Origin of the sequence: uncultured Porphyromonas sp. (assembly GCF_938039215.1) — a bacterium.
In the GTDB taxonomy this organism is placed as follows: domain Bacteria; phylum Bacteroidota; class Bacteroidia; order Bacteroidales; family Porphyromonadaceae; genus Porphyromonas.
On record NZ_CALHVI010000040.1, the window covers coordinates 1 to 47,621 of the forward strand.

The window sequence follows — 47,621 nt, forward strand, 5'->3', positions numbered from 1 at the left end:
GTAGGTCGCCTTGACGACCCACGGTAGGTCGTCGATGCGACCCACAGTAGGTTTTTGGAGCGACCTACCGTAGGTCTCTTTTTTGCCCCTCCAGCGAGCCTCCTCCGAAGGGTTGTAGAGCGTGGCATCTTTCCATTGCCTCATAGGCGGGTTGATGGGGGTGGCTGAGTCACTAGTTTGGGTTATCTTTGCCTCATAATGCTCCCACCGAACGAGGAGCCTTCTTCACCTTAAGTGACAATAGACTATGCCGATCATCCAGAGTGTCCTAGACACTGACCTCTATAAGTTCACTACGAGCTACGCTTATTCTAAGCTCTACCCACGTGCCTACGGGCAGTTTCGCTTCATTGATCGGGGAAAGACCCGCTATCCCAAGGGCTTTGCAGATGCTCTGAAGAAGGAGCTTCAGGCGATGTCCGAACTCGCCTTGACGAAGGATGAGGCGAACTTCCTCTCCCGTGAGCTCCCTTACCTTCCCCCGACCTATATCGACTTTGTCCGAGGCTTCCGCTTCGATCCCGAGGAGCTACAGGTCACTCAAGACGAAGAAGGGTACCTCTCCATCGTCGCAGAGGGGTTGCTCTATCGTGTGACGCTGTGGGAGACTCCCATCCTCGCACTCGTGAGCGAACTTTACTACCAGATCATGGGCCAGCAGCCCGATCTAGCTTATACGGAGGAGACGATCATCCGCAAGGCAAAGCAACTGTCCGAGGCGAATATCACCTTCTCGATGTTCGGCATGCGTCGACGCTTCAGTGCGGCGATTGAGGATCTAGTGACGAAGCTGCTGAAGGAGCATTCGGGAGACAACTTCTTCGGCACGAGTAATGTCTACTTTGCCTATAAGCATGGTCTTCGAGTCTCGGGGACGCATCCTCATGAATGGATCCAGTTCCATGGGGCGATGTTTGGCTACAAGATGGCTAACTATATGGCGATGGAGGACTGGATCAATGTCTACGACGGTGACCTAGGGACGGTGCTGACCGATACCTATACGACAGATGTCTTCATGCGCAACTTCAGTAAGAAGCACGCTATGCTCTTCACCAGCCTGCGCCATGATAGTGGTGACCCTCTGTCCTTCACCGAGAAGGTCATCACCCGCTACCGAGAGCTCCGAGTAGATCCTACCATCAAGTACATCATCTTCTCTGATAGCCTTGACCCCGAGCGTGCCATCGAGATCGCTAACTACTGTAAGGGGCGTATCGGTGCTAGCTTCGGTATCGGTACCAACCTCTCCAACGATGTGGGCAATGGTGTCCGTCCGATGAATATCGTCATGAAGCTCTGGAAGTGTAAGATGACGGAGAAGGAACGCTGGCATCCCTGTGTTAAGCTAAGCGACGTGGATGGCAAGCATACGGGTGAGCCCGAAGAGATCGAGCTCGCACAGCGTACCCTTGGCCTCCCCGTCAATATCTAGCTTGTCTACACAATTAGTGACGAAGATCTTGCCTCGGGAAGTCTGCCTATACTTCGGCTCATTCAACCCGCTGCACAGAGCGCATCAGCGACTCATCCGCTATGCCCTCGAGAGTCTGCCCTGCCAAGAGGTGTGGCTGGTGCTTAGCCCAGTAAATCCGCTGAAGTCACTAGCCTCTCAGCTCCCTTTTACGTGGCGTGCCGACTACATCCGCAGGGCCATCGCCGATGAGCCCCGACTGAGACTGGTGACCCTTGAGGACATCCTTCCCTCACCGCACTATACCGTCCATACGCTGCGAGCCCTGCGCTTGTTGCATCCTGACTGTCGCTTCTCGCTCTTCATCGGAAGTGACAATCTCCAGCTCCTAAAGCGCTGGTATGACTACGAGCGTCTGCTCGCTACGACTCCACTGCATGTCTATCCCCGTCCAGGCTATGACATCCATCCCGAGGATCTTGCTCGTCTAGGTGGCGATATCCATCTACATCCCGAAGCTCCGCAGATGCTCCTCGCTGCTACGGGGCTTCGTGAGGCTGCACTTGCAGGCCTCGACCGAAGTGCTGAGACTGCTGTCCCTAGCCTCTGGGAAGAGCTAAGAGCACAACTCATCCAATTAGACCTCCGAAATAAGAACAAATGAATATAGCCCCTGAAGTTACCCTGATCCCCGAGTGGGCCGAGCAAGATCTCGTCCTCCTCTCTTGGCCCAATGCTGATATGGACTGGGTCTCCCGTCTGCCCGAGATCGAAGCCTGCTACCGTGGCATCGCTGAAGCTATCCTAGAGTGGGAGGATCTCTTGATCCTCGCTAAGGATACAGAGCATGTCCGCCAGTTCCTCGGCGACAAACCTCGTAAGCATCAGCTCTTCCTCCTCGAGATGGAGTGCAATGATACTTGGTGCCGTGACTATGCGCCCCTCTCGCTCCACTACCACGAAGCAGACGGTATGCTACGCCCACTGATCGTAGACTTTACCTTCAATGGCTGGGGGATGAAGTTCGCCGCAGACCGAGATAACCTCGTCTCGCGTGCCCTCTACCTCTCTCGAGCCTTCTCCTCAGATGTCTCCTATGTCAATGCCCTAAGCATCGTCTTCGAAGGTGGGGGTATCGAGTCTGATGGACAGGGGACGCTCCTCACGACGGAGAGTGTCGTCGTCGAGCCTAACCGCAATGCGGGAGTCGACGAAGAAGTCCTGCGCACCCACCTCTCTGAGATCTTGGGCGGAAAGCGTCTCCTTGCACTAGAGAATGGTGAGCTGGAAGGGGATGATACCGATGGGCACATTGATACGCTTGCTCGCTTCCTCTCGCCCGAGATGATCGCTTATGTCGGGTGCGATGATGAGCGTGATAGCCATTACCATGCTCTTCGCAGAATGCGTGAGGAGCTGGAGAACTTCCGTACCTTCGAGGATAAACCCTACCAGCTCGTGGAGCTCCCTCTGCCCCCTGCGATCTACGACGAAGAAGGCGAGCGTCTCCCTGCGACCTATGCCAACTTCCTCTTCGTCAATGGGGCACTGCTCGTCCCAACCTATGGTGTACCTTCGGATGAAGTGGCTCTAGAGCGCCTGCGCAAGGCCTTGCCCGAGCACACTATCGTAGGTGTAGATAGTCGTGCCCTGATCTACCAGCATGGGAGCTTGCATTGTGCTACGATGCAGTTCCCCAAGGGATTTATCAATAAGAATAAGTGGAACTAATGAACGAGAAGCGTATCCTAAAGGTTGGCCTCATTCAGCAGGCTAACACTGCCGACCATACCGACAATAAGACTCGCCTAAAGGCAGCCATCCGCAAGGCTGCTGAGCAGGGAGCAGAGCTGGTAGTCCTACAGGAGCTACACAACGGACTCTACTTCTGCCAGACGGAGGATGTCCATGTCTTCGATGAGGCGGAGCCTATCCCAGGCCCCAGCACGGAAGAGTTTGGAGCTTTAGCTAAAGAGCTTGGTATCGTCCTCGTTCTTTCCCTCTTCGAGCGTCGTGCTCCTGGCCTCTACCACAATACCGCCGTGGTGCTGGAGAAGGACGGCACGATCGCTGGGAAGTACCGCAAGATGCACATCCCCGATGATCCAGCCTATTATGAGAAGTTCTACTTCACCCCAGGTGATCTAGGCTTTGAGCCCATAGAGACCTCTGTCGGTACGCTGGGGATACTCGTCTGCTGGGATCAGTGGTATCCAGAGGCCGCACGACTCATGGCTCTGGCAGGTGCTGAGCTCCTCATCTATCCCACAGCTATTGGTTATGAGAGTAGTGACGAAGAGCAGGAGCAGACCCGACAGAGCGATGCTTGGCAGCTCGTACAGCGTGGACATGCCGTGGCTAATGGTCTGCCCGTCATCACGGTCAATCGTGTCGGTCATGAGGAGGATCCTTCGGGTCAGACTCGAGGTATTCGCTTCTGGGGAAGGAGCTTTGTCGCAGGGCCCCAAGGAGAGCTACTCTGCGAGCTAGGACAGGAGGAAACGATCCAGGTCGTCCCAGTCAACCTCACCCGTAGTGAGTCGGTACGTCGCTGGTGGCCCTTCCTCCGAGATCGCCGTATAGATGCCTTCTCTGACCTGACGAAGCGCTACCGTAAATAAGCCGAAGTATCAAGCTTCTTGTCAAGGAAAAATACCTTTGTCGATGAGGCTCGACCTATTCCCTTATTCCACAGAGAATAAAATAGAATAGGTCTGATATATTCGTCGTATCTTTGTGCAGAAAGTATAATCAGATAGATTTGCTAATTCAAACTAGTTTATGGAAATTATCAAGATCGTCGGGCGTGAGATCCTCGACTCTCGTGGCAACCCCACAGTAGAAGTAGACGTACACCTTGCTTGTGGTATCATCGGCCGTGCGGCTGTACCCAGCGGTGCCTCAACTGGTGAAAACGAAGCCCTCGAGCTCCGTGACGGAGACAAGGGACGCTACCTCGGTAAGGGTGTCCTCAAGGCTGTAGAGAACATCAACAACGTGATCGCTCCTGAGCTCTATGGTATGAGCGTGCTCAACCAGCGTGAGATCGACCTGAAGATGATCGCACTTGATGGTACCAAGACCAAGAGCAACCTCGGTGCTAACGCTATCCTTGGTGTATCTCTCGCTGTAGCTAAGGCTGCTGCTCAGTACCTCGACATCCCTCTCTACCGCTACATCGGTGGCACGAACACCTTCGTACTGCCTGTCCCCATGATGAACATCATCAATGGTGGCTCTCACTCCGATGCTCCTATCGCATTCCAGGAATTCATGATTCGCCCTGTAGGTGCGGCTTCCTTCCGTGAAGGTCTCCGCATGGGTGCTGAAGTCTTCCACAGCCTCAAGAAGGTCCTCCACGAACGTGGCCTCAGCACGGCTGTAGGTGACGAAGGTGGTTTCGCTCCTGCCCTCCACGGCACGGAAGATGCTATCGAGTCTATCCTCAAGGCTGTCGAGAAGGCTGGCTACGTCCCTGGTAAGGACATCACCATCGCTATGGACTGCGCTTCCTCTGAGTTCTTCAAGGATGGCATCTACGACTACACGAAGTTCGAAGGCGAAAACGGTGTTAAGCGCACGATCGACGAGCAGGTTGAGTTCCTCAGCCAGCTTGTAGAGAAGTACCCAATCGATTCGATCGAAGACGGTATGGCTGAAAACGACTGGGAAGGTTGGAAGAAGCTCACCGACAAGCTCGGTAAGAAGATCCAGCTCGTAGGTGACGACCTCTTCGTAACGAATGTCGAATACCTCCGTCGTGGTATCGCTGAAGGCTGCGGTAACTCCATCCTCATCAAGGTTAACCAGATCGGTACGCTCACCGAAACTCTTGATGCGATCGACATGGCTCACCGTCATGGCTTCACGTCTGTCACCTCTCACCGCTCTGGTGAAACGGAAGACGCTACGATCGCTGACATCGCTGTTGCTACCAACTCAGGTCAGATCAAGACTGGCTCACTCAGCCGCACGGACCGTATGGCTAAGTACAACCAGCTTCTCCGTATCGAAGAAGAGCTTGGTGACCTCGCTGTCTACGGCTACAAGCGTATCAAGTAGTCCCTTCTTCTTAGGGTGATAGAGAAGAGCCTCACTTAGAGCTCTTACTACACACCTAATTACTTCGAGCCCTGCGGGATCCTCTTCCCGTAGGGCTCTCTTTATTGGGCCTTCTGGAGTCCTTCCCTCGGGGGATGGGGGCTCTTATCGTGTATGTCGGTGTGTATCTGAGCCCTCAAACCACGTCTAAGCGCTGGAGAATAGCTATCTTTGCGAGAACGGGGAGTATCAGAGTCGTGTGATTCATAGTAGCTCCTCTCTAAGACGATATACTCAACGCTACATCAATTAACAAGCAAGCATCATGCAGCAGTCTTCGTCAGCCTGGACTCGCTGGGCTCCTCCAGTGACTCGCAATCTGATCGTCATCAACCTCCTTATCTATATTACTTCTGTCCTGCTTCTCCGTCGTGGAATAGACCTAGCGGAGTACGGAGGTTTGCACTACTTCGGAGCCTCTAACTTCGAGGTCTGGCAACTGCTCACCTATCAGTTCTTGCACAGCACAGCCTCGATCGATCATGTGCTGTCGAATATGTTTGCTCTCTTCATGTTTGGCTCTAGTATCGAGTACTTCTGGGGAAGCAAGCGCTATCTGATCTACTATATCTTATGTGGAATCAGTGCGGGTCTGGTACAAGAACTCAGCTGGTACTACGAACTGCAGGAGGTGATGCGCTATGACTTTGTCCAGCTCTCGAGCGGACTTCTCTCAAGGGATGCCTTCTTGGGGATGCTCAATACCGTTGGGGCTTCTGGGGCTGTCTTCGGTATTCTCCTAGCCTCGGGCGTACTCTTCCCCAATTCGTATGTCCTTATAGGCTTTGCCATTCCACTAAAGATGAAGTACTTCGTCTTCCTCTATGGAGCCATTGAACTCTATATGGGTATTCACAATACGTGGGGACAGGTAGCTCACTTCGCTCACCTTGGTGGTATGATCGGTGGGGCTATACTCATCTATCTCTGGCGCAAGAAGGGGATCATTCGATAGACGACTGATGAACTGGCATAAGCTATACAAGGATTATTGGTTGGAGGGTAGTGTGGTCTTGCGCCTACTCATCCTGCATACCCTTGCCTATATCCTTTTGGGACTACTTTCCTGGGGTGCTACTCTCATCGCACCCTTGCGCTGGTGGGATCTTGGACTTCACCTCTCGTTCTATCCCGAGTGGGATAAGGTGCTTTCACAGCCTTGGAGCTTTGTGACCTACGCTCTGCCTCACTTCAACATCCTGCACTTCGTAAGTAACATGTGCTTGGTCTATGCCCTGCTCCCTACGATGGAAGGGTTTATTGGGGCTCGGCATTTCCTTTGGGCTTACTTTGGAGGGATCGTAGCTGGTGCCTTGGCCTATCTTTTAGGCTATCAGCTCCTCGGGGCAGAGTTCATCCTTCCTTTATCTCTTCAGGGTGCTTCTGCTGCTATCCTGAGCGTATGCGCTACGGGAATTACAGTCGATCACAAGGTTCTGTCCCTATTCACCCTACGCTTCAGTGGGAAGCGCATTCCTCCCATTGCCCTTTGGATCCTCCTCTTCTTTATCTTCTTCAGTGCAGGGCGGAGCAACTTAGGCGGGCATCTGGCGCATCTTGGTGGGCTTCTCTTCGGTGTAGGCTGCGGACTCTACTATCGTCACAAGGCAAAACATCTACAGAGCTCTGTCACTACCGATCTGGATAGCCTGCTCAAGAAGATCCGACACTCGGGCATCCATAGCCTTAGCCCTACTGAGCGTCGCATCCTCATGCAGCATACGAGCTCCACCCAAGACAAGAACTAAATCTCCGCCCTCGGCTAGTAAATAATGAAGCTTCGTGCACTCTTCACCATCAGCTCACGTATAGCACGGATCCTCCTCCTTGTGGGGACGCTCTTTGTCTCTGGAGCCTATCTCCTAGGGGCTTACTCTGGGTATGTCCCTCCGGTGACATGGATCATCCCTGCCTTCCTCGGACTGTTCTTCCCGATCTTGCTGATCGCACAGATTGTAGTCAGTATCTTCTGGCTTCTGGCTTGGGATAAGCGTAGGCTACTACTCATCGCTACGGTATGGCTCATCTCCTTACCCCAGCTCCTCGTTTACTTCCCGATCAGCAGGGCTGAGAAGAGCTTGGGCACAGAAGAAGAGTCGCTGCGCATCCTCTCCTACAATGTCTGCGCCTTCGGCTTCAAGCCCCACACGAAGACGAGTCCTAATGCCACGCTGCAGTACATCAAGAGCAGTGGGGCTGATATCGTCTGCATCCAGGAAGCGATGCTCAATCAGAATCCTTGGGCTGGTGTCGTGACCAAGACGCTAAGGAGCTATCTGGATGAGGACTATCCGTACATCAATGTGATCCGTGTCAATCGTGGCGGAAGTACACTAGCGCTACTGTCAAAGTATCCGATCAAGGAAGCCAAGGAGATCCCTTTGCCCTCTTGGGTCAATGGAGCGGTAGCCTACAAGGTGGATATCCGAGGCAAGGAGACGCTGATCATCAATGTGCATCTCGAGTCCTTCCGCCTGCGTCGTGTCGATGGGGAGGACTATCTTCGTCTAGCTAAGGAAGGTGAAGCCATCCGCCTGAAGGACGCTCTAGGGGCTAAGCTCAGCCCGACCTTCCGCTCGCACAATATCCAAGCTAATATCATCCATGAGCTCATACAGAACTATGGCTCAGGGCGAGTCATCGTCTGTGGTGACTTCAATGATACTCCGCTCTCCTATGCACGATACAAGATCGGAGAAGGGCTAGAAGATGCCTTCGTCAGCAAAGGCAATGGGCTTGGGATCACCTTCCACACGTCCCCCTTCTTTGTGCGTATCGACCACATCCTCTTTGGCCCAGCCTTCAGGGCACTGCGCTGCGAAGTCGACAAGACGGCATCGGAGTCCGATCACTATCCTATAGAGGCTGTCTTGACGACCTCTGGGATCGATGATCCGAACTAACTATCCCCTTTCCCGCCATGCTTAGCAAGAAGATACGGCAGTACCTCATCGACTTCCTCGTCGGTCCTCTCTGGCTTCAGAGTGAGGGCGAAGACCGCTATCAGCGGCGCTTCGATGCCATCGGATATACGGATGACCCAGAGGAGATGAAGCTCTTCCCGATCGTCATCATCCCCTCGGGCTTCTTCAAGCGGGAGTACTACGGTACCCCCCGCACGCTCCCAGAGCTTCCTCTCTCCGAATGGCGAGGGATCCCAATTCTTTTCGGTGAGCCCCGAGAGGAGTGGAATGAAGAGCGTACTCAGCTCATCATCCACGCAGATATCATTGCCTCGGCCTACTTCCTCGTCTCACGCTATGAGGAGATGTGTCGTCGGAGTGAGCGTGACGATCACGGGCGTTTCTTGGGCAAGAATTCCCTTCCTTATCGGGCGGGCTTCCTACATCGCCCCATTGTCGATGAGTATGGCGAGGCACTCCGCTCTATACTGCTCGATTCGGGGATCGCTGAGCGCTACCGTCTGCGCATGGAGGAGCGTCCCAAGACCTTCTCTAAAGTGAATCTCACGCATGACCTAGCACGTCCCTACAATTATAGGGGCTTGCGTAGCTTCCTCCGTGCTTGGATCAAGGAGAAGAAGTCTCTGATAGAAGCGTTTCGCTTGAGCTTCTCGGCAGACGTTGAGGATGACTACTATACCTACCCTAAGTTCCTCAAATGGGATCGAGAGCTGTGTGACAAGTTGGGAGAGGATCGAGGGCAGATCATGCTCTTCATCCGAATGCCCTCGCGTCACCCCTTGGATAAGCCCCTCTACAATCCTCGTTCGCCCTATATACGACGTGTCCTCGCCGTCGGGACTAAGTACAAGGCTCGCATAGCGCTCCAGTGTAGCTATGCTGCGGGGCATCGAGCTGAGCGGATCAAGCAGGAGCGCATGCTCTTTGAGAAGATCTTCCATCAGAAGCCCCGTGGGCTCAGACACAACAAGCTCACCTCTTGTGAACCCGAAGATCTCCTGCAAGCCTATTTCTCGGGCTTCCGCAATGACTACACGATGGGCTATGCTGATGTCGTAGGCTTTCGCCTTGGGACTTGTCGCCCTGTGAAGTTCATCAACCCCAACACCCGCCTTTTGACTGAGCTCATCCTTCACCCGCTCATCCTAAGAGATCTCACGCTCAGCGATCCAAGATATATGGCGCTGGAGCATGCTGAGGCTGAAGCCATAGCGAGTGACCTGATCCGTACTACTGCCCGCTACAATGGCGAGCTCAATCTTCTCTGGCACAACGATCTCCTCTCCCCTCAAGCCCATCCGTGGCACTCGGTCCTCTACCGCTCCATCCTTCGCCTCATCGAGGAATTAGGGAGTGAGCCTCACTCTCTCGCCTCTCATCCTTAGGAGTACACTCCGTCCTAAGTTCTCCCTCTATCCCCTTCATGCAAGCCTCTCCATTCCGTCCTCTTACACTTCGCTATCCTTCTTCCTTCCCTTACTTGGTCTTCGCTGGTCCCTGCAGTGCCGAGACGGAGGAGCAGACCTATGCCACGGCCAAGGCGCTGCGGGCAGGAGGAGTCCGCTTCTTCCGTGCAAGTCTCTGGAAGCCACGCACACGTCCTGGTTCCTTCGAGGGGGTAGGGCAAGCGGGCTTGCCTTGGCTTCGACGCATCGAGGAAGAGTTGGGGATGCAGGTGGCTACTGAGGTAGCTTCGGCCACGCATGTAGAGGAAGCCTTGAAGGCTGGACTTGATACCTTCTGGATCGGAGCACGTACGACGACGAGCCCCTTCGCTGTCGCAGAGCTTGCAGAGGCTGTCTCTGGTCGGGATGTGACACTACTGGTGAAGAATCCTCTTAACCCCGATGTCGAGCTTTGGGAAGGAGCTCTACTCCGTCTCAAGAGCGCAGGGGTCGATCGGATCGCTGCTATTCATCGAGGCTTCAGTACCTACGGGAAGGGTTTCTACCGCAATGCTCCTCTCTGGCAGATCCCCATCGAGCTACGTCGCAGACATCCAGCCCTGACGATCCTCGTTGATCCTAGTCATATCTCCGGTAGGAGAGACCTCGTCCCCCTAGTGAGCCGTATGGGGCTCGAGATGAACTTCTCAGGACTGATGATCGAGACCCATCTCCAGCCAGACGAGGCTTGGAGTGACGCATCGCAGCAGTTGACTCCCGAGGCGCTCTTCCTGCTACTTTCAGAGCAGGATATTCGCCCTGCCTCCCTTGCTGATAGTACTCGTCTCTTAGGGCTTCGCAAGGAGATCGACGAGCTGGATAAGAAGCTTCTCCTTCTACTGCAAGAGCGGATGAAGGTATCTGAACGCATCGGAGCGATCAAGGCCGAGGGGCATCTCCCGATCGTGCAGCCTGAGCGCTATCGCTCTCTCATCGAAGATCGACTAGAGCAGGGACGACTGCTTGGCTTAGACGAAGGCTTCCTAAGAGAGCTCTTCAGCTCCATCCATGAAGCCTCCGTTCACACCCAACATACCGATACTAAGCGACCATGAAGCTCCACCGCTTTGTCTTGACACTCGGCTCCAATAGTCAGCCTCGACAGCGACTAGCCTTCGTTCAGAGGGAATTAGGGCTGCTTGCTCTGGAGCGTCTCACTTTCTCTCCAGCTCGTGAGTCTGCGCCCGTCTGCTTCGGACTCTCGGATGCTCTCTTCACCGACATAGTCTCGGTGGGGGAGACCCACCTCTCGCAGCAGGAATTCACTTCACTCCTCAAGGATCTTGAATACCGAGCAGGGCGCACACCCGAGCAGCGACGCTTATCCCCCGCCGAGATCCCAGTGGACATTGATCTCATCGCGTGGGATCATCAAGTGCTCAAGCCGCAGGACCTCACTCGTCCCTACCTTATCCAAGGGCTACAAGACCTCGGAGAGTCACTCCTTCCCGAGTAAGACCAATCTTTCTCCCTCCATAGGAATTACTTTCACCAGCGATACCCATTCTTTATAAGAAAGGATGGGTGTTTTCGGTATTTAAGCGCCCTCGCTCCTTAGGAACGAGGGCCCTATTTCCTGAGATGCAATTGCCCTTGGTAGGCGGTATTGGCTAGCTTTCTTTCCACATCCGTTTTCGCTTGGAATTCATTTGGACCCTTTGTCTGGGCCTTGGTGGTGCATCCTCTTATGCTTAATCATATTGAGTGATATTGCATAAAACGAGGGAGCAGTAGTGCCTCTCTGGAGGTACTACTTGTGCTTCATCAGAGGGGATACTAGTGCCTCCAGAGTAGTGATAGGGGCAGGGAGATGCGCCCCGCTGAAGTGCATATATCTCCCAGCTATTTTCCCCGAACTCATCAAACCTTTGTTCCCTCTGTCTCTGGTGGGGAAGAGATGGGCTTTCACGCAGGATAGTCCATCTGTGCGAGCAGCTTAGGGGGCTGGTAATTGCTCATATAGGGATTTTGAGCTACTTTTGCAGGCAAGTCGAGTGCACTCTACTTAGGTAAGTGCCTCGTGAGGTCGCCCAGATGGTGGAATGGTAGACACGAGGGACTTAAAATCCCTTGACCTATAGGTTGTGTGGGTTCGAGCCCCACTCTGGGTACAACCGACTAGTACAGCCTCTCTGTAAATCAAAAGATTACAGAGAGGTTGTTTTCGTTAGCGGACGATTTTTGGGATGATAATGAATGGATCTCCCTTGCGTATGAGCCCCAAGCCTAATCGCTTGGGGCTCGTGCGTGAGGGGGAGTTCGCTCCTCAAAGAAAGGAGTGCCTTCTTCTTCGGAAATAGTTAGCAGAGAAAGAACAGAAATCGATGCTTGTAGAGACAAATGTGGGACTTGGGGAGATATTTCAGAGGTAGCCTGAAAAATTTTTCTGAGGCAACCCTTCTTTTTTCTTACTTGTGAAAAGTTGTTTTCTCTAGAGCGATAATCCCTCCCAAACCCTTATGATAAGCGGAATTTGAGAGCAGAGATCGAAGCTGCTCTCTCTTCAGGAGAAGGAGAAATTGGGAGTGAGCACCCGAAAAATCACTACCGAATTAGTAGAAATGTATAGAAGTGTTTGGTAGTATGAAAATATGTCGTATCTTTGTAGTGTGTTTTTCATGGTATTAGATTTAAGGTTAACAGAGAATAGGGGCTGTCGGGAGACAGTCCCTATTTGCTTGATATCCCCTAGGGTAGTGTAGGGGCTTATGACCCACAAAAGAAGGCTCCCAGAGAGCTAGCTATTAGCTAGTTCCCTGGGAGCCTTTCTTGTGGATGGGCGGGACGGTATGGCTCGCCCTGAGCTGTTAAAGGGGAATTAGAGCCCCGTGTAGTTGTGTGGGGAGATGCGGTGCATTTCTTCCTTGATCACATCGCTGACACCGAGGCTTTCGATGAAGTCGTAGATGGACTTCTCTGTGATCGCCGTGTTGGTGCGGGTCAGTTCCTTGAGCGCTTCATAAGGCTTGGGGTAGCCTTCACGGCGAAGGATCGTCTGAAGTGCTTCTGCCACGACAGCCCAGTTGTGCTCGAGGTCACGGTAGAGTGCCTCCTTATTGAGAAGCACCTTCCCAAGCCCCTTGCGAAGGCTCTTCAGAGCGATCATGCTGTGCGCTAGGGGCACACCTACATTGCGAAGGACAGTGGAGTCCGTGAGGTCACGCTGCAGACGTGAGATGGGAAGCTTACGAGCGAGGAAACCATAGATCGAGTTAGCGAGCCCTAGATTTCCCTCAGCATTCTCGAAGTCAATGGGGTTGACCTTGTGGGGCATCGCCGAGGAGCCTACTTCGCCTGCACGGATCTGTTGCTTGAAGTAATCCATCGAGATATACATCCAGAAGTCTCGAGCCAGGTCGATGAGGATGACATTGATGCGGGTGAGCACGTCGAAGAGAGCTGCCAGCTGGTCGTAGTTGGAGATCTGCGTGGTGAAGGCCTCACGTTCCAGACCAAGGCTCCGAACGAACTCTGCTGCGAAGCGCTTCCAGTCATGCTGGGGATAGGCTACCACGTGTGCGTTGAAGTTCCCCGTAGCGCCACCGAACTTCGCCGTATGAGGGATATTCTCTAGCGTCTTGAGCTGCTCTTGTAGGCGGTAGACATAGACTTCGATCTCCTTGCCCAGGCGAGTAGGAGAGGCGGGCTGACCATGCGTACGAGCGAGCATAGAGACATCCTTCCATTCGTTGGCATAGAACTGCAGTTGGTCGATCAGACCACCGAACTCGGGGAGGAAGACACGCTCTACTGCCTCACGGATCATCAGCGGGAAGGCTGTGTTATTGATATCCTGCGAGGTGAGCCCGAAGTGGACGAACTCCTTCTCATCACTCAGCCCTAGAGCATCGAACTGCTCCTTGATATAGTACTCTACCGCCTTGACATCGTGGTTGGTGATTCGCTCGATCTCCTTGATCCGCTGAGCACCTTCGGTCGTGAGGCTGAGGTAGATATCATGAAGCCGATCTCTACGACCACCGCTTAGGATACCTCTGAGATGAGGGAGCTCTTCGCAGAGGGCAATGAAGTAGAGGATCTCTACCCGCACGCGATAGCGGATGAGAGCTTCCTCAGAGAAGTACTGGGCTAAAGCCTCTGCTTGCCCGCGGTAGCGACCATCAATAGGAGAGATGGCCTGAAGCGAATCGAACTGCATGATTGCTGAATGATGGAAGTTGAGATGAATGGGGGAGAAAAGTGAAGCGAAGCACCCTGTCTCAAGAGCTTTGAGTGGAGAGTGCTTCGCTTATGCGGTTATCCTTAGCGTAGACGCTGAGAGGCTCTCACAAGCGTCTCATCGTAGATCATACGGCGAGAAGCTAAGTAGAGCAGTGGGAGACAGATGATCGGGAGAGCAAGGGGGAAGCGGACGGCAAAGCTTGCATCATTCTCTGAGCAGAACTGCCAGCTAGCCCAAGCGATGTAGATGAGTTCCCCGAAGATCACGAGCATCGTCAAGATGGTCAGGCGCATCTGGAGGATGCGTCGCTTGTAGAGGAGAATCAGTGCAAGCGACCCAAGTGCCGTGAGCACGCTGAGTACCCCGATGCCCCAGACGCTGTGTAGCGATGAGCCATCTACTGCACTATAGATACGCCAATTGTCTAGGACACAAGCCTGGCCTGAGGCTAGGGTGAAGACAGCGATGTCTTGGAAGGCGAAGAATGCCATCAGAAGCCCTACAAGCAGGAGCCAGACGGTCTGTATACGTTGCCACATAGAGGCAGCTAATGTAGGGGTTAGGAGTTACTTCTTGCTACGACCTGCGATGTTGTGGTACAGCTCGCCATCTTCGTATTCCTTAGCAGCGATGAGGGTAGCCTTAGGCATACGCTCGTACTGGCGAGAGATCTCGATCTGCTCTTCGTTCTCTACCATCTCCTGCTGGTCATCGGTGTAGACGGCGAACTCCTGCAGCTTAGCTTCGAGTTCTTGCTTCGTTTCTTGAGCGATCTGATTAGCACGCTTAGCGATGATCATGACCGTCTCATAGATGTTCTCAGTGTCCTTGCTGAGGCTGACCATATCACGGCTGATCGTGTTGGTCGGTACATTCTTTTTGTACTTAGGCATATTCTATTGTTCTCTGTGATTACTTAGGGGTTAGTCATTGACCTTCTTACTATTCATCCGATCAAAGATCTTCTGAGCCTGCTTGGTGTACATCCCATTAGGGAAGTCATTGAGGTAGGCATAGTAGGTGTCGATGACATCGCGTAGTCGCTCTTGGAGCTTCTCGGGGACACTGAGGTCTGCTTGCTCTGCCTTGGCTCGTAGGACAAGGAAGGTCAGCTCCTCTTTGTGCTTTGTGTAAGGGTAATCCTTCAACGCATTCTGGGCGGTGATGATGCATGACTCGTAGTTGTTCCCGAGATAGAGCCCTAGGTTGTAATAGAGTCGGGCAGCGAGGAACTCCTTGTAGGCAAGCTTATCTTGAAGCTCGAAGAGCATCTGCTCCACCTCGTCTTTGTGTTTGCCTTCGGGGTGGAACTCTAGGTAGGACTGCAGCTCCTTAATAGCACCGATGGTAGCACTCTGGTCGAGTCTTGGGTCGGGAGAAGCCATGAAGAGGCAATAGCCTGCTTTGTAGCGAGCTTCTTCGGCCATAGAGCCTTTAGGGTAGCTGGTATAGTAGTTCTGGAAGTAACGTGAGGCTTCGCTCTCATCGCCCTGCTGGAGATAGGAGTCAGCGAGCAGGTAGGTGCTCTGAGGACCTTCGCTCGTGCCTACGAACTGGGGGACAATATCCTCGAGAAGGCTTACTACACGGCCATACTTCTTCTCGTTGTAGCTCTTCTTGGCGAAGGAATAGCGCTCGTTGAGGTCTGAGGACTTCTGCACACGGTAGTATTCACCGCACGAAGTGAGAAGCGCCAGTCCTACGCAAGCTATACAAAGTCTCTTGATCATATTGTAATATCTCAATCTAGGTCCAGTCTTGATACACTGAGCCTCGGCAAAGATACTATTTTCGCTTGAAAGCGTGTGCTTTTCCTTCCCTTCTGATGAGGGAGTATGACTATGGTCGTGGTGTGCTTGCCTTGATCGTATCTACCACAGCTTGCTCTCTCTCTTCTTAGAGGGGAGGCTCTCTGCATGACCTTCACCTTCGTGCATGGAAGGTTTAGGCTAGGCTAAGGATATTGGGAGCACGGTGGCTAAAGCATACATCTACCGCTGTAGACGAGCTTTAGACCGAACCATGCACCTACTGAGTCGCGTATTGATAGGCTCTGCAGCACGAAGGCATCCCTGTCGGGCCCTATGGGGCGCAGGGGCGGTTTTGGATAGGTTGGAGGAACATGAAGAAAACCCCTGCTTGTACCAGACCCATAGAGATCCGAGACAGAGTAGCGTCCCTGTCCTACTTGTCACAAGCGGGTGCATGCACTGGGAGCCTAAGGGCTCTAAGCACACACAGCTGTATGAGGATCAAAAGATTATCGTGGGATATTCTAGTGAGGTGAGCTTCTCTCTTACTTGACCACCCAAGAGGGGCAGCGAAGTAGTACGCGCGACACATTTCAATATCTGGAAGCCACTGCGAGCCTCGGAGAAGCTAGGGCAGAAAGACTTCCTTCTCTACGTCCGCACGTCCAAGCTGGACAAGTAGGGTAGACGAAGGTGCACACATCGGAGAGATGTCACTAGAAGAGGAGCATCTCATGGCAATGCCTTTCCAATCTTATTCCCGAGATTGATACATTGGATCTCATGAGCAGGTCTCCTGGCTTATCACCCTGGGTTCTCTTCGTTGCAGTCCTTCCCAAGTCCTTGTCCTCACTCTAACTTAGTATCTCTCGCTCGTGGAGCGGGGAGGCTAGAGGGAGTCGCCAGACTCAGTGGCGAAGTACTCAGCATGATCCTTGGGGATCGGCCTGTACTTCTTTGCAAGAAGAGCCTTCAGATACTCCAGAGACTAAGCTTCGGAGTGCTGGAGGGAGTGACTTACAGTAGCGGGTACTGCGTCGGACTTACACCGACTTCCCTTGCTACCCCTTCTCCAGAACTAGTGCGCTTCACCAGCCATTATTATCGGGGTATACTCGTAAGACATCACAAAGGTAAACAAAAATATTGACTGCCCTAATTGCTCCTTCTACATTCCATCATCGAACCCTATAATTGTCTGGAGAAAGCCCCGATCTTTCCGCTAAAAGAGCCCCAAGAGTACTCCTCTCGAAGATCCAAGCTTTGGGGTAAGATCGTACGGAGAAGATCTCCTAGCTCTCACTTGCCATTTGAGTGTCGTCTTCCCTTTCCAATTCATCCCTCTCCCGAGCACGGTCGAAGGAGGCTCCAGAGCCCGCTCCCAGAGGGCGTTTCGGAAGGGGTGAAAAACGACCCACGGTAGGTCGCCGATAAAACCTACTGTGGGTCGCTTCGACGACCTACCGTGCATCGGTCAGGCGACCTACCGTAGGTTGTTTTTTCGTTCCTCAGAGAAGGTTGGCTCAAGGGCATAAAAACAAGCCTTCCCCGTCTTGCCAAGTGCAAGGCGGGGAAGGCTTGAAATTATCTAGGGGAATCCCCTTATTCGATAAGGGTATTGTCGACGAAGAAGGAGAAGTTCGCCCGTATATTAAAGGTAAGCCCTTCGAAGGAGCGTGTCGTCGTAAGTGTGCGGTAGGCATCACCTCCCGTGTTCGCTCCGTCACTGAGTGGTTTCCACTGGCGATTTGCTTCGTCATAGCGGAAGGTGCGCTTGAGCGTCACTCGCTGGGGGCTCTGGCCTACTCGCCCACCATTTCGATTGTAGGCTTCGGGGCGAATCTCGAGATCAATAGAGAGGGTAACTAGGTCGATGCCTTCAGGTCGGCAATTATAGTGAGTGTGTCCGTACACAGGAAGGTAGGCTGTGCTACGCAGGTGCATCCGTGACGTAAGGTCTACCCCCGTGTTGCTCTGTATGTACTGCTTGTAGTGAACTCCCTTATCTCCCGTCTTGTCAAAGCTGACGCTTGCATCCAGCATTTTAACATGCCCCCTATTGGACTGAACCCACTGCCCCTTGGTGCTACTTTCGATAGCTATATCTCTTAAGAGTATGGCGACATTATTACTCTTCGATCTGGGGACAAAGGTGACTTTGTCATGAGAGAAGCTAAGACTACCAGACATGCGCACAGGCTGGGCATCATAGAGGTGCTTAATCGTGAAGGAGATGGGTACCCCAAGATTCTTGGAGGAAGGCTGGGCACTCTCGTTGAGCATTGTAAAGATCTTCTCTGGCAAAATCGTTGTGCCTTGTTCGCCATGGGCACTACTCCCTTGCTCAAGCATCCTCACTCGGCTTCCGCTGAGTACTTCGTCCCTCTCTACCGAGAGCCCAGCTTGGAATTTCCCAAAACTAGTGCTGAGAGCACTTAGAAGAGTACTTGAGCTTTGCCCACTCTCGAATAGGAAGTAGTAGGCTCGCCCATAGGATATCGAGGATACATAACAGATAGGGTTTCCAGCCCCCGTGTAGGGTGCTAATTCCCCTTGCTCAATCGTGGGCTTGAAAGCTCCCTTACCTCCCCTTTCGGGATCTTCATACCCGAGGGTATAGAAGCGCTGGTACAGCTTGACGAGGACGTGAGCTTTCTTCTTATCGAAGCCCGAGCTAAGGAAGGCCTTGAGCTTTCCTCCGCTCTTGGCCAGATCGATCCCGCTAGCGATCATCGCTTCCTCGGGGCTGTGTACGACCTGCATTGAGTAGGAGGTGCTCGCTGATGCACCACTCTCCAGCCAGTGACGAATGAGCCTAGATTGTGCTTGGCTCACCTCGCTCTCACGCATCTCTTGGACCTCTTCGTACCAAAGCCCTTCACCTGCAGTCCCGACCGCCTTTGCTCCAGAGGAAGCCTGCAGGCTGATGCGTCCAGGCTGGCGCTTATCTATGTAGGGAATGGCTGTAAATCCACCCTTCCCACGAATCGTTTTCCCTTGGATGAAGCACCCTGGCCAAAGGATGTTTGTCGAAGGATCTAGAAGGACAAAGTCCCCAGAATGGTCGGTGACATCGTACTGCATCCGCTGAGTGACTTTGTCGCAGTCTACGATGAGCCCTGTAGATTCTAAGGTATGTCTGAGTGCCGGCACCGACGTAGGTGATCCCACCGCCTTGGCGATGAGTTTGTCTTCGGTGGCCTCAGAGACGTGGCCAGCAGAGCGCAGTAGTTGCTCCACTTCTTGGATGTTCTTAGGGTCTTTGTTGTCAGGTGAAGGGGTGGGGGTGGCTCCCCCATTAGAGGATTCTCCGCAGGATGCGAAGCAGAGCCCAGCTACTAGGGCGAAGGCAAAAGCAGTCTTCTTCATACGATGGGTGAGTTTCCCGCAAATGTAGTGCCGATGCACCTCATCTGCAAATGGGTTTCTATGGGACTAACGTAGTATTTCGGCCGGAACGTACGAAAGAGGATGCAGGGAGAAGGTCGCTTATTCAAGTGAGAAGATTTGGACAGACATTGGGGAAGGGGCTGCCTCTTTTGGGGTGTGAGCGACGAGGAGTATTTCCGCAAGTCCTCTTCCCTCCTTTGCGAGCGGAAAGAAGGGGGCACCAGAGCCCGCTCCCAGAGGGCGTTTCGGGAGGGGTGAAAAACGACCCACGGTAGGTCGCTGATAAAACCTACTGTGGGTCGCCTTGACGACCTACCGTGCATCGGTCAGGCGACCTACCGTAGGTTTCCTAGACGAGGTTTCGAGAGGAGGGAACGGAAACCAAAGCTCGACAGAATTTCCTCGCCCAAAGGCTATATATCTCGATATTCCTATGTACCTTTGTCCTAATAGCCAGTGGAGCTCCTCCCAGATCGTAGCTGTGAGCTCCAAGCAAACTCTGTAAACTAGTCCTATGTCGCATAGCAACGAGCGTGAACTCCAGCTCCTGAGGAAGCATCTCCTCGCATTAGTGAGCGAAGAGAGCCCCATCGCTGGGCGTTCTATCAATGACCTATTCCTTCAAGCTGATTGTGATACGGGTGTCCTGCGCCTCTTCGATGATGAGGATCAGGAGATCTGCCATGTCCCTGTCTTCGCTTGGGCTGAGACGGGTTCGGCCGAAGTACCCTCAGCTGAGGCGGTAGAGACCCTGCGTGAACTGGTCACTCGGCTGGAGCAAAAGGGCTTCTGGGATAAGGACTGCTTTGCCCGCCCCTTCTCTATTGAGCTTGTCCGTCCTGACTTCACAGTCATCGAGGAACTGCTTTTCTTGGATGAAGACCTGATTAAGCTCGATACTCCGCTACTGGCTGGACTGAATGAAGAACTTGATAAGTTCCTCGGCGAACTTTTGGCAGATCTAAAATAAATCTCTACCTTTGCACCGCATTTGCAAGGGACACCGTCCCTCGTGTTAAGGCCGAAATAGCTCAGTTGGTAGAGCAATTCATTCGTAATGAATAGGTCGCCGGTTCGAGTCCGGCTTTCGGCTCACGTAAGAAGAAAGAGCATCACTTCGATTGTAGAAGTGATGCTCTTTTCGTTTGCACCTGCTAGAGGTGATCAATAGCAGAGAAGTAGGGTCGTGGGGAAGTGATCGCTGTAGCCTCCACGATAGTAACTCCCTCCGTAGGTGCGGAAGGGAACGGGATCACCGCCCGAAGCGGGTACGACGGAGTAGAAGGGGCGGCGGACAGTCTCAGCGCTTCCCTCTACATAGCGCAGGCGGGAGCCATGACGGAGCAGTGAGACTGAGAGATGAAGCTGATCGAGCTGCGACCATACCCCTTGGTAGCAGTAGCTTCCTCTTGGCTCCTGCTGTGTCTGTCGATGTAGAAGCGAATAGAGCTGAGTCACCTGAGCACTCTGTAGATCCGCTCCTTGTACGTAGGGGATCGAAGCAAGATCTTTAGTTGTCGGAGCCTCCTCTGGATCTCCGTTGAAGTCCCCCAAGAGTAGACAATGGGTATTGCTCCCTCCCTCGGAGAGGAGTTTGTCCGTCTCTTCCCTCAGTCGCCGACAGCCCCAGCTCCTATATCGCTCACTAGCCCAAGCCCCGCCCCGACGGGAGGGTAGGTGGCAGACGAACACGTGGAGCGTATCGCCCGAGGCTAGTCGTCCCGAAGCTCTCAGGATGGGGCGAGTCTTCTTATCTGCATCGAAGGGAAAGGTGAGGGGGAGCTCTTCGGAGGAAAGAAGCGCAAAGGTCTTGGGATCGTAGAGCAGCGCTATATCTATGCCCCGTCGATCCTCTCCCGAGGTGACGAGGTAACGGTAGGAGCTGTTTGCTCCAAGGGTGGTCATCCCGAGTAAATCCTCAAGCACTGTGGCATTCTCCACCTCTACAAGTCCCACAAGGTCAGGGAAGGCTTCTCCTCCGACAGTACTGATGACCTCAGCTATATGCTGGAGCTTCGTCCGATAGCGCTCCTTCGTCCAGTGCTGTGCTCCTGTAGGGAGGAAGGCATCATCGTCCTTCGTCGGGTCATCCTCTGTATCGAAGAGATTTTCCACGTTGTAGCCCATGACACGGAAGAAGCGCTCCTGCCCTAGGAGCATAGTGCTCCCCGAGAGGAGAAACCCCAAGCAAAGCAGGCAGAAGAATCTAGAGATGTGCCGGTAGCTGTCCATGGTACGTACGGGACAAGAGTAGGGGAATAAAAGGCTAGGCGACTACTACACGCTCACTGATGAAGCGGTAGTAGTCGCCTAGGAATTTTTAGTAGTCCGTTAGTGGAGGACTAGAGGTAACGATTGACCTTGTGCCAGTCAGCTACAGCAGGGATGACACCCATAGAGATGACTTCGTCGCGCATCTTCACGAGGTGCTCGTAGCTCTTCTTGAGCGCTGCCTTTTCTTCTTCGGAGCCCTTGATCTCGTGGCTGTAGTGTACGCCATCCTGATCGATGACCGTCTCCATACCCATCACGACGTGATCGAGGCCTGGGAGATTGACATAGCAGCCAGCAGGCCAGCGGAAGGGTGCTCCACCCATAGCTGCACGGATCATCTCGATCGAGACATAAGCAGGGCTCTGGAAGGAAGAGCGCCCACGGAGCTTGATGATGTTAGCACCGCCCTTGGTGACACGCTGCTTGATATCTTCCCAAGTTTCAGCAGGGAGCTGTTCGCTACCGATGAGTGCGGAGAGAGGCTGACCAGCTACCGAAGCACCGCTGGAGAAGACAGCCATAGCTTCGCCGTGACCGCCGTAGGTGCGAGCGCCTACGACTTCACTCTGAGCGACGCCGAAGTGCTTAGCTAGTTCGCTCTGAAGACGTGTAGAGTCAAGAGCAGCTAGCGTGGTGACCTGCTCAGGACGGAGGCCCGAGTGGATGAGCGTCACAAGCCCAGTGATGTCAGCGGGGTTGAAGATGATGACGACGTGACGGACGAAGGGGCAGTATGCCTTGATGTCCTTACCGAGCTGAGCAGCGATCTCTGCGTTACCCTTGAGGAGGTCTTCGCGAGTCATCCCATCCTTACGAGGAGCCCCCCCAGAGGATACGATGTACTTAGCTCCCGTGAGTGCCTCCTTGATATCAGAGGTGAAGGTCAGGTTAAGCCCTTCAAATCCGCAGTGACGGATTTCTTCGGCGACACCTTCCAGCCCTGTGGGGAAGGGGTCATAGAGACAAATGTTTGGAGTCAGAGACATCATGGCTGCTGTCTGAGCCATGTTCGATCCGATCATGCCAGCGGCACCTACGATCGTCAGTTTGTCTTGTGTGAGGAAGCTCATAACTGTCGTGTATTTGTGAATATGGTTATAATGTTCTTATGGTACAAATGTACTCTTTTTCTCCTCTTTGATCAAGCTAGCGAAGGGAGGGTTGGGACTGATCCCGAAGAAGGGTTCGCTCCTAGGGCTACAGCCCCAGTTCGGAGGCTTCTTCACTGACCCTTTAGAGTAGGGGCTTAGATGCCCCCCAAATAAAACCTACTGTGGGTCGGTCGACCGACCTACCGTGGGTCGTCGATGCGACCTACAGTAGGTTTTTTCGGCGACCTACCGTAGGTCGCTCCGAGGGGCTTTCGTATGGGGTATTCCGAAGGCGTGTTTCCCTCGATCGCTAGGCTCTAGAGCAAGGCAATGGGAGTATGGGATGCGCTCTTGGAAAGGCATCTATTATCTAAAGGGAATCGGGGGCTGTGGTTATCGCTTCAGAGAGTCTGGGGTAGACTCAGTGGAAGTGACGGAGTCTTGCTTTCTCTTGCGCTTGGGTGCAAAGAGCTCTTGCAGGGAGTCAAAGCGCTTCTGGAACATGAAGCCTACGCCTTGGGTCGTCAGTGACTGGCGCACGTACTGATACATGTTATTGTAGTGGCTGTACCCCTTGAGGCGAAGCGTACCTGCAGGATTGAGCTTGTATTCGAGATCGAACTCTCCGATGTACTTCCCCGAGAGGAAGGGATTGTCATGATAGCCTACATTCCCATTGATCAGCAGGCGATCACCAAGCCAACTACCCGAGAAGAGAAGTTCGATATCCGTATCCTCGAAGTCCGTGTTGTTGGTGCGGATGTTCGTCCCTATCTGAATGTCCTTGGAGAAGTTCCCGAGGATTCGGTTCAGCTGTTCGGAGAGCGTCGTGGCAGCAAAAGAGGTAAGACCGTTGGATACACCTTTCGTCCCTCGTCTATTCTCGGGAGTGTAGAACTTCCCGATAGCCATCAGGTAGAGGAACTGACGATTGCGCTCATCTTCGGAGGTCAAGAGCGACTGCAGTCGGCGCTCGATCTCGGGCTCTGAACCTGGGAGTTCGACCCCGAGTGTGATGTCGGGGTGAGAGATGATCCCTCCGAGGTGGATCGTACAGCTCACCGGCATCGTCGTGCGCTGTGCTAGGGTCGATAGCCCCGCATCTAGGTCGGCGATATTCGCTGTCAGCGAGTAGGAAGCCTTGAGGTCAATGAAGGCAGCCATGGGGTCGCCACGGAAGTCGAGACGGCCTCCTTCTACGAGGGTGAAGCGCTTGCGAGTGAGCTGCTCGAAGTTGAAGACATATTGCCCTTCACTTAGGATAAGACTCCCATAGGTCGTGGGTGCTCCCCAGTGGGGTACCTCGATCTGCAAGTTCCCTTCGCAGCGAGTCACCACCTCATTGGGCATGTTCTGCGAGCCCATACGAAGGGCTACTCGGGCTTCGGGTGTCACGTGTAGCGCTATGCGCATATTGAGCTCGGTCTCCTCATTATTTACCAGAGGCTCCTTGGTGCGCACTGTGTCTAGGGAGGCTAAGCTATCCTGTGTCGAGAGCTGTCGGAGCGGCTTGATGGTGAAGAGACGATCCTCCTTGCGCACATCCGTCTTATTGAAGTCCAGCACGACATCTGTGCCCGAAGTGCTCCGCATCGATACGTCCAGAAGGAGCTTGGGGAGCTTACCTCGGAGGGTAGCCTTACCCGAGCCATAGGCCGTACCGAACACGGGGAGCGCTTGCTTGGTCGTCGTCTGAAGGACCTTCATCCCATTCAGCTCTGTGGCCGATATATCTAGGTCGAAGTGATCAAAGAACTTGTGGCGGATCACCCCATGGAGTACGCCCGTATGCCCTTCATCATCCTGCACGGGGATCTTGTTGAAGAGGATAGAGGTCGGGGTGAAGTCTATGCGGTGTGAGAAGTGATAGCTCGTGCCGAGGAGGCGAACACCCAGGTCTCCCTCTTCTACATCTGCTCTTCCTTCGATCGTGACTCCCTCCTCGAAGACACCAAACAGACGCACCTTCCCCGTCGCCCTCCCTCCTACATGATCGAAGAGCGTATCCATGAACTTCCCTACGAAGTCAGCACGTAGCCGCTCCGCATCGAAGCTTAGGTCGATCCCAGCGCCTCCTGCTGGTCGGATGTAGCCATCGACAAAGGCATGTCCCTTGTCCTCTTGCTGAACTTCCCCCTTGAGCATGATGCGACCATCCCCGCTGTCGAAGGTGAGGTCAGCCTGTAGCGCACCTGTGTCTACCCCCTTGACGAAGAGGGCGGGTGAGGTCACAGAGGCAGAGGCTACGATCTTACCTCCTTGGAGGCGTGCTGTACCCGCACCCGAGAGCTCGGTATTGATCATATTGAAGCCTACCCCCGCAGACTCTAAGATATAGAGGAGGTTGATCTTCTTCAGAGCTACATTGAGATGATCCTCAGGGCGCGAACTCAAGGCTCCGCTGATACTGATGCGTCGCTCGGAAGAGGCTAGGTCAAGCCCTTGGACATGGAGCTCTCCTCGGTGGTAGGATAGATGGGCTGGAGCAATGCTCCAAGTATCACTATGTACCCGCACGGTGGAGGGATCGATAGCCACATCGAAGCCTACCGAGCGCTGCTTGGTCTCGGGGGATAGGTGCTGTCGTAGCTTGGCTCCGATATTGACATAGCCGTTGTGCTGTCTCTTCGTCACATCCCGCCCGAGGTCTATCTCTGTGTGGAGGCTGTCCGTAGCGAATTGTGTATAGAGCCCTAGTCCTTGTACGTGCGTACCATTAGCTAGACGAGCCTCGGTGCTTAGGCGGAGCTCATGCTGGTCGAGGCTTAGGGTCACCCCTCGGAGCTCGTGCTCTCTTAGCCAAAGAGTGGGGACGGTTGCTTGGAGGTTCAGCTCGTGGGTACGCCCCAGATAGGAGGCTCGGAGCTCAGCCCCTTCGTCTAGTCCGACGGGGAGGTTCAGTAGGGGCTTCCACTCGTCTGGGATCTTACGAAGCTGGACAGATAGGTCGAAGTCCGTGGAGGGTGGGGTAGCTAAGCCCGTAGAAGTACGGGTATCTCGAGTGAGGTCAAGCGCTGGATAATGATGGTAGAGTGTGCGACGTAGATCGGGGAGGATCTTCGCCAGCGTATAGTGTCCTCGTAGGGAAGTCGTGAGGTAAGGGGAGCGTAGGTAGAGCATGCGCCCTGTCTCGGGGTCTCCAGAGAAGAGTAGCGATAGCCCGTCTAGGCTTAGGGTACGCTGTGGGGAGGATAGGGCGAAGTAATCGATGGAGAGCTTCCCTTGTCCTCGGTCGATGTTTAGCTCATCCATCGTCAGATGTCCTGTCAGGGACAAGGTCTGTCGTCCCAGTTGGGGGAAGAGCCCCAAGAGGTCGGTCTGCATGTGCCGCAGCTGTAGGTCAAGTGCTACACCATGCAGAGCACGCCCCGAGAAGGTCGCTGCACCCTGGAGTGCAAGGGTAAGACCTGGATCTGTGACTTGGAGGTCGATCTGATGACGGCGTGCTCCTTGTGGTAGGAGCGAGAGCTGGGCATTGCGGAAGGTGTAGCCTCGGTAGGAGAGGGCTGGGAGCTGCACTTGTAGGCGAGCGTTCCAATCCTCTAGCGCCCCCGTAGTGTTAGTGGCCTCGACCTCTACGCTCGTCGTGACTGTACCTAGGGGAGCTAGGTCACCGATGAGAGGAGCTAGATCGAACTTCGGGGTAGAGAGCTTCCCTGAGAGGCGATGTAGTCGATCGCCCTCAATGCCTGCGGTGAGGTCAAAGTCCCAGCGTCCTTGGTTCGTGCTGATGTAGCCCACGCCTTGGACTGAGCGGCCTCGGAAGAAAGTGGTCTTTCCCGCATAGCGTAGCGTATGGGCTCGGCGGATGCGCTCTATATGAGGAAGGAGAGCTGTGGGAAGCTGTGGACGGACGAGCTCAAGTATCTGGGTACTGATCTCAGCGTCGGTGATGTCGGTAGAGAGGTGCTCTAGGGCTCCGTCTTCACTCCACGCAAGTCGTGCTCCTCCGCCTAGGATGGCAAGCCGAGGGATGCGTAGGGAGAAGTTGATCCGCCCTGCATGTGCTCCTTCTCGGCTGTAGGTAGCATGTAGGGTAGCCTGCTCCCTTCGAGACTGCAGGGTAGGGTAGAGGAAGGCAAAGTCGGAGAGAGTTAGCTGGGTGTCACCCACTTCTAGCTCTTCGATGAGCCCAAGACCACGGCGATTGAGCTCCAGACGAGCTGATGGGATCGAGAGCGAACTCTGGGGAAGCTGGAGCTGGAGATTCGATAGGCTGAGGCGGGAGCCCTGCAGTTCGCCCTGCCCTGTGAGCGACTTGAGGGTAAGCCCCTGATTGGTCGTGAAGCTCAGTTCGTCGATCGCTCCACCTATGTAGCCTTTGGCGAAGCGCAGTCGGCGGATGCGGGTAGAGAGCTTGCTGACAAGCAGCGTCTCCTTCCCAGATTCGCTCAGGGAGAGACGCATGTCTCGTATGATGATGCTATTGATGTCTACGGGGAGCGACTCTTCTGAGGAGCGGGGCTTACTCAGATGGTCGATGGTATGCTGGATATTCAGTCGTCCTGTCTTAGGATCTCGGATGAGACTGAGGTGGGCATCGAAGAGGCGAGCCGAGGTGATACGAAGCTCGTGGTCGGTGACTAGATCGGTGAGCGAAAGGCCTCCTATAAGGCGCTCTGCCGAGAGCATCTTGCGTCCCGCAGTGTCGAGTACGAGGACTCCATGCGCCTCGACATTCGTCCAGCCCGTCAGATCCACCCGATCCAGCTTGACGGGGCTGTCGAAGACTTCGGTGAGCAGCTTAGCTACTTGGCTAGCGGCCTCACGCTGGATCGATGGGATGCGGAAGAGCCCTAGAGGCAGCAGATAGAGTAGGAAGAAGAGGGCGGTAGCGATCCACACTATCACCTTCAGTACCTTGAGGAAATGACGATTGACCTGCCAATGGCGCATGTCGATTGCTTTTGTCGTTCTTCTTCTATTTGTTCCTAATCTGAGACCATTCGCCTCGTATCTGCTTAACGCTCTAGGAGCGTAGAGTCGTGCCTGCAAAGGTACGACAATTATACCCTACCTAAGTGTAGGGAGATCAATGGGTGCATCCATGGGAAAAACTCGCCTCTGAAGAGCCCTCTAGAGCAAGGCAAATGTAGCAGCCCAAAACAACCCTACGGTGGGTCGTCAAGAAAACCTACTGTGGGTCGCCTCGACGACCTACCGTAGGTCGGTGAGGCGACCCACAGTAGGTTTTTTCTTGCCCCCTCGGAGAGGCTTACTATGCCCCCCTTTCGGAGGGCTCTCGGATAGCTGGGAGAGCCTTACACTAAGCAGTCTGATATATCTTTGTGCTCGCATCGAGGTGACACACCTCTATTCATGCCTAACCTATAATGATGAAAAGGACTAGATTTTTTACCTCCTTTAGGAGCTTGATCCTCCTCTCTTCTCTTCTCTGTATGCGCCCAGCTCAGGCCCAGAATATCCAGCTGCACTACGACCTCGGACGCTACATTCACCCGAAGGTGCAGGCCGATCGTCCACGCATGACGATGACAGTAGAGCAGCAGAGTGTGGACCGCTTTGGCGATACCTTCTACTTTGTAGATATGACCTTCTTGGACCAAGGAGCTGTCAGTGCGAACTGGAAGTTCATGCGCAATCTCCGTTTTTGGCAAGGACCCCTCTCGTGGCATGTCCGCTATGATGGTGGCCTTCGCTTCATCAATGCGCAGGCTCCCGAACCTCTGGGCTCACGAGCCGTCTCGCTCGGCGATGCCTTCATGACGGGGATCACCTACAAGTACCTAAGCCCCGAGCGTCGCACGATGCTTAGTTTGACTCCGCTCTACAAGTATATACGAGGGATAGCTCAGCCACATAACTACGAGCTTTGTGGCGTTTGGAAGTTCGCTCCTGGGACGGGACTTATTACAGCGACGGGCTTCTTCAGCTGGTGGCATCAGCAGGATCCACGACCAGGCTGGGGGACGAACTTCAAGTTCATGACCCAGCCACAGCTCTGGTGCAATCTGAATAAGATCCGTGGAGTAGCTCCTGACTTCAATCTGAGTATAGGCACCGAAGTTCGTCTCTCGAAGAATGTCGATGCCCCTCAGTGGATCGTCGCGCCTACACTGGCATTGAAGTGGAGCTTTGGTAAGCCTTAGAACTTCTCCAAAGCATAGAAATATCGCCTGTAACTAAGCCAAGGTATAGCGACCGCCTGCGATTGCTATGACCCAGCCCTCAAGCTCAAGGTCGAAGAGCTGGCTACTCACCTCTTGGATGCTCTGGCAGGTGAGGCGAGCGAGCTCATCGGTAGAGAGTGAGCCTTGCTCCGAGAGAAGGGTGAGTAAAGGATGCTGGGGTAAGACCTTTGTGGAGGGGAGCTTTGTGACGATGTCCGTCGCAGAGCTCTCCTCTGCTCTATCCCGCTGATCCACGGCAGGGCTCCAGCCTAGCTCCTCGAGGATGTGCCTAGCTCCGAGGCAAAGATGTGCACGCTGCTCCTCAATCAGCTGATGGCAACCTCGGCTCATGGGATCAGTCAGTCGCCCAGCGAAGGCAAAGACTTCCCGACTGGCTTCCAGAGCATAGCGAGCCGTAGAGAGCGAGCCGCTATGCTCGCCTGCCTCTACGACGATAGTCGCCGCACTTAGGCCAGCGATGATGCGATTGCGGGCAACAAACGCTCCCCGATGAGGCTTCACCCCTGGGGGATATTCGCTGACCCAAGCCCCTTCATCCAGCATGCGTTCTGCTATCCGTCGATGGAGGCTCGGATAGAGGGTATCGAGCCCATGCGCAAGGACAGCGACGGTGGGCAGGCCTTCTTCCAGTGCTGCCTCATGAGCTTCAATATCTACACCATAGGCAAGCCCACTGACGATCGTCGCCGTGGGTAAGCTCTCTGATAGATCATGCACAAGTGCTCGGGTAAGCCCCCGCCCGTAGTCGGTCATCCCTCTTGTCCCTACGATGCTTAGATGCTCCCGTTCTCCCCAGTCTGTATAATTTCCCTTGGTGTAGAGGATGATGGGAGGGCTGGGGATTTCCTTGAGGGCTGAGGGATAGTTTTCGTCAAGGAAGAAGAGTGGACGGATCTCCTTCCTCTTGCACTCTTCGAGGATCTGCTGTGCTTCCCCGAGGAGCGAAGTAGAGGTGAGCTGAGCGCTGATGCGTCGTGAGAGCCGAGGGAAGTGCTGGTGTACAAGCTCGGGCTGGGTAAAGAGCTCCTGTACACCTCCTACGGCCTCGATGAGTTCGGCCGCAGCCTGCGCTCCGAGGTATTTGACTTGAGCGAGCGCTAGGGCATAGAGGTGCTGTGTGTCGTCCTGGGTGTGTGGCATGGATGAGGATCGATAGAAGGTAGGTGGGTGTGAGGTGGGGAAGCAGCCTTTAGGGAGCAACCCTACTCCCTAAAGGAGGTCTTCGCTAGCTCTCGAGCTGTAGACTTAGTTCTTCCCAGCGCTCGAGTACCTGCTCTTGTTCTCGCTTCAGCTGACTATACTGATCGAAGAGTGTGGCATCGGTGGCATGCTTGGGATCTGCTAGACGCTCTTCGAGTGCTTGTAGCTCCGAGTCAATAGCTTCACTGCGCTCCTCGAGACTCTTTAGTTCTCGCTCGAGGGCTCGACGCTCACGGGCTGCTTCCTTCTGTCGCTGGTAGTCAAGTGCCCCCGAGGTGGGCTCGGCGGGTTTAGTCTCCTTGCTTGTGGCAGAAGTGGCTCGTGGATTGCTCGGCGTAGTGCCATCCTCTCGATCTCGCTTCTCCAGCCAGTCATAGATACCTCCGATGTGCTCGCTTACTCGGCCCGAACGGAACTCATAGACACGGGAGACTAGCCCATCGAGGAACTCTCGGTCGTGGGAGACGATGATCACCGTACCCGTGAAGCGAAGGATCGCCTCCTTGAGTACGTTCTTGGAGCGTATGTCGAGGTGGTTCGTCGGTTCGTCGAGGATCAGGAGGTTGGCGGGTCGTAGTAGGAGTTTGATAAGAGCTACTCGTCCTCGCTCGCCACCACTAAGTACGGATACCTTTTTCTCGGATTCTTCGCCTCCGAACATGAAGGCTCCCAAGAGGTCATTGATACGGGTGCGGATCTCGCCCTGTGCCTCTCGGTCGATGGTCTCATAGACGGTATAGCCCCCATCAAGCTCTGCACTCTGTGTCTGGGCGAAGTACCCGACTTCGACATTGTGCCCGAGCTTGAGTGTCCCCGTATAGTCTGTGACCTCGCCCATGATACACTTGATGAGGGTGGACTTCCCTGAGCCGTTCTTCCCGACGAAAGCGACCTTCTCTCCTCGCTCGATCGTCATGTTGACATCGGAGAAGACAGTATGCGCTCCGTAGCTCTTCGATAGACCCTCGATGATGACGGGATAGGCCCCTGAGGTGACGGCAGGGAGGAAGGAGAAGTGCATCGCACGTCGGTCAATATCCTCGATCTCGATGCGCTCGATCTTCTCTAGCTGTTTGATGCGACTCTGTACCTGATCGCTCTTGGTGGGTTTGTAGCGGAAGCGCTCGATGAAGCGCTCGATCTCCTGGATCTCCTTCTGCTGGTTCTCATAGGCACGACGCTGCTGCTCGAGTCGCTCTTCACGGAGGACGAGGTAGTGGCTGTAGTTCGTCTTGTAGTCGTGCAGTCGGCCGAGTTCGATCTCTAGGGTTCTACTGGTCGTAGCATCGATGAAGGCTCGGTCGTGTGAGATGAGTACGAGGGCAGCTGACCCTGCAGCGATGAAGCGCTCTAGCCAACGGATTGATTCGATGTCCAGATGGTTCGTTGGCTCGTCCAGCAGGAGGATGTCGGGGCGCTGAAGGAGGATCTTGGCTAGCTCGATACGCATGCGCCATCCCCCAGAGAATTCGGAGGTCGGGCGGTCAAAGTCTGTACGCTCGAAGCCCAGCCCAAGGAGCGTCTTCTCGATGTTCGCCTCGATACTTCCCGTGCTCTGCATCGCTAGGAGGTCGGAGCGCTGAGCATGACGCTCGATGAGCTCCATATACTCTGCGCTGTCGTAGTCGGTGCGTGTCGCCATCTCTTCGGTGAGGCGGTCAACTTCAGCTTCGAGCTCAGTGATGTGGCTGAAGACCTGCTGACATTCGCCGAGGACGGTACGCCCGTCGCTGACCTGCATCACCTGCGGGAGGTAACCGATGCGTATGCCCTTGGGGCGACTGATCGTGCCTTGGGTAGGCTCGTCGATGCCCGCAAGGAGCTTCAGCAGAGTAGACTTACCAGCGCCATTCTTCCCTACGAGGGCGATGCGCTCTTTGGCTGAGATGACGAAGGATATATCCTCGAAGAGGGGCTTAGCCCCGAAATATACAGAGACGTTGTTTACGCTGATCATTGAGCGGAAGAGGGAGTAGGGGAGAGTTGGGGTACTTCGTTTTGGGGTACGATGATCTCGCCTGCGACGATGATGGTACGCTGAGGGGCAAGGGCTGAGAGGAAGCGCTGGAGTTGCGCCTCGGCTTGCCTCTGAGCATGAGGAAGGTAGCGAGGGTTGGAGCGGATCTCTGCCTCTGCTTCGGCAAGGATCCGCTTCTCAAGTCGTCGGATCACCTCTCGGTCAGCACTTGGCTCACCGAGTCGCCCTCCTCGGTCGAGGTAGTACCTCACGGAGTGATCTCCTCCTGGACGGCGACCCAGCTCGATCTCGGCCTCGGGGAGGCTGACATAGATCGTATCTCCAGAGGTGGTGAAGCGTAGATGCTCCAGATCGTACTTGACATAAGCGACGAGGTCGGCCGTACCCTCAGCATGCTGTCCTGCCTCATAGAGGTGGATGTCGCTGCGGTAGTTGATCTCTTCAGTGATGAGACGGAGCCTTTGGCTGATCTTCATCTGAAGTTCTTCGGTCGTGATCTCAGGCTTCTTCTCCTCTCGAGTGAAGAGGTGATAGAGTAGGAGTCCTAGACCAAGCCCGACGACTAGAATTAGGAGCGGGCTAAACTGACGGATACGAGAGAGGCGCATGACTACGAGGCGGAGGGGGTGACAGAGGCTGGAGAAGAGGGCAGGAAGGCTTCGTCTACAGGATCGAGATGAAGGCGTACGGTGAGGTGAAGCTCTTGGAAGATCGGCTGAAGCTTCTTCTCTAGAGTCGAGTAGGCCGTGCGGATGAGCTCGGGACGATGACGCTGGAGGGCCTCTGCGATGTGCTTGTCGATGTCGGCTTGCTTGGAGTTGATGAACTCATCCAGCTCGTTTGTCGAGAGGCGACGACGTAGTCCCGTCGGCTCTTGGATGACCGTATGGTGTAGGTCGTCTAGCTCACGCTTGATCTCTAGAGGGGGAAGGCGCAGGTCGACGGTGCTGTCTGCTCGCTGGGTGATCATCCCTTCGGTGAGCAGCGCGAGGTCGCAGAAGACGGAGGCTTGTGATTGGAGTTCCACACGGGTGACCTTCGATCCGAAGAGCTTCTTGAAGCCGAGGAAGCCGTCACGATGCGGGTCGATCCTGAGGGTGACCTTGATCCGAGAGCTCGCTAGTTCGAGGCGGGAGAGGCTCTGGGCTTGGATGAGTAGAAGCTGTATGGGCGGGGTCTCTTCGACTTGAGCTTTCTTGCTACATGCTCCGAAGACGAGGGCGATCATGAGCCCAAGGAGCCCAACGAAAGATCTATAGGATGGATACATATCTTACTTGTCGAGTGAGACACAAAGATACGAACTTCCGACCGCCCTCGCTTGGGTAGCTGGCTCCATGGGGTTTCTGCCATAGAGACGGGGTATTTATCAGTCGCTCTCGGTCTGCTCTGGGGAGGGGCTCTGGAGCGACCCACGGTAGGTCGCTCTGAAAACCTACTGTAGGTCGTCTCATCGACCTACCGTGGGTCGTCGATGCGACCTACAGTAGGTTTTTTCGGCGACCCACCATAGGTCTCTATCTATGCGGTATGAGCGAGATTTTTACTACATTTGCGCCTGCAAGGTGCAGGCTACCCTTCCGAGGGAGGTATGGTCTCTAAGCATCGGTGCAGGTCTTGGCTCAGTAGCTTAGTTGAATAGAGCGTCAGATTCCGGTTCTGAAGGTCGAGGGTTTGAGTCCCTCCTGGGTCACATCGTCGAAGCCCCATCTCAAGTAGTCTCTCTCGAGGCTCTTTGGGATGGGGCTTCGCTGTATATCGGGGCTCGGTCGGTATTCGGAGTTATTTGTATATTTGGGGGCTAAAAGCGCTACATTGACATATACTCTAGCTAATAAACTCAAGAACTGATGCATTCGAATAAAGCTGGCCTCTCGCCAGAAGCCTTCCAAGGGAATGTCGAAGGCCAACCTGTCAAACTCTATACCCTTACCAATAAGCTTGGAGCAGAAGCACACTTCATCAACCAAGGTGCTAAGCTTGTGTCCCTCGTCGTACCCAGCCGAACGGGGCTAGTCGATGTGATCCTCGGACACGATAGCCTACAGGAGTATATCGACAGTGAAGAGGCTTACTTCGGAGCGATCTGTGGACGCTATGCGAACCGCATTGCCCTAGGGAAATTTACCCTCGATGGAGTAGCCTATGAGCTACCGATCAATAATGGACCTAACAGCCTGCATGGAGGCCTTCGTGGCTTCAATGCCGTGATCTGGAAGGGGGAGCAAACGAAGGCGAACCAAGTCACCTTCCGCTACGTCTCTCCCGATGGAGAAGAAGGCTATCCAGGCGAACTCTCCGTAGAAGTCATCTACACGCTCACCGATGAGCATGAGCTGACGATCGAGTACACGGCTTCGACGACGAAGCCCACCGTGCTCAACCTCACCAACCACGCTTACTTCAATCTCTCGGGCGAAGGTGACCCCTCGGTACACGACCACACGCTCGTGATCGATGCCAAGGAATATCTCCCCACCGATGAGACGGCTATCCCCTACGGAGCACCTGCTCCTGTCGAGGGTACGCCAATGGACTTCACCACGCCTCATACCATCGGGGAGCGAGTGGATGCCGACTTCGATCAGCTACGTTGGGCACGAGGCTACGACCATACCTATATATTAGATAAGGCGCTGGGTAAGCTCGGACGTGCAGCCCGCTGCTCTTCGCCTAAGACGGGTATCGTCATGGAGGTCTACACCGACCAGCCAGGCGTACAGCTCTACACGGGCAACTGGATGAGTGGCAATCTCCGTGGTAAGCATGATCACCGCTATCCCGCTCGTGCTGCCCTCTGTCTCGAGACCCAGCACTATCCCGACAGCCCTAACAAACCCGAGTATCCGACGACACGCCTCAATCCTGGCGAAGTCTTCCGCTCGGTGACCGCCTTCCGCTTCACCGTAGAAGGCTAAGCAACGCTAACTAACAACTCTCTATTCAATAACCAAAGAAGTAATGACACAACAGAAACAGACGCAGAGCTATCTGGTGCCGTTCATCATCATGGTGGTGCTCATGGCCCTCGTGGGGCTGATCACCAACCTGAACGGGCAGTTCCAAGCACCTATGCAGGCCGCCTTCCTTCAGAAATCTGGCTCTCTGACCAATGCGCTCACCACGCTGATCACCTTCGCCTTCTTTAGCGGTTACCTCGCTATGGGTATCCCTAGCGCTAAGTGCATCGAGAAGACGGGCTACAAGAAGACCTTGATCACAGGGCTCTTTGGGCTGATCGCTGCCTTTGGGCTGTATGAGCTCTCAGCTTATGTCTTCGAGGCAGTAGACCTTGAGAAGTTCCAAGCTGTAGCAGAAGATCCTAATGCTGTCATCATCCCCGTAGCTTACTATGTCTTCCTGCTGGCAGGCTTCGTCGCTGGTTCGGCTATGACCTTCCTTCAGGCAGTGCTCAATCCCTACATCATTGCTTGTGACGTGAAGGGTACGACGGGGGTTACACGTCAGTCGATCGCAGGTACGGCCAACTCTACGATGGCTACCATCGCTCCTATGCTGGTTGCTTCGGTGATCTTCGCAGGTAAGAGTGGTCTGGACATCGCCCTTAGCTCGCTCTACATCCCCTTCCTCGTGCTCATCGTCCTGGTCGGTGGTCTCATCGTCGCTCTGATGAACATACACCTTCCCTCGATCGCTAGTGCAGAGAAGAAGGAAGGCGAAGTGCTGGAGAAGAGCGTCTGGAGCTTCTCGCATCTGGCTCTCGGTGTCGTAGCTATCTTCATGTACGTCGGGGTAGAAGTCTGTATCGGGAACAATATCAACCTCTATGGTCAGAGCCTAGGCTTCAAGCCCGAGCAGGCAGCTCTGATGGCTACCATCTACTGGGGGCTCATGCTCGTCGGTCGTCTCTGTGGTAGCTTCCTCAGCGGTATCAGCGCTAGCAAGCAGCTCCTCATCACTTCGACGGGGGCAGGTCTTCTCGTGCTCGGTAGTATGGTGCTGAACAATCCTTACTTCCTCGTCGGTGCTGGTCTATTCCACTCCGTCATGTGGGGGGCTATCTTCTCTCTGGCGATTGACAAGCTCGGTAAGTACACTTCCGCTGGCTCGGGTGCTCTGATGATGGGTATCGTCGGTGGTGCTATCCTGCCTTTCGCACAGGGTATCCTCGCTGACAGCCTCCATAGCTGGCACTTCACTTGGATCATCGTCCTCGTCGGTGAAGCTTACCTCCTCTACTACGCACTGGTAGGTCACAAGGTTCGTCAGCTCCCTTAGTCTTCAGACTCTTTAGATTCTCCACAGTCCCCCTCTCGTACGACTATACGTCAGGGGGACTGCTTTTCAAACAAATATCTTCAGACCTCAAATGAATACACAAGCTATCCGCGACAAGTTCGCAGCCCTCTATGGCGAAGCAGGTACGCTCTACACTTCGCCTGGTCGTATCAACCTCATCGGCGAGCACACCGACTACAACGGTGCCTTCGTCTTCCCCGGAGCCATCGACAAGGCTATGGTCGCAGAGATCCGCCCTAATGGTACGGATCGTGTCCGTGCCTTCGCTCTAGACCTCAATGAGTCAGCAGAGTTCGGACTCAAGGAAGAGGATGCACCTAGCCAGTCTTGGGCACGCTACATCTTCGGTGTCTGCCGTGAGATCCAGAAGCGTGGTGGCAAGATCGCAGGCTTCGACACGGTCTTCGCAGGCGATGTACCCCTCGGCGCAGGGATGTCTTCGTCGGCAGCACTAGAGAGCACCTTTGCCTTTGCCCTCGATGACCTCTTCTCCCTCGGCCTCTCTAAGTGGGATATGGCGAAGATCGGTCAGGCTACCGAGCACAACTACTGCGGCGTGAAGTGCGGTATCATGGACCAGTTTGCTTCGGTCTTCGGTAAGGCAGGTAAGCTCCTTCGCCTCGACTGCAAGAGCTTCGAATACGAAGAGCACCCCTTCGATCCTAAGGGCTATCGTCTGCTCCTCGTCGACAGCTGTGTCAAGCACGAGCTCGCTAGCTCCGCCTACAACAAGCGTCGTGAGAGCTGCGAGAATGTTGTAGCCGTCCTCGCTAAGCGTTACCCTGAGATCAAGTTCCTCCGTGATGCCTCCTTTGCTCAGCTCGAAGAGGTGAAGAACGAAGTCAGCGAAGAGGACTACAAGCGTGCAGCCTACGTCATCGGCGAAGTCGAGCGTGTCCTCGCTGTGTGCGAAGCCCTCGACAAGGGTGACTACACGACCGTCGGTGAGAAGATGTACGAGACGCACCACGGCATGAGCAAGCTCTACGAAGTGAGCTGCGAAGAGCTCGACTTCCTCAACGACCTCGCTCGTGAGTTCGGTGTCACTGGTTCGCGTGTCATGGGTGGTGGCTTCGGTGGCTGTACGATCAACCTCCTCAAGGAAGAGCTTCACGACAGCTTCATCGCCGAAGTCAAGAAGCGCTACGAAGCTAAGTACGGCATTCAGCCTAAGTTCTACGACGTAGTCATCTCTGACGGCGCTCGTCGTCTCTAAGGCTCGGCACTCCGCTCGCCTTTAAGCTAGACACCCCGCAAGGGACTCGCCTTTTCTTAGGCAGTCACCTTGCGGGGTGTCTTGCATTCGAACGGAGGGATGGGCTCTAACTATTTGGTTTCTTCTATGCATACATATACATTTGCCTTACCCTTAGAGGGAACATCTTCCAAGAGATTAGTGAGGTCGTGTACTTGTCACGAAGTCTCTCCTTGCTAACGATGCATAATTCGCCCAGGACAGTGACCATGGGCACACCAAACTTCATATTGCACTATGTTTAAGTACTCCTTCAAGTTCCTCTTAGCTTTCCTGCTATGCCTTCCTGCTGTGGAAGCCTTCGCTCAATGGCAGAAGGGCTCTTATCCCAACCTTGATGCTATTGCTCGCCGTGATGCCATCCTCAATCTTCGTGATAGTCTCGAGCAAGCTAAGCCCAATGATCGACGTAACAAACTCCTAGGCGCTGTCCACGTTCCTAAAGCTTGGCTTGACAACTATCAGTCCCTATGTAGCAGCCTCAATAAGAACACCCGTATCCTCTACCGCACTTGGGATGGACGCTATGCGCTCGTAGCTAGCTTCTATACGAATTCACTGAGTAGCGACGAAGAGGCTCAGCCATCTAAGTACCCACTAGTAATCTCTCCCAGTTGTGAAGTTCCCAAGCTAGATCTATCAGAACTTGACGGATTCCTCGATTATGATACCCTGTGCCCTTACCCAATTAGTCTGAGCGACAATCTCTGGCAGGATATGAAAGGCAATGAGGCAGCAGCTAACTACAGACCTTTCTATTACACTGAGTGGACGGATACCTCCGTCGCAGCTTTCTACAGCGTAGACCTATCTCGCAAGGCCACATCCAAGCTCTTGCTCTATACCTGTGTAGGTACATCTACCACAGGTGGTCTCCAAGTCAATAAGTCACATCTGGTACCACTGGCAAGTGTCCCAGAAGAAGATGCTGGGGATGGCTATACCTGTGCTATCGATTCGCTTGCTCCATCTCAGGGCGGAGCCGTCCTAATGAATCTACAGACTTTGCTTCTTCGTTTGGATGGCGCTGTCCTCTCCAAGCAGTTCCTACACAATAGTCGAGGGGCAAGCAATATCCTCGTTCACAAGGATCGCTCGATCTATACGATCATAGAGGATAATATCCTACTTGCTGATAGCAGTTACTACGAGCAGCCGATCACCTACGACATCGCTGGCAGGCATCTTGGCGAGGGGGCGCTCATCTCCAGAGGACCAAGTGAGTGGCCTATCTCTTACGGATTCCCTGAGGAGCCAATAAATCCAGCAACTTACTTCCTCAAGATCCCTGCTCAGCTGAAGAAGGCTAGTAAGCTGGAGGTAGAGACAGCTGTGCTTGGTCTTGGGAAGCCCATCTCCGAATACTCCGACTTGTTCTCTGTCCAGGATACCTCTGCGACGACTTCTCCCGATCAAGCGCTCTACCGCACGGCAAGTTATCGCTCAGACAACTCTGAGCTACCCAACACTTCAGGAAGCGGAAGCATACTCGTTCGGGTCAATGTCGTCGGTTACTACGATAAGGCTTTAGTGACAGAAGAAGGAGATCTACTTACCTTCATGCCCTTTGACTTTGATGGAGAATCTAGGGAGAATACTAGCGATATTAACTCGGAGTATGAAGGTCAGTTCCTGCTACGTATTGATCCAAACTACGTAACTGAACTTCGTAAGAAAACAGAATCTGGAGTAGACGACACGAGCAATAGCCTACTTGATAAGAATCCTAATAATCCAGCTAGAAGCTACTTCTTCACTTCGACGGACGTAGCACGACCTCAGCAGAAGAAGCTCCGTAAGGTGCCCAAGCCCCAAGGGAACCACTACACAATCAAGGGAGCGGTCATTGTCTATAAAGTAGGAGAGCCGAACTCCACCTCCGACAATTAGGCGCTTCGGCATATAGCAAACGACGACACCCCGCAAGGTGACTGCCTACGGAAAAGGCAAGTCCCTTGCGGGGTGTCGTCGTTTGATATAAGGAGTAGCCTAGCTCCCGTAGATTATCTGGAGCCTTATCGCTGTGTCTGCTTCTTCCATTCGCCCAAGGTAATCTTGGTAAAGTGTTCGGTGCGCATTTCGCCAAGTAAAGGTACGGGCTTATTCTCTTTGGTGTGGCTGTACTTGAAGCCGCACTTCTCTTGTGCTCGCTGAGACTTCACATTGCCCTCGTAATAGCCACACCACACGGCACTCATCGCTAGCTCTTCGAAGGCATAGCGAAGCAACTCATGGACAGCTTCGGGGATCAAGCCTTGGCCCCAAAAGGGTTCGCCGATCCAAAAGCCCAGCTCGCATTCGCCCTCTGCGATACTTGCGGTATGGATAGCGCTCCTTAAGGTCATGATGCCGATGCTCCCAATGGCTTCGTTCGTGGCTTTGAGCACCACGGCGAAGGTCCCAGACTCAGAGAGGATCGTTCGGATGATCTCACGGCTCTCGTCTTCGCTCTGGTGCGGAGGCCAACCGGCGATAGGACCGACATTGGGGTTCTGTGCATATTTGAAGAGGGCAGGGGCATCGCTTTCCCGCCAAGGTCTTAATAATAGTCGTTTGGTCTGTAGTTCCATCCTCTGCTACGTATGATTATTGATGTTCGGCTCCTCGCTAAAGGACGAGGTTTCCCTCGCTATCTTAGTTATGCTGTTGGGCACAAAGCTACGCATTAACTACGCAGTCAGAGGTTAATTCTGGAGGTAGGTGATTACATGGAGTTGGCGAAGCTTACTGTTCTCTGATTCTTTTACCTCAGAAGGTCTACCCTTAGCATCGAGCGTGTACTTGAAGGTCTTATTCCTCTGATACGATGTGCCAAGGCCTGCTGTGTAGCCTGAAGCCAACCGAGCAGAGCGTAGTCCGAAGTAGTCTACCCACATGCTTTCGACTGTTTCTCCTGCGAGGAAGCGGTTGAGGTCTGGGTAGGTGTGGTTAGAAGGGGTCTTGTCGTATTTCCAAGGCTCTGTAGTTATGTCTGTGTTGATTACTCCATCTTTTTCTGTAGTCACGGTACGGGTCCATTCGATCATGTTCTTATTTTGCCATTTGAAGCTGATCTTGACATTTTCGAATACGTACTTCTTTAGATGGCCCTCTTGATCATACTCATAATCCTTTTGGGTAAGGGTTACGACTCCAGGGTCACGATAGTACAGCTTCGTCTCGAGCTTGGTCGCTTTGCCGCCGCCGTCGAGAGAGAGGTTATATTCTGTCGCTTGGGTTAAGTCTGCGGTGGCCTTGTGGTCGTTGTACACGAACTTGACCGTCCGTCCGGAGTATTCGAACGTACCATCGATCTCGGCGATGAGGGGGTTGCTTGGGTTTCTATCCACGATTGACGCAAGTCGGAGTTGGCTGTCGTAGTTGAATTTGATTTCGTACGTACATTCTTTTTCTCCGCCTTCGTAGGAGAAGGTCTCGATCTTAGCGATGCGGTCGAGTTTCACTGTGACGGGAGGGGTTGGAGTGACAGGGGTGTCATTCTTCTTGGAGCAGGAGCACAGGAGGCCTGCAGCCAATACTAATAATGCTACTGTTTTCATTTTGCGTTTGGGATTTAGTGTTAATACTCCCTACTAAGATACGATTTATCATGAATACTACCCTCTTAGATGTCGTGTGTTTGGGACGAGAGGAAGGAGGAGTCGTTTCCCAAGGCATGTTCCCACGGTAAATATAACAGCCGCGGGAGGAAGCTCATGGGCTTCCTCCCGCGGATAATGTACTGCGTGTGAAGCGAAGGTTACTTCTTGACGTAGGTAATTACGTGGATCCAAGTAGGGTTACCGTTGCTAGCTTCTTCTACTTCAACGGGTCTACCCTTAGCATCCAGCTTGTACTTAAGCTCGTCGATGCTTTGTCCTTCTTCACCTTCCATGATTGTGTAGCCTGAAGTTATGTTTGCAGAGCGCAACCCGAGATGATCTACCCAATAGCTTTCTTCTATTCTTCCTCTCAAGAAGAGACCGAGATCAGGGTAAGTACGGTTAGGATAAGAGGTGTATCTCCACGGCTCTGTTTCTGTTTCCTCAGTTGATTTATGGACCCATTTCGTCATGTTTCCATTCAGCCATGTCAGGCTTGCGGTGAAGCCTTCTGATCGCTTATATTCAGTTAGATGTCCCTTGTTGTCGTAGGTGTAACCTTCTGCTGTATAGGTTTTGGGACTAGTATTTTTGGGGTAGTTTTTTTCTACGAGTTTTATTGCTTTTCCCTTGGCATCTAGGGTCAAGTAATACTCGGTACCTTGGGTTAAGCTCTTGTCACGCTCATGCTCGTTGTGTACGAACTTGATTGTCTGGCCGGAGTATGAGAATTTACTTTCAACAACTTTTTGAATCGTTGAGTTAGGGTACTTTTCTACGACCGAGACCAGGCGCATTTGATTGTCGTAGTTAAAGTTGATTTCTTGCACCATTTCTTTCCCCTTCCCACCGTTCGTTGGGCGGAAGCCTTCGATCTTGGCTATGTAATCGAATTGCTGTGTTGGAGGAGGAGTTGGCGTAGGCGTTGGTTTTGGTACGACGGGCGTGTCATTCTTCTTGGAGCAGGAGCATATAGCGCCAACGACCAATAATAGGAGAGCTGTTTTTTTCATGAGGCATGTGGATTAAATGTTAATGTCGGCAGCGAAGGTACGAAATCTTTCAGACAACGTCAGAGGGAGTTTGCGGGGAAAGCGATGCTCGTTCGCAAAGGAAGTCAAGGAAGTCGACGAGGAAAGTAATAGGGCTTTGCGGGGAAAGTAATAAAGCAGGACGGGGAAAGTAATGAAGCTTGACGGAGAATGTGAAAGCGTTTCGTGAAAGATGTTAATTGACTTCGTGGTAAATCAAACGGTTGTCGCTGTGAAATAAACCAATTCTTCTTGAAGAAAGAAAGAAAGGAAGCTTCTAAAGAAATCAATCAATCCAAGAAATCAAATCAATCAATCCAATTAAGAAACTCAATCGTTCGATCATTGAAGTTCGAACGCTCGATTTCTCAAAATCGAACGTTCGAATTTAGATGATCGTACGTTCGATTATTTCCATTCGAACGTACGAGTTATAATAGTAATGCGATTGAAATCTTAGAGGACATCGAAGGAAATGATAGATTAGATTGATTAATTTCTTGGATTGGATTGAATTGGCTTGGATTTTCGATTGATCTTTTCTTTCGATTGGACTGGATTAAATTTCTTGTTGGATTGCTTGTTTTCCCTTATTCGACCGTCTTTTCTTGCACCTTCGACCGAAGCTAACTACCTTTGCTTAAGGAATAAACCTTGCGAAGTAGCATGTCTTTCTTCAGGCATTTCAGCCTCTTCACCCAAACACGCAACATACTATGTCAAGCAAATCACTTCAGTACGTCGTCTTCAAGAAGAAGATCACCTTCGGCAAACACCGAGGCAAGACCATGCAGGTCGCACAGCCCACGGGACGCTATCATGTCGACTTCGAGCGCTTCTGCGACCTCGTCTCCCACAACACCACGCTGAACTACATGGAGGTGCAGAGTGTCCTCAACCTCGCCGCAGACACTGCACGTGACCTTGTCTCGGAGGGCGCCATCGTTGACTATGGTCGCCTCGGGCACTTGATGCCCAGCTTCAAGAGCCACGTCGTAGAACTCGAGGAGAAATTCAATCCCACCATCCACATCAGTGAAGTCAAAGTGCTCCTTCGCCCATCGAAGCGCTACTTCACTCTAGAGGATATTCACTTCCGCCGAGCGCCACAAAAGACGAAGAAGACAAAGGGCTAGCGGAGGAAAGACGGAGTTTTTTGCTACCTTTAGTAGGGCAAAGCGGGGGGATTCACCGCCCTTCGCACCGCCTCAAACAATACATTCATTCTAAGAACTAGACCCCATTATGAGCCAAATCAAGGACTACATCCGCGAGCACGAAGGCCGCTTCCTCGAGGATCTCTTTGAACTTATCCGTATCCCTTCCGTCAGCGCCAAGAGCGAACACAAGCCCGATATGCAGCGCTGCGCCGAGTATTGGCAGAGCCACCTGAAGAAGATCGGCGTACAGCACACCGAGATCTTCCAGACTCCAGGTAATCCTATCGTCTTCGGTCACTATCAGAAGGACCCTTCACTCCCCACGCTTCTCGTCTACGGTCACTATGACGTGATGCCCCCCGAACCTCTTGACCTTTGGAAGAGCGAACCCTTCGAACCCGAAGTGCGTGACGGTCACATCTGGGCACGTGGTGCTGACGACGACAAGGGCCAGTCGATGATCCAGATCAAGGGCTTCGAGACGGCGCTTGCTCTCGGACTCGTGAACTGCAACGTGAAGTTCATCCTCGAAGGGGAAGAAGAAATCGGTTCGACGAACCTTGAACCCTTCTGCCGCGAACACCTTGAGATGCTCAAGGCCGACAACATCATCGTCTCCGACACCAGCATGCTCAGCGCCGAAACTCCTTCGATCACGACGGGCCTACGTGGTCTTGCTTACTGGCAGATCGAAGTGACGGGTGCCGATCACGACCTTCATTCTGGTCACTTCGGCGGTGCCGTGGCTAACCCCATCAACGAGCTCTGTAAGCTCATCGCTCAAGTTCAAGACAAGGACGGACGTATCACCATCCCCGGCTTCTACGACAAGGTTGTCGACCTAACGCCCGAAGAGCGTGAGATGATCCGTCAGATCCCCTTCGATGAAGAAGCCTACAAGAAGTTCCTCGATGTGGATGACCTCTTCGGTGAGAAGGGTTACCATACGCTCGAGCGTAACAGCTGCCGTCCTTCCTTCGACGTGTGCGGTATCTGGGGTGGGTATCAGGGCGAAGGCTCCAAGACTGTTCTTCCCTCCAAGGCTTATGCTAAGGTCTCTTGCCGTCTCGTAGCTAATCAGGATCACAAGGAGATCAGCCAAGCTCTCGTAGACTACATCGAAGGTATCGCTCCTAAGTACGTCCGTGTAAAGGTCACGAAGATGCATGGTGGCCAGGCTTACCTTTGCCCCATCGACCTGCCTGCTTACCGTGCAGCCGAAGAAGCTGTCGGCGTAGCCTTCGGTAAGCGTCCTCTTGGTCTGCGCAGTGGCGGTAGTATTCCCATCATCGCGGCCTTCGAACGTGTCTTCGGGATCAAGACCATCCTTATGGGCTTCGGGCTGGAAAGCGATGCGATCCACTCTCCCAACGAGAACCTTCCCCTCGACATCTTCTACAAGGGTATCGAGGACGTAGCCGAATTCTACAAGATTTATCCCCAGCGATAAGCTCCCGTACACTGCATGTCCATCCTTATTAAGAATGTCCTTCATCAGGACAAGCTAACAGATGTCCTCATCGAGGGCAACCGCATAGCCCGTATCGCCGAAGGTATCTCTGCTCCAGCCGGAGCAGAGGTGCTCGACGGTACGGACAAGGCGATCATCCCCGGCTTCATCAATACGCATACGCATGCTTCGATGACGCTCTTCAGAGGTTATGGCGATGACCTGCCGCTGATGACTTGGCTCGAGGATTATATCTGGCCAGTCGAAGCTCAGATGACCGCCCATGATGTCTATGTCGGTGCTCGGCTCGCTTGTCTTGAGATGCTTCGCTCGGGGACGACCTGCTTCCTCGATATGTATATGCACCCACTCGAGACGGCGAAGGCTGTCGAAGAGATGGGACTACGTGCACACCTCTCCTACACGCTCTTCGATCAAGGCAATGCCGAGCGTGCAGAGCTTGATCGTAAGCGAAGCTATGAGTACTTCGAGCGCTTCAAGGAGTTTAGCGATCGTATCACCTTCACCCTCGGGCCACATGCTATCTATACGGTGAGCGGAGAGCAGCTACAGTTCTGCCATCAGTTCGCCAAGGAGCATAATGTGAAGATCCACCTGCATCTCTCCGAGACGAAGGGTGAGATCGAAGAGTGCGTCCGTCAGCATGGTCTTACGCCCGTTCGCTACCTCGATAAGCTCGGCATCCTTAGCGAGCATCTCGTCCTAGCGCATGTCGTTTGGATCGATGACGAAGAGATGGATCTGCTGGCGAAGCACAACGTCAGCGTGGTGCACAATCCCGCTTCGAACCTCAAGCTTGCTAGTGGCTATGCCTTCAAGTACGAGGAGATGAAGCGTCGTGGCATACGCATCGGTATCGGGACGGATGGTTGCTCTTCGTCGAACAACCTCGACATGGTCGTGGCGATGAAGCTCGCATCCTTCCTCGGTAAGGGTTGGAGATTTGATAGTACGGCATGCAAGGCGGATGATATCTTTGCGTCCGCTACGAGCGTCGGTGCAGATATCCTCGGCATTCCCGCAGGACGTGTCGAAGAAGGTGCGCTGGCAGATGTCTGCCTTGTGGACCTCAACACCCCCGAACTCGTACCGCTGAATAGCCTTACCTCTAATCTCGTCTACGCTACCTCGGGTAGTAGCTGTGTAGATACGGTCATCGTCGATGGTCGTATCCTCATGCGAGACAAGTACGTCCTAGGGCAAGAAGCGATCATCGCTGAAGCTCGAGAGGTCGCTCGCCGTCTCTTCAAGCACGCCTAGATGCGGGGTTCTTCCCTTATAGATAGAGTAGCACACGTAGCCTTCGGGCGAAGACTAAGCGAGCGCCTTTGGCTCTTCGCTCTTGTCTTCCTAGCCCAGCTACGTGTGCTACTCGCTTATATTCCCTACCAAACAGAAGTTCCCTCGAGCGAAGTGCTTCCGCTGGTGCTTGATCAGCTCCTTCGCATCGGAGGTTGGGCAAGTCTCCTTACCCTTCTCTTCGCCTTAGCTCCATGGAAGTGGCTCGCTCGCTCGCTGGGAGCACTCTTTGCGGGCGCAACCTTACTCCTCTCTGCGTACGAGCTCTACCTCATCGGGCTCTACCATGTCACGTACAATATGGACTTGGCGCAGATCATGCTCTCGACGAACTGGCGAGAGGGGAGTGAGTTCCTTGATAGCATCACAGCAGACCAAGCGATAGCTGTCCTCCTTCAGCTCTTGCCCGCTGCCAGCTTTGCCTTTCTTACCTGTCTCTTTACCAAGAAGCATCCTGTCCTCTTCAGCCTCTTCGGCTACATCACGGGTACGGCTCTTATCCTCCTTGGCCCCGTAGTGCATCTGCCCAGTGACTTGGCCTATTACAAGAAGCACATTAGCTTCACAGGGCTTTACACCTCGGGCATTGATCGTCTGATCTACAATACCCTTGGGGCGCATGATGCTACGAAGCGTATTGCGGAAGAGCAAGCGAAGATCCGTGATAGCCAGCGAGCAGTCGAAGCCCTCACCATCCCTCGTCCTATCTCGAAGAAGCCCCTCAACGTCATCCTTATCCTCGGCGAATCAGCTCGGCGAAGTAGCATGCACTGCTATGGCTATCCGCTGGAGAATACCCCTTACGCAGACAGCCTTCTTCAAGCGAAGGAGCTTCTTGCCTTCACTGACGTAGTGTCGCCTGCTACGGCTACCATCCTATCGAATACCCGTTCGCTGACCTTCTTCACTTACGAAGAGGGGCAGAAGCCTTGGTATCAATTCCCCTCGCTCATTCAGGTGCTCCGTCAAGCAGGTTATGCTACGGCTTGGATCGCCAACCAAGAGATCACGGGCGAGTACTCCATCTCCAATCTCCTCGGTCGTCAAGCAGATATTCTTACGGGTAATCCTTCCTTCTTCAAAGGATTAGGCGGTGAAGGTGTCTCGGATCGCCCCGATCTTTACGACGAAGCTATCCTACCACTATTATATCATTACGATAGCCTACCCGATAGTCTGCGCTCTACCTCCCCTCTAGGTCTCTTCCAAGTGGTGCATCTGATGGGGTCGCACATGACGTACGGAGAGCGTTACCCCGAAGCCTTCGCTCGCTTCTCTCCTGATAGCCTGCCCGAGCGCAAGGATGAGCGCAAAGACGAGATCATCTCTGGCTATGTGAATAGCCTCCTCTATACCGATCACATCATCCACGAGATCATCCAAACTTATCGAGAGGAGAATGCCTTGGTGATCTATCTCTCCGACCATGGAGATGCGCTCTTCGATGAAGATTATCCCGAACTGATGGGTCACGCACTGGTACCCAAGGCGGTGGAGATCCCGCTCTTCGTTTACTTCTCTCCGCGACTTCGCAAGGAGCGTCCCGATCTCTGGCGACAGCTAAGCCGTCAGCGAGATAAGCGTATCCTGTCGGATCTTCTTACTCATGCCGTTGTTGACCTCCTCGGCATCCATACCGAATACACCCAGCCTCGCTTCAA

The 47,621-nt window shown here is 53.6% G+C and carries 36 protein-coding genes, 3 tRNA genes and 1 riboswitch; of the genes, 24 read left to right on the top strand and 15 right to left on the bottom strand.

The genetic code is table 11. The features are described from left to right. Positions 1–247: 247 nt before the first annotated feature. The 12 genes from pncB to Q0336_RS05605 all read left to right on the top strand — a co-directional run bounded on the left by pncB (position 248) and on the right by Q0336_RS05605 (position 11,995). On the top strand, positions 248–1,435 hold the full coding sequence (gene pncB / locus Q0336_RS05550; protein ID WP_298526484.1) for a nicotinate phosphoribosyltransferase: 1,188 nt from the start codon (positions 248–250) through the stop codon (positions 1,433–1,435). A 1-nt stretch (position 1,436) separates the two neighbouring features. Next, positions 1,437–2,078: a nicotinate-nucleotide adenylyltransferase gene (locus Q0336_RS05555; protein ID WP_298526486.1), complete on the top strand. Its 642-nt coding sequence runs from the start codon at positions 1,437–1,439 to the stop codon at positions 2,076–2,078. Beyond that, on the top strand, positions 2,075–3,145 hold the full coding sequence (locus tag Q0336_RS05560; protein ID WP_298526488.1) for an agmatine deiminase family protein: 1,071 nt from the start codon (positions 2,075–2,077) through the stop codon (positions 3,143–3,145). Before Q0336_RS05555 ends, Q0336_RS05560 begins: the two co-directional genes overlap by 4 nt. Then, on the top strand, positions 3,145–4,035 hold the full coding sequence (locus Q0336_RS05565; protein WP_298526490.1) for a carbon-nitrogen hydrolase: 891 nt from the start codon (positions 3,145–3,147) through the stop codon (positions 4,033–4,035). The genes Q0336_RS05560 and Q0336_RS05565 overlap by 1 nt, the downstream gene beginning before the upstream one ends. Before the next feature lie 160 nt (positions 4,036–4,195). Next, positions 4,196–5,476, top strand: a complete 1,281-nt coding sequence (gene eno, locus Q0336_RS05570; protein ID WP_298526492.1) for a phosphopyruvate hydratase — start codon at positions 4,196–4,198, stop codon at positions 5,474–5,476. Positions 5,477–5,780: 304 nt separating this feature from the next. Beyond that, on the top strand, positions 5,781–6,470 hold the full coding sequence (locus Q0336_RS05575) for a rhomboid family intramembrane serine protease (protein WP_298526494.1): 690 nt from the start codon (positions 5,781–5,783) through the stop codon (positions 6,468–6,470). Between the two features lie 7 nt (positions 6,471–6,477). Next, entirely contained in the window at positions 6,478–7,263 is a 786-nt protein-coding gene (locus Q0336_RS05580) for a rhomboid family intramembrane serine protease (RefSeq protein ID WP_298526495.1), read from the top strand. Positions 7,264–7,287: 24 nt separating this feature from the next. Continuing rightward, the gene (locus Q0336_RS05585) at positions 7,288–8,418 is read left to right on the top strand and encodes an endonuclease/exonuclease/phosphatase family protein (RefSeq protein ID WP_298526497.1); all 1,131 of its coding nucleotides are present in this window, start codon (positions 7,288–7,290) and stop codon (positions 8,416–8,418) included. Between the two features lie 17 nt (positions 8,419–8,435). Continuing rightward, on the top strand, positions 8,436–9,824 hold the full coding sequence (locus Q0336_RS05590; RefSeq protein WP_298526499.1) for a polysaccharide deacetylase family protein: 1,389 nt from the start codon (positions 8,436–8,438) through the stop codon (positions 9,822–9,824). A 38-nt stretch (positions 9,825–9,862) separates the two neighbouring features. Continuing rightward, the gene (locus tag Q0336_RS05595) at positions 9,863–10,939 is read left to right on the top strand and encodes a bifunctional 3-deoxy-7-phosphoheptulonate synthase/chorismate mutase type II (RefSeq protein ID WP_298526501.1); all 1,077 of its coding nucleotides are present in this window, start codon (positions 9,863–9,865) and stop codon (positions 10,937–10,939) included. Continuing rightward, positions 10,936–11,340: a 2-amino-4-hydroxy-6-hydroxymethyldihydropteridine diphosphokinase gene (locus Q0336_RS05600; protein ID WP_298526503.1), complete on the top strand. Its 405-nt coding sequence runs from the start codon at positions 10,936–10,938 to the stop codon at positions 11,338–11,340. Before Q0336_RS05595 ends, Q0336_RS05600 begins: the two co-directional genes overlap by 4 nt. Positions 11,341–11,912: 572 nt before the next feature. After that, positions 11,913–11,995 (top strand) — tRNA-Leu (locus Q0336_RS05605). A 707-nt stretch (positions 11,996–12,702) separates the two neighbouring features. On the opposite strand, the gene purB is transcribed toward Q0336_RS05605, so the two are convergent. From purB to Q0336_RS05630, 5 genes are all read right to left on the bottom strand, one after another. Continuing rightward, complete coding sequence (gene purB, locus Q0336_RS05610) at positions 12,703–14,043, bottom strand: adenylosuccinate lyase (protein WP_298526505.1); 1,341 nt, start codon at positions 14,041–14,043, stop codon at positions 12,703–12,705. Between the two features lie 104 nt (positions 14,044–14,147). Continuing rightward, complete coding sequence (locus Q0336_RS05615; RefSeq protein WP_298526506.1) at positions 14,148–14,606, bottom strand: DUF4293 domain-containing protein; 459 nt, start codon at positions 14,604–14,606, stop codon at positions 14,148–14,150. 27 nt (positions 14,607–14,633) lie between these two features. Next, positions 14,634–14,960 (bottom strand): DNA-directed RNA polymerase subunit omega, encoded by a 327-nt coding sequence (locus Q0336_RS05620; RefSeq protein WP_021667035.1) that lies wholly within the window; start codon positions 14,958–14,960, stop codon positions 14,634–14,636. Positions 14,961–14,990: 30 nt separating this feature from the next. Beyond that, a complete protein-coding gene (gene bamD / locus Q0336_RS05625) occupies positions 14,991–15,797 on the bottom strand; it encodes an outer membrane protein assembly factor BamD (protein ID WP_298526508.1) in 807 nt (268 codons plus the stop codon). A 789-nt stretch (positions 15,798–16,586) separates the two neighbouring features. Beyond that, a riboswitch (cobalamin riboswitch) is annotated at positions 16,587–16,916 on the bottom strand. 504 nt (positions 16,917–17,420) lie between these two features. After that, the gene (locus tag Q0336_RS05630) at positions 17,421–19,187 is read right to left on the bottom strand and encodes a thiol-activated cytolysin family protein (protein WP_298526510.1); all 1,767 of its coding nucleotides are present in this window, start codon (positions 19,185–19,187) and stop codon (positions 17,421–17,423) included. Positions 19,188–19,722: 535 nt separating this feature from the next. Here Q0336_RS05630 and Q0336_RS05635 point away from each other — a divergent pair. Both Q0336_RS05635 and Q0336_RS05640 read left to right on the top strand, forming a co-directional pair. Continuing rightward, positions 19,723–20,178 carry a hypothetical protein gene (locus tag Q0336_RS05635; protein ID WP_298526512.1) on the top strand — a complete coding sequence of 152 codons (456 nt, stop codon included), beginning with the start codon at positions 19,723–19,725 and terminating at the stop codon, positions 20,176–20,178. A gap of 50 nt (positions 20,179–20,228) precedes the next feature. Further along, positions 20,229–20,301: transfer RNA gene (locus Q0336_RS05640), tRNA-Thr, on the top strand. A gap of 71 nt (positions 20,302–20,372) precedes the next feature. Here Q0336_RS05640 and Q0336_RS05645 read toward each other — a convergent pair. From Q0336_RS05645 to Q0336_RS05655, 3 genes are all read right to left on the bottom strand, one after another. Continuing rightward, positions 20,373–21,368 (bottom strand): endonuclease/exonuclease/phosphatase, encoded by a 996-nt coding sequence (locus tag Q0336_RS05645; protein WP_298526514.1) that lies wholly within the window; start codon positions 21,366–21,368, stop codon positions 20,373–20,375. Positions 21,369–21,550: 182 nt separating this feature from the next. After that, positions 21,551–22,552: a malate dehydrogenase gene (locus Q0336_RS05650; RefSeq protein ID WP_298526516.1), complete on the bottom strand. Its 1,002-nt coding sequence runs from the start codon at positions 22,550–22,552 to the stop codon at positions 21,551–21,553. Positions 22,553–22,966: 414 nt separating this feature from the next. Continuing rightward, positions 22,967–27,469, bottom strand: a complete 4,503-nt coding sequence (locus Q0336_RS05655) for a translocation/assembly module TamB domain-containing protein (protein WP_298526518.1) — start codon at positions 27,467–27,469, stop codon at positions 22,967–22,969. Between the two features lie 503 nt (positions 27,470–27,972). Between Q0336_RS05655 and Q0336_RS05660 the strand changes: the two genes are divergently transcribed. Continuing rightward, on the top strand, positions 27,973–28,683 hold the full coding sequence (locus tag Q0336_RS05660) for a DUF5020 family protein (RefSeq protein ID WP_298526520.1): 711 nt from the start codon (positions 27,973–27,975) through the stop codon (positions 28,681–28,683). A 33-nt stretch (positions 28,684–28,716) separates the two neighbouring features. Here the strand turns inward: Q0336_RS05660 and dprA are convergent, their stop codons facing one another. From dprA to Q0336_RS05680, 4 genes are all read right to left on the bottom strand, one after another. Beyond that, on the bottom strand, positions 28,717–29,865 hold the full coding sequence (gene dprA, locus Q0336_RS05665; RefSeq protein WP_298526522.1) for a DNA-processing protein DprA: 1,149 nt from the start codon (positions 29,863–29,865) through the stop codon (positions 28,717–28,719). An 85-nt stretch (positions 29,866–29,950) separates the two neighbouring features. Next, positions 29,951–31,882 (bottom strand): ABC-F family ATP-binding cassette domain-containing protein, encoded by a 1,932-nt coding sequence (locus Q0336_RS05670; protein WP_298526524.1) that lies wholly within the window; start codon positions 31,880–31,882, stop codon positions 29,951–29,953. Then, on the bottom strand, positions 31,879–32,511 hold the full coding sequence (locus Q0336_RS05675) for a DUF4230 domain-containing protein (RefSeq protein ID WP_298526526.1): 633 nt from the start codon (positions 32,509–32,511) through the stop codon (positions 31,879–31,881). The genes Q0336_RS05670 and Q0336_RS05675 overlap by 4 nt, the downstream gene beginning before the upstream one ends. Positions 32,512–32,513: 2 nt before the next feature. Beyond that, a complete protein-coding gene (locus Q0336_RS05680) occupies positions 32,514–33,173 on the bottom strand; it encodes a DUF4230 domain-containing protein (protein WP_298526528.1) in 660 nt (219 codons plus the stop codon). Positions 33,174–33,522: 349 nt separating this feature from the next. Between Q0336_RS05680 and Q0336_RS05685 the strand changes: the two genes are divergently transcribed. From Q0336_RS05685 to Q0336_RS05705, 5 genes are all read left to right on the top strand, one after another. After that, positions 33,523–33,596, top strand: a tRNA-Arg gene (locus tag Q0336_RS05685). 157 nt (positions 33,597–33,753) lie between these two features. After that, a complete protein-coding gene (locus Q0336_RS05690) occupies positions 33,754–34,821 on the top strand; it encodes an aldose epimerase family protein (RefSeq protein ID WP_298526530.1) in 1,068 nt (355 codons plus the stop codon). 43 nt (positions 34,822–34,864) lie between these two features. Then, positions 34,865–36,142 carry an MFS transporter gene (locus Q0336_RS05695; protein ID WP_298526532.1) on the top strand — a complete coding sequence of 426 codons (1,278 nt, stop codon included), beginning with the start codon at positions 34,865–34,867 and terminating at the stop codon, positions 36,140–36,142. Between the two features lie 91 nt (positions 36,143–36,233). Beyond that, positions 36,234–37,379, top strand: a complete 1,146-nt coding sequence (galK, locus tag Q0336_RS05700) for a galactokinase (protein ID WP_298526533.1) — start codon at positions 36,234–36,236, stop codon at positions 37,377–37,379. A 276-nt stretch (positions 37,380–37,655) separates the two neighbouring features. Beyond that, positions 37,656–39,308 carry a hypothetical protein gene (locus tag Q0336_RS05705; protein WP_298526535.1) on the top strand — a complete coding sequence of 551 codons (1,653 nt, stop codon included), beginning with the start codon at positions 37,656–37,658 and terminating at the stop codon, positions 39,306–39,308. Between the two features lie 125 nt (positions 39,309–39,433). On the opposite strand, the gene Q0336_RS05710 is transcribed toward Q0336_RS05705, so the two are convergent. The 3 genes from Q0336_RS05710 to Q0336_RS05720 form a co-directional block, all read right to left on the bottom strand. Next, positions 39,434–39,988, bottom strand: a complete 555-nt coding sequence (locus Q0336_RS05710; RefSeq protein ID WP_298526537.1) for a GNAT family N-acetyltransferase — start codon at positions 39,986–39,988, stop codon at positions 39,434–39,436. Positions 39,989–40,102: 114 nt separating this feature from the next. After that, positions 40,103–40,957 carry a hypothetical protein gene (locus tag Q0336_RS05715; protein WP_298526539.1) on the bottom strand — a complete coding sequence of 285 codons (855 nt, stop codon included), beginning with the start codon at positions 40,955–40,957 and terminating at the stop codon, positions 40,103–40,105. 200 nt (positions 40,958–41,157) lie between these two features. Continuing rightward, a complete protein-coding gene (locus tag Q0336_RS05720) occupies positions 41,158–42,012 on the bottom strand; it encodes a DUF4595 domain-containing protein (RefSeq protein ID WP_298526541.1) in 855 nt (284 codons plus the stop codon). 734 nt (positions 42,013–42,746) lie between these two features. Between Q0336_RS05720 and Q0336_RS05725 the strand changes: the two genes are divergently transcribed. The 4 genes from Q0336_RS05725 to Q0336_RS05740 form a co-directional block, all read left to right on the top strand. Beyond that, a complete protein-coding gene (locus Q0336_RS05725) occupies positions 42,747–43,166 on the top strand; it encodes a histidinol phosphate phosphatase (RefSeq protein WP_298526543.1) in 420 nt (139 codons plus the stop codon). A 109-nt stretch (positions 43,167–43,275) separates the two neighbouring features. After that, positions 43,276–44,640: a dipeptidase gene (locus tag Q0336_RS05730; RefSeq protein ID WP_298526545.1), complete on the top strand. Its 1,365-nt coding sequence runs from the start codon at positions 43,276–43,278 to the stop codon at positions 44,638–44,640. 15 nt (positions 44,641–44,655) lie between these two features. Then, entirely contained in the window at positions 44,656–45,921 is a 1,266-nt protein-coding gene (locus tag Q0336_RS05735) for an amidohydrolase (RefSeq protein ID WP_298526547.1), read from the top strand. Beyond that, positions 45,922–47,621, top strand: a 1,700-nt coding sequence (locus tag Q0336_RS05740) for a phosphoethanolamine transferase (RefSeq protein ID WP_298526549.1), incomplete at its 3' end; no start/stop codon positions are given.

Excerpts from the sequence above, each read along its gene's own strand:
- pncB (WP_298526484.1), top strand. The coding sequence starts at position 248 with ATGCCGATCATCCAGAGTGTCCTAGACACTGACCTCTATAAGTTCACT.
- Q0336_RS05560 (WP_298526488.1), top strand. The coding sequence starts at position 2,075 with ATGAATATAGCCCCTGAAGTTACCCTGATCCCCGAGTGGGCCGAGCAA.
- Q0336_RS05565 (WP_298526490.1), top strand. The coding sequence starts at position 3,145 with ATGAACGAGAAGCGTATCCTAAAGGTTGGCCTCATTCAGCAGGCTAAC.
- eno (WP_298526492.1), top strand. The coding sequence starts at position 4,196 with ATGGAAATTATCAAGATCGTCGGGCGTGAGATCCTCGACTCTCGTGGC.
- Q0336_RS05575 (WP_298526494.1), top strand. The coding sequence starts at position 5,781 with ATGCAGCAGTCTTCGTCAGCCTGGACTCGCTGGGCTCCTCCAGTGACT.
- Q0336_RS05580 (WP_298526495.1), top strand. The coding sequence starts at position 6,478 with ATGAACTGGCATAAGCTATACAAGGATTATTGGTTGGAGGGTAGTGTG.
- Q0336_RS05585 (WP_298526497.1), top strand. The coding sequence starts at position 7,288 with ATGAAGCTTCGTGCACTCTTCACCATCAGCTCACGTATAGCACGGATC.
- Q0336_RS05590 (WP_298526499.1), top strand. The coding sequence starts at position 8,436 with ATGCTTAGCAAGAAGATACGGCAGTACCTCATCGACTTCCTCGTCGGT.
- Q0336_RS05595 (WP_298526501.1), top strand. The coding sequence starts at position 9,863 with ATGCAAGCCTCTCCATTCCGTCCTCTTACACTTCGCTATCCTTCTTCC.
- Q0336_RS05600 (WP_298526503.1), top strand. The coding sequence starts at position 10,936 with ATGAAGCTCCACCGCTTTGTCTTGACACTCGGCTCCAATAGTCAGCCT.
- purB (WP_298526505.1), bottom strand. The coding sequence starts at position 14,043 with ATGCAGTTCGATTCGCTTCAGGCCATCTCTCCTATTGATGGTCGCTAC.
- Q0336_RS05615 (WP_298526506.1), bottom strand. The coding sequence starts at position 14,606 with ATGTGGCAACGTATACAGACCGTCTGGCTCCTGCTTGTAGGGCTTCTG.
- Q0336_RS05620 (WP_021667035.1), bottom strand. The coding sequence starts at position 14,960 with ATGCCTAAGTACAAAAAGAATGTACCGACCAACACGATCAGCCGTGAT.
- bamD (WP_298526508.1), bottom strand. The coding sequence starts at position 15,797 with ATGATCAAGAGACTTTGTATAGCTTGCGTAGGACTGGCGCTTCTCACT.
- Q0336_RS05630 (WP_298526510.1), bottom strand. The coding sequence starts at position 19,187 with ATGAAGAAGACTGCTTTTGCCTTCGCCCTAGTAGCTGGGCTCTGCTTC.
- Q0336_RS05635 (WP_298526512.1), top strand. The coding sequence starts at position 19,723 with ATGTCGCATAGCAACGAGCGTGAACTCCAGCTCCTGAGGAAGCATCTC.
- Q0336_RS05645 (WP_298526514.1), bottom strand. The coding sequence starts at position 21,368 with ATGCTCCTAGGGCAGGAGCGCTTCTTCCGTGTCATGGGCTACAACGTG.
- Q0336_RS05650 (WP_298526516.1), bottom strand. The coding sequence starts at position 22,552 with ATGAGCTTCCTCACACAAGACAAACTGACGATCGTAGGTGCCGCTGGC.
- Q0336_RS05655 (WP_298526518.1), bottom strand. The coding sequence starts at position 27,469 with ATGCGCCATTGGCAGGTCAATCGTCATTTCCTCAAGGTACTGAAGGTG.
- Q0336_RS05660 (WP_298526520.1), top strand. The coding sequence starts at position 27,973 with ATGCGCCCAGCTCAGGCCCAGAATATCCAGCTGCACTACGACCTCGGA.
- dprA (WP_298526522.1), bottom strand. The coding sequence starts at position 29,865 with ATGCCACACACCCAGGACGACACACAGCACCTCTATGCCCTAGCGCTC.
- Q0336_RS05670 (WP_298526524.1), bottom strand. The coding sequence starts at position 31,882 with ATGATCAGCGTAAACAACGTCTCTGTATATTTCGGGGCTAAGCCCCTC.
- Q0336_RS05675 (WP_298526526.1), bottom strand. The coding sequence starts at position 32,511 with ATGCGCCTCTCTCGTATCCGTCAGTTTAGCCCGCTCCTAATTCTAGTC.
- Q0336_RS05680 (WP_298526528.1), bottom strand. The coding sequence starts at position 33,173 with ATGTATCCATCCTATAGATCTTTCGTTGGGCTCCTTGGGCTCATGATC.
- Q0336_RS05690 (WP_298526530.1), top strand. The coding sequence starts at position 33,754 with ATGCATTCGAATAAAGCTGGCCTCTCGCCAGAAGCCTTCCAAGGGAAT.
- Q0336_RS05695 (WP_298526532.1), top strand. The coding sequence starts at position 34,865 with ATGACACAACAGAAACAGACGCAGAGCTATCTGGTGCCGTTCATCATC.
- galK (WP_298526533.1), top strand. The coding sequence starts at position 36,234 with ATGAATACACAAGCTATCCGCGACAAGTTCGCAGCCCTCTATGGCGAA.
- Q0336_RS05705 (WP_298526535.1), top strand. The coding sequence starts at position 37,656 with ATGTTTAAGTACTCCTTCAAGTTCCTCTTAGCTTTCCTGCTATGCCTT.
- Q0336_RS05710 (WP_298526537.1), bottom strand. The coding sequence starts at position 39,988 with ATGGAACTACAGACCAAACGACTATTATTAAGACCTTGGCGGGAAAGC.
- Q0336_RS05715 (WP_298526539.1), bottom strand. The coding sequence starts at position 40,957 with ATGAAAACAGTAGCATTATTAGTATTGGCTGCAGGCCTCCTGTGCTCC.
- Q0336_RS05720 (WP_298526541.1), bottom strand. The coding sequence starts at position 42,012 with ATGAAAAAAACAGCTCTCCTATTATTGGTCGTTGGCGCTATATGCTCC.
- Q0336_RS05725 (WP_298526543.1), top strand. The coding sequence starts at position 42,747 with ATGTCAAGCAAATCACTTCAGTACGTCGTCTTCAAGAAGAAGATCACC.
- Q0336_RS05730 (WP_298526545.1), top strand. The coding sequence starts at position 43,276 with ATGAGCCAAATCAAGGACTACATCCGCGAGCACGAAGGCCGCTTCCTC.
- Q0336_RS05735 (WP_298526547.1), top strand. The coding sequence starts at position 44,656 with ATGTCCATCCTTATTAAGAATGTCCTTCATCAGGACAAGCTAACAGAT.